54 protein-coding genes and 2 pseudogenes (1 of these 56 running past the window's edge) are annotated in these 55,582 nt (G+C 63.0%); 32 read left to right on the top strand and 24 right to left on the bottom strand.

The annotated features are described in order from the left end of the window. Positions 1-291 precede the first annotated feature (291 nt). Both CK219_RS24195 and CK219_RS32350 read right to left on the bottom strand, forming a co-directional pair. On the bottom strand, positions 292-513 hold the full coding sequence (locus tag CK219_RS24195; protein WP_095769131.1) for a hypothetical protein: 222 nt from the start codon (positions 511-513) through the stop codon (positions 292-294). A 227-nt stretch (positions 514-740) separates the two neighbouring features. After that, on the bottom strand, positions 741-971 hold the full coding sequence (locus CK219_RS32350; RefSeq protein ID WP_095769130.1) for a DUF6074 family protein: 231 nt from the start codon (positions 969-971) through the stop codon (positions 741-743). A gap of 237 nt (positions 972-1,208) precedes the next feature. Between CK219_RS32350 and CK219_RS24185 the strand changes: the two genes are divergently transcribed. Both CK219_RS24185 and CK219_RS24180 read left to right on the top strand, forming a co-directional pair. After that, positions 1,209-1,409, top strand: a complete 201-nt coding sequence (locus tag CK219_RS24185) for a hypothetical protein (protein WP_245340602.1) — start codon at positions 1,209-1,211, stop codon at positions 1,407-1,409. After that, the gene (locus tag CK219_RS24180; protein ID WP_095769128.1) at positions 1,375-1,566 is read left to right on the top strand and encodes a hypothetical protein; all 192 of its coding nucleotides are present in this window, start codon (positions 1,375-1,377) and stop codon (positions 1,564-1,566) included. Before CK219_RS24185 ends, CK219_RS24180 begins: the two co-directional genes overlap by 35 nt. A gap of 138 nt (positions 1,567-1,704) precedes the next feature. Here the strand turns inward: CK219_RS24180 and CK219_RS24175 are convergent, their stop codons facing one another. Then, the gene (locus CK219_RS24175) at positions 1,705-1,980 is read right to left on the bottom strand and encodes a hypothetical protein (RefSeq protein ID WP_095769175.1); all 276 of its coding nucleotides are present in this window, start codon (positions 1,978-1,980) and stop codon (positions 1,705-1,707) included. 168 nt (positions 1,981-2,148) lie between these two features. After that, complete coding sequence (locus CK219_RS24170; RefSeq protein ID WP_095769174.1) at positions 2,149-2,358, bottom strand: cold-shock protein; 210 nt, start codon at positions 2,356-2,358, stop codon at positions 2,149-2,151. A 654-nt stretch (positions 2,359-3,012) separates the two neighbouring features. On the opposite strand from CK219_RS24170, the gene CK219_RS24165 reads away from it, so the two are divergent. The 8 genes from CK219_RS24165 (at position 3,013) to CK219_RS24130 (ending at position 15,488) form a co-directional block, all read left to right on the top strand. Then, positions 3,013-4,236: a DUF3991 domain-containing protein gene (locus CK219_RS24165; protein ID WP_348628347.1), complete on the top strand. Its 1,224-nt coding sequence runs from the start codon at positions 3,013-3,015 to the stop codon at positions 4,234-4,236. A gap of 44 nt (positions 4,237-4,280) precedes the next feature. After that, positions 4,281-4,880 carry a DUF1419 domain-containing protein gene (locus tag CK219_RS24160; RefSeq protein WP_095769127.1) on the top strand — a complete coding sequence of 200 codons (600 nt, stop codon included), beginning with the start codon at positions 4,281-4,283 and terminating at the stop codon, positions 4,878-4,880. An 11-nt stretch (positions 4,881-4,891) separates the two neighbouring features. Next, positions 4,892-5,290, top strand: a complete 399-nt coding sequence (locus CK219_RS24155) for a DUF3085 domain-containing protein (protein WP_095769126.1) — start codon at positions 4,892-4,894, stop codon at positions 5,288-5,290. 83 nt (positions 5,291-5,373) lie between these two features. Beyond that, a complete protein-coding gene (locus tag CK219_RS24150; RefSeq protein ID WP_095769125.1) occupies positions 5,374-10,482 on the top strand; it encodes an N-6 DNA methylase in 5,109 nt (1,702 codons plus the stop codon). A 311-nt stretch (positions 10,483-10,793) separates the two neighbouring features. Then, positions 10,794-12,464, top strand: a complete 1,671-nt coding sequence (locus CK219_RS24145; protein WP_095769124.1) for a ParB N-terminal domain-containing protein — start codon at positions 10,794-10,796, stop codon at positions 12,462-12,464. A gap of 489 nt (positions 12,465-12,953) precedes the next feature. Next, on the top strand, positions 12,954-13,541 hold the full coding sequence (locus CK219_RS24140) for a hypothetical protein (RefSeq protein WP_095769173.1): 588 nt from the start codon (positions 12,954-12,956) through the stop codon (positions 13,539-13,541). Between the two features lie 556 nt (positions 13,542-14,097). Next, positions 14,098-14,283 (top strand): hypothetical protein, encoded by a 186-nt coding sequence (locus CK219_RS24135; protein ID WP_095769172.1) that lies wholly within the window; start codon positions 14,098-14,100, stop codon positions 14,281-14,283. Positions 14,284-14,558: 275 nt separating this feature from the next. Then, the gene (locus CK219_RS24130) at positions 14,559-15,488 is read left to right on the top strand and encodes a zincin-like metallopeptidase domain-containing protein (protein WP_095769123.1); all 930 of its coding nucleotides are present in this window, start codon (positions 14,559-14,561) and stop codon (positions 15,486-15,488) included. A gap of 161 nt (positions 15,489-15,649) precedes the next feature. Here the strand turns inward: CK219_RS24130 and dinB are convergent. Next, positions 15,650-16,736 (bottom strand): annotated as a pseudogene (gene dinB, locus CK219_RS24125) (DNA polymerase IV). 54 nt (positions 16,737-16,790) lie between these two features. Continuing rightward, positions 16,791-17,297, bottom strand: coding sequence for an SOS response-associated peptidase (locus tag CK219_RS24120; protein ID WP_095769122.1), 507 nt, complete (start codon positions 17,295-17,297; stop codon positions 16,791-16,793). A gap of 59 nt (positions 17,298-17,356) precedes the next feature. On the opposite strand from CK219_RS24120, the gene CK219_RS24115 reads away from it, so the two are divergent. After that, positions 17,357-17,947, top strand: a complete 591-nt coding sequence (locus tag CK219_RS24115; RefSeq protein ID WP_095769121.1) for an SOS response-associated peptidase — start codon at positions 17,357-17,359, stop codon at positions 17,945-17,947. Positions 17,948-18,126: 179 nt separating this feature from the next. Here the strand turns inward: CK219_RS24115 and xth are convergent, their stop codons facing one another. The 4 genes from xth to CK219_RS24095 all read right to left on the bottom strand — a co-directional run bounded on the left by xth (position 18,127) and on the right by CK219_RS24095 (position 21,478). Beyond that, on the bottom strand, positions 18,127-18,897 hold the full coding sequence (gene xth / locus CK219_RS24110; RefSeq protein ID WP_095769120.1) for an exodeoxyribonuclease III: 771 nt from the start codon (positions 18,895-18,897) through the stop codon (positions 18,127-18,129). Continuing rightward, a complete protein-coding gene (gene ligD, locus CK219_RS24105) occupies positions 18,894-20,804 on the bottom strand; it encodes a DNA ligase D (RefSeq protein ID WP_176477132.1) in 1,911 nt (636 codons plus the stop codon). The genes xth and ligD overlap by 4 nt, the downstream gene beginning before the upstream one ends. A 55-nt stretch (positions 20,805-20,859) precedes the next feature. Continuing rightward, positions 20,860-21,045, bottom strand: coding sequence for a DUF3606 domain-containing protein (locus CK219_RS24100; protein ID WP_095769119.1), 186 nt, complete (start codon positions 21,043-21,045; stop codon positions 20,860-20,862). Positions 21,046-21,142: 97 nt separating this feature from the next. Further along, on the bottom strand, positions 21,143-21,478 hold the full coding sequence (locus tag CK219_RS24095) for a hypothetical protein (RefSeq protein WP_176477131.1): 336 nt from the start codon (positions 21,476-21,478) through the stop codon (positions 21,143-21,145). Between the two features lie 332 nt (positions 21,479-21,810). Here CK219_RS24095 and CK219_RS24085 point away from each other — a divergent pair, with 332 nt between their 5' ends. Further along, positions 21,811-22,422 carry a hypothetical protein gene (locus CK219_RS24085; RefSeq protein WP_141245402.1) on the top strand — a complete coding sequence of 204 codons (612 nt, stop codon included), beginning with the start codon at positions 21,811-21,813 and terminating at the stop codon, positions 22,420-22,422. Positions 22,423-23,034: 612 nt separating this feature from the next. Here the strand turns inward: CK219_RS24085 and CK219_RS24075 are convergent. Beyond that, positions 23,035-24,159 (bottom strand): phospholipase D-like domain-containing protein, encoded by a 1,125-nt coding sequence (locus CK219_RS24075; protein ID WP_245340600.1) that lies wholly within the window; start codon positions 24,157-24,159, stop codon positions 23,035-23,037. 775 nt (positions 24,160-24,934) lie between these two features. Here CK219_RS24075 and CK219_RS24070 point away from each other — a divergent pair. Next, positions 24,935-25,126: a CsbD family protein gene (locus CK219_RS24070; protein WP_095769170.1), complete on the top strand. Its 192-nt coding sequence runs from the start codon at positions 24,935-24,937 to the stop codon at positions 25,124-25,126. Between the two features lie 865 nt (positions 25,127-25,991). Here CK219_RS24070 and CK219_RS24060 read toward each other — a convergent pair. From CK219_RS24060 to CK219_RS24035, 6 genes are all read right to left on the bottom strand, one after another. Next, positions 25,992-29,261, bottom strand: coding sequence for an error-prone DNA polymerase (locus CK219_RS24060; RefSeq protein WP_095769115.1), 3,270 nt, complete (start codon positions 29,259-29,261; stop codon positions 25,992-25,994). Then, positions 29,258-30,778 carry a DNA polymerase Y family protein gene (locus tag CK219_RS24055; RefSeq protein ID WP_095769114.1) on the bottom strand — a complete coding sequence of 507 codons (1,521 nt, stop codon included), beginning with the start codon at positions 30,776-30,778 and terminating at the stop codon, positions 29,258-29,260. Before CK219_RS24055 ends, CK219_RS24060 begins: the two co-directional genes overlap by 4 nt. Continuing rightward, positions 30,693-31,445, bottom strand: a complete 753-nt coding sequence (locus tag CK219_RS24050; protein ID WP_095769113.1) for an ImuA family protein — start codon at positions 31,443-31,445, stop codon at positions 30,693-30,695. Before CK219_RS24050 ends, CK219_RS24055 begins: the two co-directional genes overlap by 86 nt. A gap of 216 nt (positions 31,446-31,661) precedes the next feature. Beyond that, on the bottom strand, positions 31,662-31,793 hold the full coding sequence (locus tag CK219_RS32655; protein ID WP_280950919.1) for a hypothetical protein: 132 nt from the start codon (positions 31,791-31,793) through the stop codon (positions 31,662-31,664). 161 nt (positions 31,794-31,954) lie between these two features. Next, on the bottom strand, positions 31,955-32,521 hold the full coding sequence (locus CK219_RS24040; protein ID WP_176477129.1) for a hypothetical protein: 567 nt from the start codon (positions 32,519-32,521) through the stop codon (positions 31,955-31,957). A gap of 403 nt (positions 32,522-32,924) precedes the next feature. Then, a complete protein-coding gene (locus CK219_RS24035) occupies positions 32,925-33,200 on the bottom strand; it encodes a helix-turn-helix domain-containing protein (protein WP_245340599.1) in 276 nt (91 codons plus the stop codon). A 230-nt stretch (positions 33,201-33,430) separates the two neighbouring features. Between CK219_RS24035 and CK219_RS24030 the strand changes: the two genes are divergently transcribed. The 3 genes from CK219_RS24030 (at position 33,431) to CK219_RS24020 (ending at position 34,781) form a co-directional block, all read left to right on the top strand. Beyond that, on the top strand, positions 33,431-33,991 hold the full coding sequence (locus CK219_RS24030; protein ID WP_245340598.1) for a hypothetical protein: 561 nt from the start codon (positions 33,431-33,433) through the stop codon (positions 33,989-33,991). A gap of 225 nt (positions 33,992-34,216) precedes the next feature. Then, positions 34,217-34,408: a CsbD family protein gene (locus CK219_RS24025; protein WP_095769108.1), complete on the top strand. Its 192-nt coding sequence runs from the start codon at positions 34,217-34,219 to the stop codon at positions 34,406-34,408. Positions 34,409-34,499: 91 nt separating this feature from the next. Then, positions 34,500-34,781 carry a hypothetical protein gene (locus CK219_RS24020; protein ID WP_245340597.1) on the top strand — a complete coding sequence of 94 codons (282 nt, stop codon included), beginning with the start codon at positions 34,500-34,502 and terminating at the stop codon, positions 34,779-34,781. 59 nt (positions 34,782-34,840) lie between these two features. Here the strand turns inward: CK219_RS24020 and CK219_RS32345 are convergent, their stop codons facing one another. Beyond that, positions 34,841-35,347 carry a helix-turn-helix transcriptional regulator gene (locus tag CK219_RS32345; protein ID WP_245340596.1) on the bottom strand — a complete coding sequence of 169 codons (507 nt, stop codon included), beginning with the start codon at positions 35,345-35,347 and terminating at the stop codon, positions 34,841-34,843. Between the two features lie 28 nt (positions 35,348-35,375). Here CK219_RS32345 and CK219_RS32340 point away from each other — a divergent pair, with 28 nt between their 5' ends. The 6 genes from CK219_RS32340 to CK219_RS23980 all read left to right on the top strand — a co-directional run bounded on the left by CK219_RS32340 (position 35,376) and on the right by CK219_RS23980 (position 40,183). Beyond that, entirely contained in the window at positions 35,376-35,759 is a 384-nt protein-coding gene (locus CK219_RS32340; RefSeq protein ID WP_245340595.1) for a DUF6499 domain-containing protein, read from the top strand. 151 nt (positions 35,760-35,910) lie between these two features. Beyond that, positions 35,911-36,312, top strand: a complete 402-nt coding sequence (locus CK219_RS24000) for a DUF2285 domain-containing protein (protein ID WP_245340594.1) — start codon at positions 35,911-35,913, stop codon at positions 36,310-36,312. Between the two features lie 355 nt (positions 36,313-36,667). After that, positions 36,668-36,883, top strand: coding sequence for a hypothetical protein (locus CK219_RS23995; protein ID WP_141245401.1), 216 nt, complete (start codon positions 36,668-36,670; stop codon positions 36,881-36,883). A 460-nt stretch (positions 36,884-37,343) separates the two neighbouring features. Further along, positions 37,344-37,760, top strand: a complete 417-nt coding sequence (locus CK219_RS23990; protein ID WP_245340593.1) for a response regulator — start codon at positions 37,344-37,346, stop codon at positions 37,758-37,760. A gap of 214 nt (positions 37,761-37,974) precedes the next feature. Then, positions 37,975-39,831, top strand: a complete 1,857-nt coding sequence (locus tag CK219_RS23985; protein WP_245340608.1) for a diguanylate cyclase — start codon at positions 37,975-37,977, stop codon at positions 39,829-39,831. Between the two features lie 64 nt (positions 39,832-39,895). Beyond that, the gene (locus tag CK219_RS23980; RefSeq protein WP_095769105.1) at positions 39,896-40,183 is read left to right on the top strand and encodes a PilZ domain-containing protein; all 288 of its coding nucleotides are present in this window, start codon (positions 39,896-39,898) and stop codon (positions 40,181-40,183) included. A 299-nt stretch (positions 40,184-40,482) separates the two neighbouring features. Here CK219_RS23980 and CK219_RS32335 read toward each other — a convergent pair whose 3' ends face one another. The 4 genes from CK219_RS32335 to CK219_RS23960 all read right to left on the bottom strand — a co-directional run bounded on the left by CK219_RS32335 (position 40,483) and on the right by CK219_RS23960 (position 43,712). Then, positions 40,483-40,662: a hypothetical protein gene (locus tag CK219_RS32335; RefSeq protein WP_245340592.1), complete on the bottom strand. Its 180-nt coding sequence runs from the start codon at positions 40,660-40,662 to the stop codon at positions 40,483-40,485. Continuing rightward, positions 40,662-41,141 carry an ABC transporter permease gene (locus CK219_RS23970; protein ID WP_095769103.1) on the bottom strand — a complete coding sequence of 160 codons (480 nt, stop codon included), beginning with the start codon at positions 41,139-41,141 and terminating at the stop codon, positions 40,662-40,664. Before CK219_RS23970 ends, CK219_RS32335 begins: the two co-directional genes overlap by 1 nt. Then, a complete protein-coding gene (locus CK219_RS23965) occupies positions 41,138-42,616 on the bottom strand; it encodes a sugar ABC transporter ATP-binding protein (protein WP_095769102.1) in 1,479 nt (492 codons plus the stop codon). The genes CK219_RS23970 and CK219_RS23965 overlap by 4 nt, the downstream gene beginning before the upstream one ends. Before the next feature lie 67 nt (positions 42,617-42,683). Then, a complete protein-coding gene (locus CK219_RS23960; protein WP_095769101.1) occupies positions 42,684-43,712 on the bottom strand; it encodes a substrate-binding domain-containing protein in 1,029 nt (342 codons plus the stop codon). 239 nt (positions 43,713-43,951) lie between these two features. Between CK219_RS23960 and CK219_RS23955 the strand changes: the two genes are divergently transcribed. From CK219_RS23955 to CK219_RS23925, 7 genes are all read left to right on the top strand, one after another. After that, entirely contained in the window at positions 43,952-44,845 is an 894-nt protein-coding gene (locus CK219_RS23955; RefSeq protein WP_095769100.1) for a LysR substrate-binding domain-containing protein, read from the top strand. A gap of 115 nt (positions 44,846-44,960) precedes the next feature. Beyond that, positions 44,961-45,941, top strand: coding sequence for a sugar phosphate isomerase/epimerase family protein (locus tag CK219_RS23950; protein WP_095769099.1), 981 nt, complete (start codon positions 44,961-44,963; stop codon positions 45,939-45,941). 31 nt (positions 45,942-45,972) lie between these two features. Continuing rightward, positions 45,973-46,842, top strand: coding sequence for a MurR/RpiR family transcriptional regulator (locus CK219_RS23945; RefSeq protein WP_095769098.1), 870 nt, complete (start codon positions 45,973-45,975; stop codon positions 46,840-46,842). Beyond that, positions 46,839-47,708 carry a PfkB family carbohydrate kinase gene (locus tag CK219_RS23940; protein ID WP_095769097.1) on the top strand — a complete coding sequence of 290 codons (870 nt, stop codon included), beginning with the start codon at positions 46,839-46,841 and terminating at the stop codon, positions 47,706-47,708. The genes CK219_RS23945 and CK219_RS23940 overlap by 4 nt, the downstream gene beginning before the upstream one ends. Before the next feature lie 270 nt (positions 47,709-47,978). Further along, on the top strand, positions 47,979-49,337 hold the full coding sequence (locus tag CK219_RS23935) for a Gfo/Idh/MocA family oxidoreductase (RefSeq protein ID WP_095769096.1): 1,359 nt from the start codon (positions 47,979-47,981) through the stop codon (positions 49,335-49,337). Between the two features lie 18 nt (positions 49,338-49,355). Beyond that, positions 49,356-49,670 (top strand): putative quinol monooxygenase, encoded by a 315-nt coding sequence (locus CK219_RS23930; protein WP_095769095.1) that lies wholly within the window; start codon positions 49,356-49,358, stop codon positions 49,668-49,670. 19 nt (positions 49,671-49,689) lie between these two features. Further along, positions 49,690-50,568, top strand: a complete 879-nt coding sequence (locus CK219_RS23925) for an NAD(P)-dependent oxidoreductase (RefSeq protein ID WP_095769094.1) — start codon at positions 49,690-49,692, stop codon at positions 50,566-50,568. Positions 50,569-50,885: 317 nt separating this feature from the next. On the opposite strand, the gene CK219_RS23920 is transcribed toward CK219_RS23925, so the two are convergent. Together CK219_RS23920 and CK219_RS23915 are read right to left on the bottom strand one after the other, a co-directional pair. After that, entirely contained in the window at positions 50,886-52,913 is a 2,028-nt protein-coding gene (locus CK219_RS23920) for an AI-2E family transporter (RefSeq protein WP_095769165.1), read from the bottom strand. Positions 52,914-53,134: 221 nt separating this feature from the next. Further along, a pseudogene (locus CK219_RS23915) lies at positions 53,135-53,988 on the bottom strand (alpha/beta hydrolase). A 353-nt stretch (positions 53,989-54,341) separates the two neighbouring features. Between CK219_RS23915 and CK219_RS31405 the strand changes: the two are divergent. From CK219_RS31405 to CK219_RS23900, 3 genes are all read left to right on the top strand, one after another. Next, positions 54,342-54,710 carry a hypothetical protein gene (locus CK219_RS31405; protein ID WP_141245400.1) on the top strand — a complete coding sequence of 123 codons (369 nt, stop codon included), beginning with the start codon at positions 54,342-54,344 and terminating at the stop codon, positions 54,708-54,710. Between the two features lie 2 nt (positions 54,711-54,712). Continuing rightward, entirely contained in the window at positions 54,713-55,039 is a 327-nt protein-coding gene (locus CK219_RS23905) for a DUF736 domain-containing protein (protein WP_176477128.1), read from the top strand. Between the two features lie 288 nt (positions 55,040-55,327). Further along, positions 55,328-55,582 carry the 5' portion of a helix-turn-helix domain-containing protein gene (locus CK219_RS23900; protein ID WP_095769092.1) on the top strand. It continues 27 nt past the right edge of the window, so 255 of the gene's 282 nt are visible here — the first part of the coding sequence; it begins with the start codon at positions 55,328-55,330; its stop codon lies beyond the right edge, outside the window.

Raw genomic sequence — 55,582 nt, 5'->3', positions numbered from 1 at the left:
CGTTGCAGACCTGATCGACGCGCGGGGGAGGGCGTTCGTCGGAAGAGCGCTACCGCCTTTCCCCCCACTCCGAACCCCGCGATTTTTTACAGTGTCGGGCATGATGGGCCTGTCTCGGTGCTGCAACGACCGATAGGCACTCAGGGGCGGCGAGAAGCAGGTCCACCGCCCACTCTGATCTATCCGGCGAAGGCGTGGACGGTGGCGAAGCCCACGCCGACAGCAACGCCCGTACCGAAGGCGTACCATGGCGCGGGGCCTCCGCTTCTAAACCATGGATACCTGAAGCTGTCAGTTCAGCGTCGGTTCGCCCATCGTCTCGGTAAGAAAGGACGCGGCGATCAAATCGTCCGCGTCGATGCGTAGGGAGCCTTCGCCGCGCCCGATGATAGCCGCGACCTTCTGGAAGATCTTAATCTCATGTTCGGTGATCCTGGCGTCCCGCATCCTGGTTCTCAGATCGGCGACACGCATCCCGAGCAAACGGGATGTTCCGATTTCTCTATTCGACATTTTGGTAAGTCCTCCTCCCCCCGCCCGTGTCTGTTTCGCCGCCGCCCGAATCCGCAGCCTGCCGACAGTCTGGTGTTGCAGTTGAGGAGCATCAGCATGCCCACTCGTGAGAAACTGCTAATATTATGAATGAATGGTGAATTGCGCGCGCTGCAGTTCGGCCCTTGGTGTGATCGCGGAAGGCAGGCTTGTTCTCCGGTCGCGGGCCGGGCCGTTTGAGGCCTCGGCTAGGCGGGTACGCTGCTGAGCAAAGCCGCCTGAACGGCGTCGAAGAAGCGACGGACCTCAGCGCGCGCATCGTTGGCGTCCTGCCCGCGTTCGGTCGCGACTGAAAGCAGATGCGTAGCGGTTTCGCGCCAGAGCGTAGCCGCCTCGTCACTCGGAAGGCGAGCAATTGCGTTCGCCACGATTCGAATGGCGGGAAGCTCTCGACTAATTGGGAAGGCATGCACCGACATGGACCGGATGACCCGCAAATGTTTCAGCCGAACCTATCGATCGAAAGAAAATAGAAGCTTAAGGGGGCGGCCCAGGCCATTCGCCAAGACCCCCGTCGCCAATGTTGCCGCTGCCCTTCGCCACGGTTTTGAGTCTGAAGCGCTCCTCGCTGTCGCATGAAGATAAGCGGAACCTAATATGCGCCGGCTGCTTATGCCAAAATGAGTACACGCGGCGCAAATTTCCTGGAAATATGGATGGCAGAGCATTTGCCGGATGCGGTGACCAACGACCCGGCCGCGATAAACGATCTAGCCGACCAAGCGATGGAAGCTGCGGACCGAGAGGGCATCGCGGTAAGCGAGATCTATGAGGAAGTCGGCAGCGTCTTTGAAGTGATTGCGGCGGCGATGCAGCACCGCGATGGCTTTGCTCGAGGCAGATCTCGCCGCGTTTGATCTCTTGGCCGGCCGGTTGTCCCGAGAAGCAAACATCACCGAGGAGCAAGCCCACGGTCTGGTTGGACGTTTCGGCACCGATTGGGAAGTCCTGCTCAACGAAGCCCATTTTATGAAAGAACTTGAAGGCCGCCTTGGGGAGGTGAAAGAACAGTAGGCGCTGCCCCGGCGGGATTGACCGCTGGGGCATTTAGGAACGGACGATTTTCCCCGAAAATTCCTCCACGCGATATCGCGCGATCATCGTATCTCGCTCGCGTAATCGCCCGGGGTCCGAGCCCGAACACCGATTGGCTCAGATGCGATCAAAGGTGAAGGATGTTAGAAGGCTGGTGACGAAATTGCTTGCCTTCTCTTTAACGAGAACCTCGGTCCATTCGTCGTTCCCTCGGAGCCTTAGGTCCGTGGAGATGCTGTCTATCGCAGCTTCTTCGAGGCGCTTGATATGGGACAGGAATAACGCCTCGTCGCCTGTTTTATAGATGTCCCGCACGACTAATCGGAGAATTTCCTGGATTGCGATTTGCCACGCGGTATTAATTGTCTGAAGCTCGTTCATTTTGTTTGTCATCGAGATTTCCTCGATCATCTTGGCTTTCGGCCCGCCGCCAACATCCGTTTGTTCGAAGGGCACATACCGCCTTAAATTAAAAAAGGTCAGGCAGATTTGCCTGACCCCCATTAGGTGTCATGCTTTCACAGTGCCAGTACATCCGTGGTCAAAGGAAAGCTGATCCGATTAGACGGCCTGCAGCTTACCGGCCGACATCTTGCCTGACTTGCTGTCCCGCTCAAGTTCGTAGCCAATCTTCTGGCCCTCAACGATTTCACGCATACCGGCGCGCTCGACGGCAGAGATATGAACGAACGCGTCGGCGCCGCCATTGTCAGGCTGGATGAAGCCGAAGCCCTTGGTGGAATTGAACCATTTAACTGTGCCAGTGGTCATGATGAACCCTTTCATAGCAATATTGAACCACGGCAACGCGAACGCGCTGCCGATTGAAGATGACGATTTTGAAAGAAAGTTCGTTCAGGGCGCGTTGCCAAGCGCGCGATAACCAAAGCTCAGCCAGCAATATCGACGACCAGTTCCTATGCTGCCTTGCCACCTATGTCAACTTTTGGTTTTTCGGGTCCTCGAGTGCAACTTATTGATGTGCAGGCGATACGAGCTTCGGATTTAGCGTCTTTTGTCGTACTTTCACTGCCAAGCCGTCATCTGCCATGTGGCTTGGCCGGGGAACGTTCGTCAGGCTGATCTCCGGCAAGCTGTGATAACGAACCAAACTGCCGCAGCCTGACTGAGATCAGGTGAATCGCCAATCGTTTCATGCGTACAGATCGAAGCGAACCGCGCTCAGCTGCGGCCGAACAGGAGCCTGCCTGTCCCTTGAGCAGACTCTTTCATGGACGGCGCGACGTATCTCGGCGTGGAAGTCCGAAGAATGCTACGAGTTTCGGACAGGCGTTCGCGCGCAACGCCACGCTGCCCGTTATTGCGAGGTCGCCCGAATCGCTCCGTTTGTGGAAATGGAGATCGACGCGGTGGATGCAGTGGCCGCGGAGGCGGAAGCGTCACCGAGACTGACGGCGGCGCACCGTGCCGCTTGCGCGCCAAGTCCGGCAAGGGAAGCTCCGCCGCGGCGCAACCCGCCGCTATCATCTCGTTGCATGCCGCGCCCTTGCCCGCCTTGCTCTTCGCGGCCTCCTGTTCCTGCCCAAATGTTTGGGCGAGGACCGAACAGAAGGGAGGCGCTGCAAAGGTGCGCGGGCGGAAATGGAAAAAGCAGAACTTGAAGGGCTGAAAGACAAGGTGCCCTGCGCTGCGGTGCTGGAGCGCGCGGGGTTCGCCCCCGACGTCAAGGAGAGCACGCGCAGGGCGATGAAATATCGCCGTGAGGCGTCGATCATCATCGTCATCCATGACGGCAGGGGTTGGTTCGACCCGCTCGGCGACGGCAAAGGCGATGTCTTTCGGCTGGTCGAATATCTTGAGAAGGTGCCCTTCGTCGAAGCCATGAACGAGGTCGCCAGCCTCGTCGGGCTCGTGCCGTCCGAGCCGGTCTGGCAGCGGGTGTGCCGCGAGCGGGCGCCCGACCTGTCGATACCGGAGCGCTGGCGCGCACGGCGCAGGCCCTGGCGCGGATCGGCGACCTGGCGCTATCTCACCGAGGCCCGCCATCTTCCCGACCGCATCGTCCGCGCCGCAATCAGCGCCGGCGCCCTGCGCGAAGGCCCGCACGGCTCGATGTGGGCTGCCCATACCGATACCAATGGCACCGTTACCGGCTGGGAAGAACGCGGACCGGACTGGCGCGGCTTTGCCACCGGCGGCGCCAAGGTGCTGTTCCGCCTGGGCAGTCCTGATGCGCTGCGCCTTTGCGTGACAGAAGCCGCGATCGACGCCATGAGCCTTGCCGCGCTTGAGGGCTTTCGCGCCGACACGTTCTATCTCAGCACCGGTGGCGGCTGGTCGCCGGCAGCCGATCTGGCGCTCCGCGCGCTTGCCGCCAAGCCGGGTGTCGAGCTCGTCGCGGCTACCGACAACAACAAACAGGGCGACATCTATGCCGACCGCCTGCTCGGCCTGGGGGAGGAAGCTGGCTGCGACGGCGATCGCCTTCGACCTGTGGCGGACGACTGGAACGCCGATCTGAGAATGAAAGCGGAAGCAGGAGAGGCGGAAGGAGGGAGCTGCCGCATGTCCGCCGGTCGCCTCAAGGGTGAAGCTTCGCCCGGCTCGCGCCGGCCCTTGACCCGCCGGGGCGGAGAGGCGGCCGCGGGGGAGGGGTCCAGAAGGGCCGAAGAAGATGGTGATCCATAGGGGATGAACCGCGCTCCGGCCCGCACAAGGCCAGGAGCCTCCCCATGACCCAATCCGCCATCCGCAAGATCTACTTCGGCGTCGCCGATCGCCGGCAGATGTTCCGCCTCTTCGATCGCCACGCCCAGCGGCCCAATCGCTGGGAGAATGACGACAGCGGCCTGTTCGCCGGCGAGTGGTTCGAGATCGCGCGAGCCGAGCACGATTACATGCTCGACCTGCTGCCGCCGCTCTGGATCCGCGGCGAGATGTTCGCCCTGCGCGAGTTCCTCACCGAGAGCCTGACCAGCGTCTTCTACACACTGCGCATCAACGGCAAGACGCGCTACTTCCATGCCTATTGCGACCTCCCGCGGCCCCGCGCGCTGGTCGAGATGCGCGACGCCATCGTCGAACGCGAATCCTGGCCAGTGAAGGCGATGACGCGTGCGGAGCGCCTCGAGCATGTCTGGAGCGCGACCCAGGACGAGTACCGCGGCTACGCCGGGGAGCGCTTCGCAGCCAAGCATCTCGGCAAACGCACCATCCTCGTCTACGTCCTGGGGACGCCCGAGCAGAAGTTGCTCGATGGCCTGACCGATGACGAGATCGCGGCCAAGCTGCCGGTGCATCTCAGGCACCTTCCCGTCCGCGCAGTGGCGTGAGGGGAGCGGCGATGTTTACCTTTCCGATCGTAGCGGTGCGCAAGATCATAGAGCGCGGAATCAAGGATTCGGCGGCCAATGGCGGCTTCCGCAATCCCTACTATGGCACCCGCCCCGGCGAGGGCGAGAGGCCGGGCCTGTGGCTGGTCGGCGATGAGGGCGTCTACATCATGTCCAACGGCAGGCTCGCCGAAGGGGCACGCGCGCTCGTCATCTATGCCGAGCAATGCCACCCCAGGGGCGACATTGACTGGTGGGACTACAAGCGCCGCCACTTCGGTGCCGATGACGGCATCGAGCTCATCGAGGCCGAGCGTCTGCTTCCGCTGTTCGACCGCAACCTGCGGGCTACTCACCTCAACGTCGAACTCACCGAGAAAGAAATCGCGCTCTCGCTGATCACCCGCTGACTTCCCAACCCGCGACGTCGATCGCCTGGCCGACCCGCTCGGCCGGGGGCTCGCGCGCGGCTTCACGACGAGGATTTCTCCAGATGTCCAACGACGATCCATTCACGCTCGACCCGTTCAACACCATCACGCTCTCGTCGGGCCTCGGCCTCGGCGTAACCGCCTTCGGCAACGACTTCGGCGCTGGCGAGCCCAAAGCTAAAGAGGCTACGACACTTGCCGTGCCGGAGTCACAGCCGGCCTCCCCGCCGGTCCACTCGCCACGCCGCGCGGCCGAGGCCGGGTTGGATGGCAACGACTTCGTCCTCGAGACCGATCGCGGTCTTGGCCGGGGCTGGAAGCAGCGAGCCCGCGACAATCTCGATGCCATCCGGCTCGCCGCCGAAATCGAGAGCGCCGATCGGCCGGCGACGCGTGAGGAACAGGCGCGGCTGATCCGCTTCACCGGCTTCGGCGCTTCCGAGCTTGCCAATGCCGTGTTCCGCCGCCCGGGCGAAGATAGCTTTCGCACCGGCTGGGACGAAATGGGCGCCGAGCTCGAGGAGATGGTGTCGAGCACCGAGTACGCCTCGCTCGCGCGCTGCACGCAGTATGCGCACTTCACGCCAGAGTTCATCGTCCGCGCGATGTGGGCAGGCCTGGTGCGTCTCGGCTGGCGTGGGGGCAGGGTGCTTGAGCCCGGTATCGGCACGGGATTGTTTGTGGCCGTGATACCGGCAAAGCTGCGCGACCAGGTGCACGTCACCGGCGTCGAGCTCGATCCGGTAACCGCGCGAATTGCCAGGCTGCTTCAACCTCGGGCGCGCATTCTCAACGCCGACTTCGCCCGCACGGACTTGCCGGCTGACTTCGATCTTGCCATCGGCAACCCACCCTTCTCGGACCGTGTCGTCCGCTCGGATCGCGTCTATCGGTCGATGGGGCTGCGCCTGCATGATTACTTCATCGCCCGCTCGATCGACCTGTTGAAGCCCGGCGGTCTCGCGGCGTTCGTCACCAGCTCGGGCACCATGGACAAGAAGGATTGTTCGGCACGCGAGCACATCGGCAAGACCGCCGATCTCGTCGCCGCCATCCGCCTTCCCGAGGGCAGCTTCCGGGCCGAAGCCGGCACCGATGTGGTGTTGGACGTCCTCTTCTTCCGCAAGCGAGGGCGCTGGGAGGCCGAAGGCGATCTGTCGTGGCTCGATACCGACGAGGTCCGTCCTGCCGATGGCGACGATGACGCGATCCGCATCAACCGCTGGCTCGCCCGGCGACCGGATTTCGTGCTCGGCACGCACGCGACCACGTCGGGACCATTCGGCGAGACGTATGCCTGCCTCCCGTATCCGGGCGCCGATCTTGCACAGGCGCTATCGGCTGCCATCTCCCTTCTTCCGGCAGCCATCTATGACGGCGAGCCCGACAGGATCGATCTCAAAGGCGGGCACACCGAGCACCTCGGTAAAGACCGCCCCGAAGGCCTCTCGATCCGCGAGGGCAGCTACTTCATCGCGCCCGACACCGCGCTAAATCAGATGGTCGACGGCGAGCCCGTAACCATCACCGTGCGCAAGGGCCGAGCCGCCCACGGCGTGCCCGCCAAGCACGCCCACATCATCCGAAAGCTGATCCCGATCCGCGACGCGGTGCGCAAGGTACTCAAGGCACAGGAGCTCGACCGGCCGTGGAGGCCGGCGCAGGTGAAGCTGCGCATCGCCTGGTCCAACTTCGTCCGTGCCTTCGGCCCGATCAACACAACGGTCGTGTCGACCAGCGAGGACCCGGAGACCGGCGAGGTGCGCGAGACGCATCGCCGCCCGAACCTCGCCCCGTTCCTTGACGATCCCGATTGCTGGCTCGTGGCCTCGATTGAGGACTACGAGCTCGAGACGGACACGGCGCGGCCCGGTCCGATCTGCACCGAGCGGGTGATCGCACCGCCCGCGGCCCCGATCATCAATTCGCCAGCGGACGCTCTTGCGGTCGTGCTGAACGAGCGCGGTCATGTCGATATCGATCACATCGCCGAGCTGTTGCATGTCGATCCCGACATGGTCATCGCCGATCTGGGCGACGCCATCTACCGCGATCCGGAGAGCGGCGCCTGGCGGACCGCCGACGACTATCTCTCCGGCCAGGTCCGCGGCAAGCTCAAGGCCGCCGAAGCCGCCGCGGCTCTCGATCCCGCCTTCGAGCGCAACGTTAGCGCCCTGGTCGCTGTACAGCCCGCCGATCTCGGCCTATCCGACATTGCCGCGCGTCTCGGCGCACCCTGGATTCCAGCCGCCGATGTGGTCGCCTTCGTCAGGGAGAGGATGGGCGCCGAGATCCGCATCCATCATATGCCGGAACTGGCGTCGTGGACCGTCGACGCACGCCAGCTCGGCTACATGGCGTCCGGCACCTCCGAATGGGGCACCGAGCGCCGGCATGCCGGTGAGCTCGTCTGCGACGCGCTCAACAGCCGCATGCCGCAGATTTTCGACACCGTGAAGGACGGCGACAGCGAACGGCGCGTGCTCAATGTCGTCGACACCGAGGCGGCCAAGGAGAAGCTCACCAAGATCAAAACGGCCTTCCAGACCTGGATCTGGTCCGATCCCGACCGCACCGACCGGCTGGCGCGGGTTTACAACGACCGCTTCAACAACATCGCCCCGCGAAGATTCAACGGAGACCATCTGCAACTTGCGGGCGCCTCAGGCGCCGTTTCTCTTTATGGACACCAGAAGCGCGGCATCTGGCGCATCATATCGGCCGGTTCGACCTATCTCGCGCACGCCGTCGGCGCCGGCAAGACCATGACCATGGCTGCCGCCGTCATGGAGCAGAAGCGGCTCGGACTTATCGCCAAGGCCATGATGGTCGTCCCAGGACATTGCCTGGCGCAGGCCGCGCGCGAGTTCCTGGCGCTCTATCCGACGGCCCGCATCCTCGTCGCCGACGAGACCAATTTCACCAAGGACAAGCGGCGCCGCTTCCTCAGCCGCGCAGCCATGGCGAACTGGGACGCCATCATCATCACGCATTCGGCCTTCCGCTTCATCGGCGTTGCGTCCTCGTTCGAACAGCAGATGATTCAGGACGAGCTCGCGCTGTATGAGGTCCTGCTCACCAAGGTCGAAAACGGCGATCGCGTGTCGCGCAAGCGCCTCGAGCGGCTGAAGGAAGGCCTCAAGGAACGTCTGGAATCGCTCGCCACCCGCAAGGACGACCTGCTCACCATCTCCGAGATCGGCGTCGACCAGATCATCGTCGACGAGGCGCAGGAGTTCAGGAAGCTCAGCTTCGCGACGAACATGTCAAGCTTGAAGGGGATCGATCCAAACGGCTCGCAGCGCGCCTGGGACCTTTACGTAAAATCCCGCTTCATCGAGACCAGGAACCCCGGCCGGGCACTCGTCCTCGCCTCCGGCACACCGATCACCAATACGCTGGGCGAGATGTTCTCGGTGCAGCGCTACCTCGGCTACGCGGCTTTGTCCGAGCGCGGCCTCCACGAGTTCGATGCCTGGGCTTCGACCTTCGGCGACGTCACTACGGAGCTCGAGCTGCAGCCCAACGGCAAATACAAGCCGGTCACCCGCTTCGCCAGCTTCGTCAATGTCCCTGAACTGCTCGCCATGTTCCGCAGCTTCGCGGATGTGGTCACGCCCGAGGATCTGCGCGACTATGTCAAGGTGCCAGCGCTCTCGACCGGCACGCGGAGGATCAGGACCTCCAAACCATCTATCGCGTTCAAGCGCTACCAGGCTCTCCTCGACGCCCGTATCAAGGCGATCGAACAGCGCGAAGCGCCACCCAAGCCCGGCGACGATATCCTGCTCTCGGTCATCACCGATGGTCGCCATGCCGCGATCGACCTACGCCTCGTCGATCCGGACAGTGACAATGAGCCGGGTAACAAGCTCAACGACCTGGTCGCCAATGCCTACCGCATCTGGCGGGACACCGCCGACGCAGCCTATGTCCGGCCGGACGGCAAGCCGTTCGAACTGACTGGCGCCGCGCAGATGATCTTTTCCGATCTCGGCACGCTCAATGTTGAGCGGACCCGGGGTTTCTCGGCCTATCGTTGGATCCGCGACGAGCTGGTGCGCATGGGCGTGCCGGCGGCCGAAATCGCCTTCATGCAGGATTTCAAGAAGTCGGAGGCCAAGCCGCGGCTGTTCGGCGACGTCCGCGCGGGCAAAGTCCGCTTTCTCATCGGCTCGTCCGACACGATGGGCACCGGCGTCAATGCCCAGCTCCGGCTCAAGGCGCTGCATCATCTCGACGTGCCATGGCTACCCTCGCAGATCGAGCAGCGCGAGGGACGCATCTTGCGGCAGGGCAATCAGCACGACATCGTCGACATCTTCGCCTACGCCACCGAGGGCTCGATGGACGCCCAGATGTGGCAGAACAACGAGCGCAAGGCTCGCTTCATCGCCGCTGCACTCTCGGGCGATACCTCGGTGCGCCGGCTCGAAGACCTCGGCGAAGGGCAGGCCAACCAGTTCGCCATGGCCAAGGCGATTGCCTCGGGCGACCCGCGCCTGATGCAGAAGGCCGGCCTCGAGGCCGACATCGCCCGGCTCGAGCGGCTCCGGTCCGCGCATCAGGACGATCAGTTCGCCATTCGCCGGCAGATTCGCGACGCCGAGCGCGATATCGACTGTTCGACGCGGCGCATCGGCGAGATCGGCCAGGATCTGGAGCGGCTCGTTCCAACGACGGGTGAGGCGTTCCGCATGAGCGTGCGCAACGCGACATACGTCGAGCGCAAGCTCGCAGGCCGCGCCCTGATGACCGAGGTCCTGACCTTGGTGCAGCTCCAGCATGCCGGCGCCCACGCCATCGCCGCGATCGGCGGGTTCGCACTTGAATATTGCGGCGAGTGCTTTGGCCAGGACGGCTATCGCTACGTCACCACGTTGCTGCGTACGGGCGCGGCGACGGAAGTCGAGTTGCCCGTCACCACCACGCCGCTTGGCGCGATCGCAAAGCTCGAACATATCCTTGGCAATCTCGAGGAGGAGCAGGAGCGCGCACGCCACCGCCTTGCGGAAGTCGAGCGGCGGCTCGCGTCCTATCGCTCTCGCGAGGGAAGCACCTTCGCCTTCTCGCACGAGTTGGCCGATAAGCGCCGCCAGCTCTCCGAAATCGAAAGTTCGCTGTCGCAGGAGATCGACGGCATACGCGCCGCTGAGGTGCAAGCGGCGTAACCTACCCCACGTTCTGAGCGGCCTTCGCCGGCTCGCTGCAGGGCGTTCCAGAAGGGAGCAGGGAAGCGAAAAAAGCAAGAAGGACCGCTCGCAGATCGGGTGGTCCGCCGACGCTGACGCTCAATCGCGCCGGTCGCAATCCCGGCCCGTCATCCTGCGCAGGGCTGACGCAGCCCCGCTTGGCCAGCCGGGCAGGGATGCTCCAGCGCAATTGCCCCGGCCCGCCCGCTCGGCGGGCCGGGGGATGTCTTCGGAAGAAGACGAGAAGGACCGGCGACGGGCCTGTCCATAACCTACCAAGGAGCATTCCCATGGAACTGAAGTTTGTCGATCCGCGCTCGCTCAAGGACAATCCCGACAAGGCGCGGCGCTCCAAGTCCAGCCCTCAGGCCGACGCCCTGCTGCTGGCAACGATCAAGGCCATTGGCGTCGTCGAGCCGCTGATCGTCTTCGCTGAAGCCGATGGCGGCAATGGCTTCGTCATCGATCAGGGTCATCGGCGCGCGAAGCAGGCGATCGTCGCCGGGCTCGAAGAGATCCCGGTACTGATCGTACCTCGCGCCGAAGACGGCGGCGCGATGCGCTCGTTGGCTACGTCGATCACGCACGAGCAGCTCAACCCGGTCGATCTGTGGCGCGCCATCGAGCGTCTCGTTGCGCTGAACTGGACCGAAGAGTCCATTGCGATCGCCCTCGCGCAGTCGGTGCGCCAGATCAAGAAGCTGCGCCTGCTCGCCAATGTGCTTCCGCCGATGCTCGACGCCATGGCCAAGGGCGATATGCCGAACGAGCAGCAGCTCCGCACTATCGCGGCCGCTTCGCTTGAGGAGCAGAAGGAGGTCTGGAAGGCCAAAAAGCCCAACAAGGGCGATCCGCAGGTGTCGTGGTGGAGCATCGCCAACGGTCTCACCAAGCGACGCATGTACGCGCGCGACGCAAGCTTTGGCGACGAGCTGCGCGAGGCCTACGGCATCGCCTGGGTGGAGGATCTGTTCGCGCCGGCCGACCAGGACAGCCGGTACACCACCGACGTGGATGCCTTCCTCGGCGCCCAGCAGGAATGGATGACGCAGAACCTGCCCAAGAAGGGCGTCATCACCGAACCGAACGCCTATGGCGAGGTGAAGCTCCCGCCAAAGGCGGAACGCGTCTATGGCACGCCGAAGAAGTCGGATCACGCCGCGATGTATCTCGACCGCGAGGGCAAGGTGAAGACGGTCCACTTCCGTCTGCCCGAGGCCAAGAAGAAGGCCAACGCGACGGAAGCCGCCGAGGCGGTCGTCATGCCGAAGTCGCGTCCCGATGTGACCCGTAAGGGTATCGAGATGATCGGCGACCTGCGCACCGATGCTCTCCATGAGGCGCTGTCGCGGGCGCCGATCGAGGACGACACGCTGTTGGCGTTGCTCGTTCTCGCCTTCGCTGGCCAGAACGTGCGCGTCGATTCCGGTGCCGGCGGCGATCATGGGTTCGGTCGCCGCATGCCTCGGCACGCCGCCACCCTCTTCGATGCCGAGGGCAAGTTCGCCTTCGACGCCGAGACTTTGCGCATCGCAGCCCGGGGCGTCCTCATCGATGCGCTCTCCTGCCGCGAGGGCATGAGCAAGTCGGGCGTGGTGGCGCTCGTCGCAGGCGGCGCGATCGGGGCAGACAGCTTCCTCGCCAATATGGGCACCGAGGACTTCCTCTCCTGTCTGTCGCGTCCAGCGCTCGAGGGCTCGTGCGCCGACACGCCGGTTCTGCCGCGGGCGCGCGTAAAGGACACGCGGGCCGCGCTCGTCGAGCACTTCAAGGAAGGGCACTTCGTCCACCCGGCTGCGCTGTTCGCTCCCGATGCGGCAAGCCTGACCGAGTGGCTGTCCAAGAGCACCGTCTCCGAGGTCGATGACGAAGTTGGGCCTGAGGTCGACGGCCTGAGTGGAGAGGACCAACCTTCCGAGAAAGGCGGGATCGAGGAAGGCTACCGCGAGGCCGCCGAATAGACCTCGCCTCCTTTTGATCGCTCTGCCGCCGCCAGGTTCGTCTGGCGGCAGCAGGTGTACGGCCGCGACAGCGAGCGCTGCCGATAACGGTACCTCCGGCGTAGGCCCAAGGCCATCATGGGGTGACCGTGGTGTCGGTCGATGAATCGGCAGGTGGCCATGATCACCTGTCGTTCGCTTCCAATGTCGAAGTCGAGGCCCGTGCCGGTCCTCACTCGGGCTTCATGCGGTCTTGAACCGGCGGCCGTCCGCTTCAAGGCCGCGTTCCGCGCCGCGGGGCGGCCGGATCGGTCCGGTCTCGACATGGCGGGCCCGCGTCCCGCGCGAGGGCTGAAGAAAGCCCTGCTTGGCCGCAAACCTTCCATGCTCGTCTCGGTCCGCCCGGACCCTGAAGCGCCCGTCATTCCGCCGGTTCCTTTGGTCCGCGCCCGAGGGAGGGCCGGCACGGAGCCGGTCCTGGCCTCGAGAACCAGAAGAAAGGACATGCCAATGACCAAGAAAGCCGCCAATTCCCGCGCAACCGCCCGCGTCGCTCCGTTGCGCAAGGGCACTACCTTCCAAATGGTCCGCCTCGTGTGCCCCGACGCCGCACAGTGCTCGCTCGTCTCGGAGAGTTTTGGCCTCCCGGTGCTCGACAGCGACGGCATTCGCGACTTGCACGAAAAGCTCATCGTGGACACGGCCGCGGCGCTCGACGAGGGCCTGGGCGAACGCGCCATGCAGATACACCTGCAACGCGTCGTCGGTGCCTTTGTCGGGTCCGCCTACGGGGCCGGCCAGTTCTACAGCCGGGCGGTCTCCGAAGCACGGGACGCGACGGCCAAGTCGGCCTGCGACGATCGGAACGAAGACGTCGGTGGACCGGTCGGCTTCGACAGCGCGGCCCAGCGCAAGCGTGAGTTCGCCGCCGATATGGCACTACAGGCCCACGCGCTGCGCATGGCCGCGGAGGGGGCGATCGCCGCCTACGAGCAGGTTGTAGGCGAGGTCTGGAAGCCCTTCGAGCGTCCAGTCGAAAACCCCGGCCAATCCGTCGACCGCAAGGCGGCCGAACTGCAGATGGCAGCTCTCGGATGAACGTCGAGGGCGGGGCCCCGGTCCCGCCCTCCTTCCTTCGCATCAACTGCGAAGCGCCTAGCCGATTTTCATGGGCCGAACATGCCGCTTTCGATCATCGCCAAGTGAACGTCGCATGTGCCGCTCCTGGCGCACGAGGAGAGACGACCTGCTGCCATCCGGTGCGCTCGGGCATCACGGCTGCATCGTCTCCCAATTTTCCGCCCATGGCGACCGACCGACAACGACAATCTCTCGCTCTAGCGATTTCATGTGCGCGACTTTGCACCGGGGTTCGGGTGTCGCTTCCGGCGCGCGACGCTGAGGGGAAGGCCGCCGATGCCTGCTCCTTTCGCCAGCCTCGGCCCGATCGGTACGCTGGGCTCCTTCACGGCCCAATCCCCGCTCTCTCGTGATGACTTTCCTGGTGCGGCTGCGGATCTTCCCCGATCAACCCGCAAGGGGTCCGCTAGCACGCTGCGGCCGCTCGGCTGACGCCTTCGGGTGATCGCGCCCGCCTCCGCACACTGACGGAGCCATCGAGCGGGAATTGGCCCGCTCCAAGATGGAGCCTCAGATGTCCCACGATCTCATACTCGCCCAAAAGGCCGCCTGGTCCCTCGCCCGCACTCTCATGGTCCCCGTTATCCTCTTCCAGGTCGACAACGAATTTGGCGTCATGCCCGCCTCTGAGCTCGACAACGCCGATGTCGAAATCCTCTTCGAATACGATCCCTATAGCGGGGGCCGGTCGGTTCATTGAACCGGCCTTATCTCCACGGCATTCAGGCGGCGCCCAGCGCCGCCTTTCTGTTTTCTGACGTCCACTCGCGCCCCGTTCTGGCCCGAGGTCCTGGCGGAGCCAGGCAGTCAGCGCAACGGCTTCGCCGTCCTCCGCTGTCGCTGCGGCCCATGACCACCCCATCGTGCACGCACGACGGATCCCCGGTCGGGTGCGCGGCCCGCCTTCCTGCTCCGCCCAAGCGGACCCCGTCACGGGGCCGCGATCGGCGCGGCCTCCAACTGGAGGTTCATGAAATGACCAGGAAAGAAAATGCGGATCGCATCGATATCTATGCGCGCATCACCGACCGTATCGTAGCCGAGCTGGAGAAGGGCATCCGTCCTTGGATGCAGCCGTGGCAATCGAGCAATGCCTCCGGCCGCGTCACCCGGCCGCTCAGGCATAATGGTCTGCCCTATAACGGCATGAATGTGCTGCTGCTTTGGTCGGAGACTGTCGCCCGCGGCTTTTCCAGCCCGATGTGGATGACATTCAAGCAGGCGCTGGAACTTGGCGGCGGCGTTCGCAAGGGCGAGACCGGCTCTGTGGTGGTCTTCGCCAGCCGCTTCATCAGGACGGAGACGGACACCCAGCGCGAGGAAATCGACCGCGAGATCCCGTTCCTCAAGGCGTATTCCGTTTTCAACATTGCGCAAATTGATGGCCTGCCGGACCAGTTTTATCGACGGCAGGCGGAGCGGGTGCGCGATCCGATCGCCCGGATCGAGCATGCCGACCGGTTCGTTGCCAATACCGGGGCGGTAATCCGGCACGGCGGGGATCGCGCCTACTTTGCCCCGGTGACGGACCACATCCAGATGCCGCCATTCCGGACGTTCCGGGACGCCGCGTCATACGTTGCCACGCTCAGCCACGAGGTTACCCATTGGACTTCGGCGCCGCATCGCGTTAACCGCGACCTTAGCCGCTACGCGAAGGATCGCAGCGAGCGAGCGCGCGAGGAACTGATTGCCGAGCTCGGAAGCTGCTTCCTCTGCGCCGATCTTGGTATCGCGCCCGAACTCGAGCCCCGGCCGGACCATGCGAGTTATCTCGGCTCCTGGTTGAAAGTCCTCGCCGACGACAAGCGCGCAATCTTCTCGGCCGCGGCCCATGCGCAGCGCGCCGTGGCTTTCCTGCATGGCCTTCAGCCGGAGGCGGCAGAAGAAGGCGAGACCGCCTGATGTCACGCAGGAAACTTCGGAGGACGTGGCCATGTGCCTTCCCCTTTGCTTCGCACGGCCAAGCCCTCCGACAAGTATGACGTCGAAACCTTCCAGATAACTCGCGAAATCGATCCCCTCGCGGGTTGATCCGCAGAGCCGGGACAGATTTGCGCGACATCCTAAAGTTCGAACCGAAGTTGCCGTTGTTCCGGCGGCCAACACATCGCTTAGCGACGAAAGCGTGATGCCCAGCAGCCGGATTCCCTTCTGTACCGGAAACACCGACCTCAGGAGATCGGCTGCGAGAGGTTCGAAGTCAGAGAACTCGATTGGCACCGACACGGTGCGACTGCGCGTGATCTGTTGGAAATCGGCAAATTTGACCTTCAGTGTGATCGTCCGGGCCCGGATGCCCTTGCCTTCACAGTATCCCCAGACCTTGGCTGTCAGCTGCTTGAGTTCGGCGATTGCTGCAGCGAGCTCCAAGATGTCGGCTGCGAAGGTATCCTCGGCGCCGATCGATTTGCGCGGCCGATCCGGCTCGACCGCGCGTTCGTCGATGGCGCGCGCGATCTGATAGTACCAGAGCCCTGACTTGCCGAAATGCTGCTGCAGGAAGGCAAGCGAGCGGTCCTTGAGATCGGCGCCGGTCTTAATGCCCAGCGCCTCCATCTTGGCGGCCGTCGCGGGCCCCATGCCATGAAATTTCTTGACTGGCAACGTCTCCACGAATGCCGGGCCATGGCGGGGCGTGATGACGAACTGGCCGTTTGGCTTGTTCTGGTCGGACGCCATCTTGGCGAGGAATTTGTTGTATGAGATGCCGGCGGAAGCGGTGAGACCGGTCACCAGCAGGATCTTCGCCCTGATCATCTCGGCGATCGTCGTGGCAGACGAAATGTTGAGCCTGTTCTGCGTCACGTCGAGATAGGCCTCGTCGAGCGAGAGCGGTTCGATGAGATCGGTGTGTTCGGCGAACACCTCGCGGATCTGGGCCGAGACGGACCGGTAGACGTCGAAGCGGGGCGGCACGAAGACCAGCTCGGGGCATTTGCGCTTTGCCGTGACGGAAGGCATCGCGGAGCGAACGCCGAAGGCGCGAGCCTCATAGCTTGCGGCAGCCACCACGCCGCGCGCGGCGGCCCCGCCAACGGCAAGCGGCTTGCCGCGCAGATCCGGGTTGTCGCGCTGTTCGACAGACGCGTAGAACGCATCCATGTCGACATGGATGATCTTACGCAGGTCGGCGCTGCGGTCAGGGGCCATATGCCTGAAGTGCGTTTCGCCAGGACATGCGCTTCGTGCTACCGGATCTACAACTCACATTGCAAATTCAGCCTGCGCGCGGCCCTGATGGAGGCGGGAAATCCGAAAACTGTCCCGGGGAAGGGGACGGAGCACTTCGTGTTCGGGACGCGTCATGTCCAGCCACGCCGAGCGCTGGTCTCGGCGCAGCACCGCCATCTGGCGATCATGGTAGGGCGCGATGTCGTCATTGGCCTGGATCGTGAGGATTGCGTAGGCTTCCGGCCAATCGCGCGTCGCCGGCCGCCAGATGCCGGCGAAATAGAACCAGTCGCCATTGGCCAGGCGGAAGCTGTAGTTCTTCCCCTGGCTGCGGTGCCGGAATTCGGACGCCGGCACGAGGCAGCGATGGCTCGGGAACGATCGGTCCTCTGTGCGCACCACAGTGAAGGGGCGCCCCCCTGGTTCCTTGGGTTGAAGTCCCCACGGCAGCTTGAGCATCTCAACATCGCCGCCACAGCGTCTTATGATGAGGCGGGGTTCATCGAGCGGGCTGTCGGAATCGAAAACTGTTGCGCTCATAGCCAAAAGAACATAACAGGAACGCAGTCGCCGCGCAATGCCGCAGAGACAGGTGAGACATGTGCAATGATTATCGGCTGATGGTGGATGTCGCCTCGATCGTGGAGGACTTCGCCGATCTCAAGATCAAGATACGCTTCAGTGAAGGAGCGCCGAATATCCAGGCGCGCGAGGACATCAAGATAACCGATATCGGGCCGATCATCCGCCCGGTCGACGGCGTGGGCGGCGAGGGCGACCTTGTTCAGCGCCGGTGGAGCTGGCCTGGACCGAACAAGAGGCCGGTCTACAACTTCCGCTCGGACGGTCGCGAGTTCGCCTCGAACCGCTGCCTGATACCAGCCGATGGATTTTACGAATTCACCGAACCGACAGACAAGGGCAAGAAGCGCAAGGACAAATGGCTCTTCACCAAGCGCGACGAGCCGATCTTCTGCATCGCCGGGATCTGGCGCGACACCGATGATGTCGGGGAGGCGTTCACCATGCTCACGATGGAACCCGGTCCCGATATCGCGCCGTATCACGATCGGCAGATCGTGATCCTGGAGCGCAAGGATTGGGCGAGCTGGCTTGATCCGGCGGTATCCGCCAAATCGCTGATCAAGCCCCTTCAGCCGGGGACGCTGCTCGTGGAGCAGGTCGGGTGATGCGAGGCGGTGCGCTGCTGAATGCGGCCGCGACGTGGCGCAGGCATTTTAGGCGCACGAACCCTGTCGACGCCGCAGCTATACATCGTGAAGGTTTCATCATCGGCGAGCAACCAATGCTCCAGCCGCGCCCTGGGCTTCCTGTCGTCAGGCGTTGAACGCCCGCGAGGCGCTGCTTTTTACGAGAGCTCGATCCAGACCGGCGCGTGATCGCTGCTCTTTTCCCAGCCGCGCACCTCGACGTCGACCTGGGCGTCAATCAGCCGCTTCAGGAGCGACGGGCTCAGCAGAAGGTCGTCGATCCGCAGGCCTGCGTTGCGGCCGAAGGCGTTGCGGAAATAATCCCAGAACGTGTAGATCTTCTCACCGGGATGACGCACGCGCAGCGCGTCGGTCCAGCCTTGTTCGAGCAGCGTCGCGTAGGCGGCGCGCGCCTCGGGCGCGAACAGAGCATCGTCCAGCCAGCGCTCGGGCTTGTAGACATCGAGTTCGGTCGGCATGACGTTGAAATCGCCTGCCAGCACCACCGGCTGTCTGGACGCGACGAGTTCGGCTGCGTGGTCGATGAGGCGGTCGAACCAACGCAGCTTGTAGTCGAATTTCGGCCCGGGCCTTGGATTGCCATTCGGAAGATAAAGGCATCCGATCAGGATGCCGTTGACTGCTGCTTCGATGTAGCGGCTATGGCTGTCGTCAGGGTCGCCGGGAAGGCCGCGCCGCGTTTCGTGGATCTTGCCGACCCGGCTCAGGATCGCGACGCCGTTCCAGCTTTTCTGGCCGTGCCAGATCACGTCATAGCCGAGGTCGCGGATCGGCCCTTCCGGGAACTTTTCCTGCGGCGCCTTGAGTTCCTGCAGACAGGCAATGTCCGGCCCTGCCTCTTTAAGCCAGCGCAGGAGCACCGGCAGGCGGCCGTTGAAGCCGTTGACGTTGTACGTGGCGATCCTCATGGCTTCATGAGGTCCGGCAGGAACTGATCGGCCCGGCCCCAGCCCGCAAGGGCCTTCGATGCGGCGCGCTTCTTCAACTCGGGCGCATCGCCGACATGGAAATGCGATGGCGCATCGATCGTCTTCATCTCCGCCCAGGTGACAGGTGCTGCGACCGGGGCGCCCGGCCGCGACCTGGCGCTATAAGGCATGATTGCGGTGGCGCCGCGCTGGTTGCGCAGATAGTCGACGAAGATCCGCCCCTTGCGTTTGGCCTTCGACAACACGGCCGTGAAGTGGCTGGGGTCGCTCTGCGCGACCGCCTGAGCAAGCCCGGAGGCGAAGGCCTTCACCTCGGGCCATTCAGCGCGCGGCGTGAGCGGCGCGATCACATGCACGCCCTTGCCGCCCGTCAGCATCGGGAAGCTGGTCAAGCCGATGGATTGCAGCATATCCCGGAACTGGAATGCGGCAGCGCGGACCGCCTCGAAATCCAGTCCCTCGTCGGGGTCGAGGTCGAACACGAGGCGGTCGGCCTTCTCGACGTCTTCGATGCGCGCTCCCCATCCATGGAACTCGATCGTTCCCATCTGGACACAGGTCAGAAGCCCCTCGGCGTCGTCGACGTAAAGATAGGGCTCCTCATGGCCATCCTTTTCAGTGATCCCGACGTGATGGACCTTGTCGCCGAAGCTGCCGGCGTCATGCTTTTGAAAAAAGCATTTCTTCGCGCGGCCCTGCGGGCAGCGGACCAGGCTGATCGGTCTGCTCGCGGCCCAGGGAAGCATGATCGAGGCAACGTCGGAATAATGATCGGCAAGCTGTCCCTTGGTGATGTTGGATTCGGGGTAGATCACGCGGCCGCGATTGCTGATCGCGACAGCGCTTGTCGCCGGCGGCGGCAGGGTCGCCGTGCGGTGTTCCGTCTCGAGCACGACCGCTTCCGGCTTCTTGTCCTCGCGCAGGCCGAGATAGCTTGGATGGCGCAGTGTCCCTTCATTGGTCATCTCGGTGAAGGCGATCTCGGCGACAAGCCTGGGACGCAGCCAGTGCGCGCCGCGGACCTCCGCGCGCGGCGCCTCGACCGTGGCGGCCTTCTGCTCGAGCGGCGCCATGATCTTCATCAGCCGGGCCATCCCGGCGGCATCGAAACCGGTCCCAACCTTGCCGGCATAGCGCAGCTTTCCGCCGTCATGGACGCCGAGGATCAGCGATCGAAACGCGCGATCCTTGTCTGACGGCGTCCAGCCGACGAGCACGAATTCCTGACGCTTGATGCACTTGATCTTCAGCCAGCTTCCGTCGCGGGCGCCGACATAGCGCGAATCCGCCAGCTTCGAGATAACCCCCTCGAGGCCGGCTTCGCAGAAGCGGTTCAGCAACTCTTCCCCGCGGCCCTGGATGTGATCGGAGTAGCGAAGGATGGGGCTCTTCGCCGGCAGGATCGTCTCCAGCTTCTCTTTGCGCTCCAGGAGCGGCAGCCTCGTCAGGTCTTCCCCGTCGAGCTGGAGCAGGTCGAAGGCATAAAAATCGATGCTCGCGGGAGCGCCCTTCAACGCGTTTTGCAGCGCCTGGAAACTGGATCGGCCCTCCGTGTCGATGACAACCGCCTCTCCGTCGATCAGGGCGGAGCGAACCTTGAGCTTGCGCGCCTCCGCTAAAATGGACGGAAAACGGCCGGACCAGTCCAGGCCGGAGCGCGTATAGGCGCGCGCCTCGCTGCCGCCCACGGCGACGAGAATGCGGTAACCATCGTATTTCATTTCGTGGATCCAGCGATCGCCGGCGGGAACAGTGTCCACCAGCTTTGCAAGCTGGACCGGCTGGAACGCGGGCGGTGCGAGTTTGGCGGCGCCGCCCGAGGCAGGCTTGGTAGGGCGAGGCGAAACCCCGTTGATGATTGGCCGACGCGACGCTGTCTTGCTCACCTGACCTCACTCAAACAAAACCCAACTGCCCGATGCGCCATTCGTAATCCGCAACCTATTTCTTCAGTTTCTCCGCGGCGGCATTGAGCTTGTCGCGGTCGTTGCCGACCCGCTTAATCGGGGCATCGGCCTGCTCTCTGCTGATACCGTGCTTGCGGGCGAAATAGTTGACCTCATAGCCTTCACCGCCGGAGACCTGCCTACGGTCTGCGGCGCCTCGCTTCGATCTGTTGTCCGCCACTATCGTCTCCCCTGTTCCATCGCTGCGCGGTCACGACGTTCGAGCTCTAACGCGTTGGGTCGTTTTGCGATCCTGAGCTGGGCAAGAAATTGGCGTTTCACCTGAAATCCCGCGTCTTGACCTTGATGTTGTCGATGTGGAGGTCGGGTATGTAGATGTCGCGGCTGCGCAGCCCCTTGGGCGGCAGCTCGCGCGGATCGGGTCCCGAGCCGCCATTGCGCACCTGGTCACCGCGGGCGTGCGGCACCGGAAAGCTGCCCTCGCGTTCGCCGACGCCGGCGAGCTCGGCGGAAAGGTCGAAGATGCGTCGCGCGACGAGGTGAACCACTTCGCCCTCACGCTGGAGGCGGGCCTTTACCGCGAACATGCCCGCCGACAGCGCCGAGCGCCGGAATGGGCTTGGAGAAGCCTTCAATTTGGTTGGAGCGATCATGCTGATTGCCGCGCGACATTGCAGCTATCTCCCGGTCGGTGCCCAAAGGCCGGTCCGGAAGCGGCCCATTCCGGTCGAAGCAGGGCAGCGGAAGCATTGAGTCAGCTTTGCGTAAACGCATACATCGTTGGGGATGCCGATCTCAGGCGGAATTTCCACTTATCGTCAATGCTCAGATCTCCGGGCCGGGCTCTTTTGCAACCAAAACATCACGGACACGTTGTGTTTAGTCCTTAATCAGGAGGAGGATGTCGTGAACGGAATAATCTACCTTGTTGGCCTCGTCGTGATCGTTTTGTTCATCTTATCATTTTTTGGACTTCGGTAAGATCATGGCCAAAATAGCCTCAAGGGAAAACGCTGCAGTGACCCCAAAAGTGGCTACATCGTCCTATCTTGAGTGGGGAGGCATATTTGGCGGGGGGGTCATCGCTTGCGCCATTTCGGTGGTTCTTCTGCAATTCGGGTCGAGCGCTGGTTTGGCGCTGGGTTCGCCGACTCTTCCCAACGGTGGCGCCTCCTGGAATGTGCTGGTGGCTGGGCTGTGGGTAGTTATCGTTGCTATAGCAAGCTCCGCAGCCGGCGGTTATGTGGCTGGACGAATGCGCACGCGCTGGGAAGATAGCAGCCAAAGTGAAAGCGAATTCCGCGATGGCATACACGGTATCGCAGTCTGGGCCCTAGCCACACTTGGAGCAGCATTTTTCTTGGCAATGATTGGTGGGCACGGCGCGGCCGCCGTGGTCAATCGCCCCGACGCGCAACTCAACGAAAGCACCGTGCGGCTTTCAGCCCACATAACTGCCATTTTTAGCTTCGCGACTGCTGCAGGCTCCGCGCTTGGCGCTGCGGCAGCATGGTTTGCAGCGATTACCGGAGGTGAACACCGCGATGAGGGAATCGCTTTTCACCACGTCGTACCGGTCTTATTGCGCAAGCGTTAGTGCGCAACAATCCACTCGCCCGCCCGGCTAACCAACCGTAGCTCCTCCAAGTCCAAATCGGACAGGCTGAAAACGGTCCCGGAGCCGCCGGACCGCAACGCCGTCATATCGACCACACAGCATCCCGTCGCACTGCCTAAAGCGGACGCCGTCGGCCGCAAGCTTATCAGTCGCCTGCTCGACAAAGATCTGACCTTTCAGTGTCCGCACTGCCAAGCCACGCTGGGTCGCCACGGCTGGAGGTCGACTGTAAACGAGTGAGGCCGCAGTGGGCCAGCTATTCGGGCCAGACGGATGGCCAGATCCTGAATGTCCGCGCGATCAAAGTCTGCGGCGATCGTGCGGCCCTGTTTACCGTCGATTATAGTCGCGACGAAATGCTCCCCTATGATCCCATCGTCGTTCGCATGGTATCATCGTTGAGGACCAATGTTGTTAACCAGGGTAGCAGCGTTGCAACACTATGACAGCTTCGCGCCGCAACCCGGTCATTCAACTTGCAAGGGCTGCTTCCCGAAAGCTAACATCGCTTCAACTACGCAGCCTTTCATACTTTAAAACAGACAATTCCAGCTTTCGACGACGTCAATGCGATTGGGCTCCAATGGTGCACTAAAGCTGGGGATGCAGTCGGCTGGCCAACCAATCCGTCACCTTTTCAGTCCAGGGGCGGGTTTGCCATTCCTCGAGACCGATCTGCTTACACCTTACCAGGTCCCGGTTGAACAGGTCGATTTGCGCGTGGGCAAAGTCCTTGCCATAGATGTTCAGATTAGCTTCGTCGTTAAGGCGAAGGGATCGCTCATCAAGATTGGCGGAGCCGAAGCTCGCCCAGACATCGTCGACGATCAGCAGCTTAGGATGGTACATGGTGGGCTGGAACTCATAAATCCGGACGCCTGCTTTGAGTAATTTACCCCAGAAATAGCGCGAGCCCTTTCGAACGATAGGAACGTCCGTCAGCGAATTGGGGACAATGATATCGACGATGACTCCCCTTTTTCGGGCGTCCAGTATCTGCTGCAGGGCGACGTCATCCGGAACGAAGTAAGCCATTCCGATACGCAAGTGGTTCTTGGCGGCAGCCATCGCAGCCAACATCATCAGCTCCATATTTTCGGAGCCATTCGGTTGCGAAGACAGGATAAGCTGAGCGCTCAGATTCCCCGCAGGTGTAAGCGGCGGGTAGAACTTCTCGCCCTGTAAAGTCTCGCCCGCGGTCTCCAGCCAGTTTTCGGCGAACGCCGCCTGGAAGGCTGCTACGGCAGGTCCCTCGATGCGGTAGTGCGTGTCACGCCACTCTGTCGGAATGCGGGCGTCTCCGAGCCAATTGTCCGCAATGCCGACCCCGCCGGTGAACGCGATCCGACCGTCGACGGTGAGCAGCTTGCGATGCGTTCGGTTATTCACCCGTTCCAGGGTGTACCAGTAGATGGGCCGGTAGCGCTGGAACCGCACGCCAGCGTTCGTCATGATATGGATCAGGTCTTCATCGAAGGGCAGACTGCCAAGCCAGTCGACGAGCACGCGAACCTCGACACCCTCCTGGGCTTTCGCCGCTAATGCGGTGGCGAATTCATAGCCGACCGACCCGGACCAATAGATGTAGGTTTCCATGTTGATGGTCGAGCGCGCAGTGTGGATGGCTTGCAGCATTGCTGGGAAGATTTCGTCGCCGTTGACCAGCGTCTGCACCGCGTTGGCCTCGAACATTTGTCCCAGGGAATAGCTCGCCATGCTCCTTGCGAATTGAGGATCCGCTGCGTCAAAACGGTGGGGAACGATTACGCGGATGGTCCGGGGATCGGGGATTAAGTTTATCACGACGACAGTGATCAAACTCGCGGCACTCGCAATTGCAACATACTTAATTACATCGAACCAACGACCGATCTTTCTTCTGAGTACGGTCGGCTTTTCCCGAGTCAACAATCTGCAAACCCCCTTACTCCCTGTGCAGCCCGCCCTGTGGAAGTGGCGATATGCAGCACAAGAACTTCGACTGCGACCGGAGGTTCCCAGCTGCGCCACAGGGCGTTACTATCGTTTGCGCACCGCATAATCCATGACTCGTAAATGGTGCGGCGGCTGCGGGCGGACTGAAATTGAGGCGCCATGAAGTTGCGAAGCCGGTGCGACGAGAACCTCATTTGCTCTGTCGCGCTCAGGTAACTAATGCCAGCGTCGCAGCCAAGGCTCGGAAACCCTTCAAGGGCGGCGGATAGACACTTGGCACATGAACAACGATTTTAACTCCTTGATCTGACCAGTCGCGTTCTGCCGAACCGTTGAGTAGCCGCTGAACGGTCGCTTCAGCAATGAGGGTCCTAAAGCCTGACCGGCGAACGGCCGTTCGGGCGGATCGGCCCTGCAATGACATCGCGGCACGACTTGTCATTGAAGCAGGCCTTCGGCACATGCCCGAAGCGATCTTTCAAGAAGCGGGGAACCAAATTGCCTATGAGCAGCTTCTTTTTTGAACGGCATGCCGTCATTCAAAAGGGAACTCGACATGGGCAGCACATCAGACAAGATCAAAGGCAAAGCCAACGAAGTCGCCGGCAAGGCACGCCAGGCCGTCGGTGGGGCCGCTGATGACCACGAGGAAAAGGCGAAGGGGAAAGTCCAGGAAGGCAAGGGCAAGGCTCAGGTAGCCAAGGGTCAAGCAAAGGACGCGGTGAAGAACCTCATCGACAAGGCCTAGCTGTCACGAAGGTGTGCCTGCAAGCCCGCGGCAACGCGGGCTTTTTTGTTAGCTGGATAGGATAGTGTCCGAGAATCGGAGCAGCGTCGATTGTTTTGGAGTGCTGAAAGAGCTAGCGCGTGCAGATCTGCAATGGCCCCCATGTCCAGCTTGGCGCGCATAAGGATTAGGCACCCTTCTAACCCTCATCCATACGATACCAGCAACCCCCGGCCTTTCAGACATCGCTGACCAAGTTGAGGCCGAGCTTCTTCTTGACCACCGCCGCAACAAGCCTCGTACCGAGCATGCCTACCAGTCTGTGGCTCCATCATCTTCTCGATCGTGGAGCCCTCTGCCAGGCATTTTGGTCCGCCGGAGTGCTCGGATCGTGCCGAGTGTCGCCATGATTCTTCGACGGCAACAAGGCGGTCGGCCTTCTCGACGTCTTGAATGCGCGCTCCCCCGTTTGGCTGCGCCACGCGAGGCCGGCTTCGCAAGGGGAGTTGAAGATCCTTTGATTGTGGGCCGACCCGACTGACTTACTCACTTGAGTCGACCCTGTTCAGACCGAACTGTGCGATGGGTCATTGCGAACACGCAGTCTATTTCTTCAGTTCGTCGGCGACGGCATTGAGCTTGTCGCGGGATTGCCGACCCGCTTGATCAGGGCATCGGCCTGCTCTCTGCTGACAATCGTGCTTGCGGGCGAAATAATGACCGCATAGCCTTCACCGCCGGAGATCTGCCGACGGTCTGAGGCGCCTCGCTTCGATTTGTTGTCTGCAATTGTCGTCTCCCCTGTTCCATAGCTGCGCCGTCACGAGGTTCGACTGTAATGCTTTGGTACGACTTGCGATCCTGAGCGGGCAAGAAATTCGGCGTTTCACCTGAAATCCCGCGTCTTAACCTTGATGTTGTCGATGTGGAGGTCGGGTATGTAGATGTCGCGGCTGCGCAGCCCCTTGGGCGGCAGCTCGCGCGGATCGGGTCCCGAGCCGCCATTGCGCACCTGGTCGCCGCGGGCGTGCGGCACGGGAAAGCTGCCCTCGCGTTCGCCGACGCTGGCGAGCTCGGCTGATAGATCGCTGATCTTGCGAGCCACGAGGTGGACCACTTCGCCCTCGCGCTGGATGCGGCCCCTTACCGCGATCATGCTCGCCGACAGAACGGTGCGCCGATGCTGCTCGAACACTTTCGGCCAGACGACCAGGTTCGCGATCCCGGTCTCGTCCTCAAGGGTGATGAACATCACGCCCTTGGCCGAGCCCGGGCGCTGCCGGACGAGTACTATGCCTGCCGCTTCCAGCCAGCGGCCGTCGCGCGTCTCCATCGCCTCGGCGCAGGAGACGATGCGGCGACGGCGAAGATCTTCGCGCAGGAAAGAGATCGGATGGCTGCGCAGCGTCAGGCCGATATGGCGGTAGTCTTCCACGACCTCGCCGCCGGCCGTCATCGGCCGAAGCACCACCGCCGGTTCATTGATCTCCGGAACGATCTCCGTCTCGCAGGCCGATGCGGCCGCGAACAGGGGCAGGGGCTCGTCGCGCAGCGCCTTGATCGCCCACAGCGCCTCGCGCCGCGCAAGACCAAGCGCCGGCCGGAACGCCTCGGCCTCGGCGAGCTGGACGAGCGCGGCCTGCGGCACGCCAGCGCGGCGCCACAGATCGTCGACGGAGGCGAATGGCTGGTCGGCGCGCGTGGCGACGATCGTGCTTGCATGGGCATTTGCGAGACCGCGCACCATGCGCAACCCAAGCCGGACGGCGAAATGTCCATCGCAAACAGGCTCGAGCGTGCAGTCCCAGCGCGAGGCGTTGACGCAGGCCGGCCGGACCTCGATCCCGTGCGCGGCCGCGTCGCGCACGATCTGCGCCGGCGCGTAGAAGCCCATCGGCTGGCTGTTCAACAGCGCCGTGCAGAACACGTCCGGGTGCCAGCATTTGAGCCAAGCCGAGGCATAGGCGATCAGCGCGAAAGAAGCGGCGTGGCTCTCTGGAAAACCGTAGGAGCCGAAGCCTTCGAGCTGCTTGAAAGTCTGCTCGGCGAAGGCGCGCTCGTAGCCATTGTCCACCATCCCGTTGATCAGCTTCGTCTTGAAGGACGACACGCCGCCGGTGAACTTGAAGGTGGCCATCGACTTGCGAAGCATATCTGCTTCGCCCGGCGTGAAGCCCGCGCATTCGATGGCAACTCGCATCGCCTGCTCCTGGAACAGCGGCACGCCGAGCGTCTTGCCGAGCACCTTCTCGAGCTCGGGCTTCGGGTAATGCACCGCCTCGATGCCTTCCCGGCGGCGCAGATAGGGGTGGACCATGTCGCCCTGGATCGGCCCGGGGCGCACGATCGCGACCTGCACCACGAGATCGTAGAAGGTCCTTGGCTTCAGCCGCGGCAGCATCGACATCTGCGCCCGGCTCTCGACCTGGAAGGTGCCGAGCGTATCGGCTTTCCTGATCATGGCGTAGGTGCGCGGATCCTCCGCCGGGATGGTGGCAAGGTCGAGCCGGATGTCCTTGCACTCGGCGAGGAGATCGAGGCCTTTCTTCATGCAGGTCAGCATGCCGAGCGCCAGCACGTCGACCTTCATGAATTTGAGCGCGTCGATATCGTCCTTGTCCCATTCGATCACCTGACGATCCTTCATGCTCGCCGGCTCGATCGGCACCAGATCGTCGAGCCGGTCATGGGTGAGCACGAAGCCGCCCGGATGCTGGCTGAGGTGACGCGGCGCGCCCATCAACTGACGCGCGAGCTCGAGCGTCAGTCGCAGCCGGCGATCGGCGAGGTTGAGATTGAGTTCTTCTACATGCCGCTCCTCCACGCCCTCTTCGGACCAGCCCCAGACCTGGCCGGAGAGCGCACGGATGAGATCCTCCGGCAGGCCGAGCGCCTTGCCGACATCGCGCAGCGCGCCCTTGGTGCGGTAGCGCACCACCGTCGAACACAACGCCGCGTGGTCGCGTCCATAGGTGTCGAACACCCATTGCATGACGATCTCGCGCCGCTCATGCTCGAAATCGACGTCGATGTCGGGCGGCTCGCGGCGCTCCTCGGAGACGAAACGCTCGAACAGAAGATCGTTGCGGCCGGGATCGATCGAGGTGATGCCAAGCACGTAACAGACCGCCGAATTGGCGGCGGAGCCGCGGCCCTGGCAAAGGATGTCTTTCGAGCGCGCGAAGCGCACGATCGCGTTCACGGTCAGGAAATAGGGTGCATAATCGAGCTTCTCGATCAGCCGCAATTCGTGGCGCAGCGAGCGGACGACACTGTCCGGCACGCCTTCCGGGTAGCGCGTCGCGGCGCCCTGCCAGGTCAGCTTTTCCAGCGCCTGCTGCGGTGTCAGCGATGGGTCGTCGCGCTCCTCCGGATATTGGTAGGCAAGCTCGTCGAGGGAGAACCGGCAGAGGTCGGCAATCTCGATCGTGTGCGCCAGTGCTTCCGGATAGCGTGCAAAAAGCCGGTGCATTTCCTGAGGCGGCTTGAGGTAACGGTCGGCATGCCGCTCGCGGCGCTCGCCGAGCGCGTCGATGGCGACGTTTTGCCGGATCGCGGTGACTACGTCCTGCAGGATGCGGCGCCCTGGCTCATGGAACAGCACGTCGTTGGTGACGACGCTCGGCACCTTCATCTTGAAGGCAAGCGCGGCCAGGTCGTGGATGCGAAGCTGGTCGTTGGGCCGGCGCCTGAGCGTCAGCGCCATATAGGCCCGATCGCCGAATGCCTCGCGCAGGTGTCTGAGGCGCAGGGCCAGGGTCTCATCGGCCAGATCGGGCAGGAGCACGGCGATGAGGCCTTCGCCATAGGCCACGACATCGCTCCATTCGAGATGGCATTTTCCCTTTCCGGCGCGTCCCTTGCCGAGCGAGAGCAGCCGGCAGAGCCGGGAATAGGCGTCGCGGTCCGTTGGATAGACCAGCAGCGAGAGTCCGTCGGTGAGGTCGAGCCGGCAGCCGACGATGAGGCGCACGCCGGTGGTCTTGGCCGCCTCGTGGGCGCGGACAATGCCGGCGAGGCTGTTGCGATCGGCGACGGCCAGCGCCTCGATGCCCATAAGCGCCGCCTGCGAGAACAGCTCTTCGGCCGAGGAGGCGCCGCGCAGGAAGCTGAAATGCGAGGTGACCTGCAGCTCGGCATAACGGACCTCGTTCATCCGAACACTCCGTGCAGGAACCACCGGTGCGAGCCGGTCGCCGCATCCTCGCCGTCGCCAGCGCGATAGAGCCAGTAGCGTTCCCCGGCGTCGTCCTCGACCCGGAAATAATCGCGCACCGCCACCAGCTCGGCGTCGCGCTTCCACCATTCGCCGAAGACCCGTTCCGGACCGTCCGCGCGCCTCACGCGCCGGCGCACCCCGCGCCAGGTGAAGGACACCGGCGGATGATCGGGCAACAGCGCCACCGTCTCGACCGGGTCCGGCTGCGGCAGCAGGCGCGCTGGCCGCGGCCAATGGCCGGGCCAGCCCGCGCCGGTGTCGGCCGCCATCGCCGGGATCTTGCTTGCCGAGCGCTCCGGGACGTCGCTGGCGACAGGCGCAAGGCGGTAGACGGCGCGCTCGCCGACGCGGTTTATCAGTGTATCGATGAGGTCGGACACATCGGGCACGGTCTCCTCGACGAGGGAGCTCACGGCCTGGCTGCGCTCCAGGGGTTCGGCCGCTGTCGTCGCCAGGACCATCATCTCGATGCCGAAGCCAGGCGCGATGGTTTCGATCTTGTCGCAAAGCAGCCGGGTGAGCCGCTTGGCGTCCCGGACCGGCACCGCCATACCGACACGGATCGCCTCGGCCTGGCTGTCGACGCGGTGGCAGATGAGATCGAGCCGGCGCGCGCCGAGGCCGCGCTGCTCCAACAGCGTGCAGAGCTGGACGACGAGCTTGCCGATATACCGCGCAATTGTCTCGGCCGCGCCAATCGGCTCGGCGAAGGCACGGCGGACTTCGACGATGTCGGGCGGCCGCACCGGATCGATCGGTTCGGCTGTGTTGCCAAGAGCCTGATCGATGCGGCGGCCGATCTCCGGGCCGACGCGCAGGGCAAGCGGCGCGCGCGGCTGTTTCAGGAGATCGCCGATCCATTGGAAGCCGAGCCTGCGCAGTTCGGCCGCCGTCGAAGGCGCGATCCGCAGCGCCTCGAGCGCAAGCGTTTCCACCACGGATTGGCCGTGGCCGGGTGGCGCGATGAACATGTCCTGGCCGCCATACCGGGCCAGCGCATGCGCCGCGCCCCAGCTGTCCGCGACTGCCGCGCGGGCGACGATGCCGGACATCGCCAGACGCCCGACCATGCCCTCCAGCATCGCGGTCTCGCCGCCATGGAGATGGTCGGCGCCTGTCGTGTCGACGACGATCCCATCGGGAGGATCGGGCGCTGCGACCGGCGCAAATCGAAGCATCCAGACGGCGAGCCGCTCGAGCGCCTCGGCATCTGCTTGCGGATCGGCGTCCTGGATCGCAAGGCCCGGCACCAGCACCTGCGCCTTCGTCACGGGTATGCCGGGGCGCAGGCCGGCGGCGAGTGCCGCGGCATCGGCGGCGAGCACCACGCGCCTGTTCTTGTCGCGGCCGATCAGGACGAGCGGGGCCTCAGCCGGCGGCGCTGCGTTGCCGGGCTTGCGCCGTACCCTGTCGGTCGGCCAGGTCGGCAGGAACAGCGAGACGACCCGTGCCATCGCACGCCTCCAATTCGAAATCGGCACTTTCACCCGCGCGGGCGCGGATCACTTCGACGAGCCAGCGATGCCGGCCGACGCCCGGCACAGGCAGCGGCGCCGAGGGCAGGACCGAGATGCGCCAGCGGGTCATGGCGGCCGTCGGCTGACCGAAATCGGCCGCCTCCGTCTGCCGGCGCCATCTCCGCAGCGCGATCCCGATCGTGTGGGCTTCTTCGGCGGCGAGCTGCAGCCGCCGCGAGGCCGTCATGGTCAGTCGCGCGACCTCACCGACAACCGCGCCCAGTCCGCCATGCCGGATGCCTTCTTCCATGCAGGCAAGGATTGTCTTGTCGTCGCCGGCCTCGACATAGATAACGCGATCCGGTTTCAGGCCGGCCTGCGCCAGCGCTGGGGCGAACAGGTCGGGCCGGGTGATGCACCACAAGACCTTGCCTCGCGTGCGCGCGGCCACACCGCCCGCAAACAGCGCCGCGGCCGCGCCATCGATGGCTCCATTGCCGCCGCCCGCGATTTCATGCAGCGCGCCGAGTGCCAGCCCACCACCCGGAAGTCGTGCATCTAGCTCGGCGATCCCGAAAGGAAGCACCGATCTGGCGCGCCGGCGCCGGCCCTCGATCTTTTCGATCCGCGCGCGCAACTCGTCTATGGCGGGCTCCGGCCGCAAGATGGTCGTTGACCTCCATGAAAGTGTGTACAAGCGTGTTCTCTATTTGTTCCATCATCGAGCGACGGGAGTCAAGTGGACCTAATCGTAGCGTAGGGTGCTCCCTTCATCGATGTGGAGCGAAAGGTCGCTATGCGCCGCCTATCTAGTCGTTTAGATCACCGCTGCGGGTTCCCAAGAGCAGACATAGCACTAGGTTGCACTCAGGTCGGGACCTCATTGAGGGAATAACTCGCTGACCTGGATCAGCGGACGCCGCTCTTCCGTGCCGCGCCGGAATTTGGCGGCAATGACCTCGTCGAGCGAAATACGCCGCCACAATGCATGGAAGACGTCCATGCCGTCCATTAGAATGACGCGCTTGGCATTAAAAGCGTGGAGACCCTCGACCGTGAACCCTGAGTAGGAGACGAATAGGCCACGCGTGCCTTCGAACCCGTCACCCGCTTTTTCCTGGAACGAACGTAGCGATGCGGCGTCGGTTCGCGCATTCGTCCATTTAGCTTCGATTAGGTAAACTGTGCCTCGGTGTTCGAAGCTGCCGTCGATCTGCTCGCCAATAAGTCTGAAAGAGGCCCGGGCATCCAGTCCCCAGCGTCGAACCACTTCTTGAGGAATCGTTCGAAGGCGTAGCCACGTGCCTGGGCGGCGTCCTCCATACTGTGCAGCCGGGCAAATTCGTCCTCAAGTTCTTGCAGCAGCCGCTCAATTGGACTGTTGTGTTGAGGTTGTATCGGTGCAGCCGATGTCGCGGTGGGATCCGGTGGAAGCGGCCTGCCGCCCAGACGCCGAAGCACCGCGTTCAGACGCTCGCGGCCACCGTTCACGGGATCCTTCTCGCCTCGTGAGATTAATCCGTCCTGACGATACTCCCATAGGGCAGTCAGCGCCTTCACTATGGCGGCCGGCTGGCCTGCTTGCAGGAAGGCCGACAGGTGCTTGCCCTTGGACTTACCGATGAAGCGGTATGCGTCGTCGTAGATTTCGATGCCGACTTCGTGCCGGAAGAACTCTTCGAAGGTCCGGTTGCTGAAATCGAGTACCCAGCCGCTGCTCATTCCGAACAGATCGTTCAATAGCCTCATCTCGACTGGTCTAAGCACTGCCATTCCGCAGCTTTCACTTTTGGCTGATTTTCAACGCGATTGCCGCGTGCCCGCAGACTCGCGGCAAACTTTACCACCACTGACGATCGGTTCACGCCGTCGACTAATGCCGCAGCAAGCCTTCCCATTCGGTCTATATTGCCAACAACATTGGCTCGAACTTCCGAAAGGTCGCGTCATATTCTGATGCCCGCACGACGGACCTGTCTTCAGTGAAAGTGATGACTTCGGCATCTGCTAGCGTGTTGCCATGAAGCGAGATCGTTCCGATGATGGTCTGTCCACCATTCGGCCGCTCAGGAAGGCCCCAACCGCCGCAACGGCGAGTGAACCAAGACCCACTCGCCCGGCAATCGCGTCGGGCGAGATTCCTTTAGGTCTGATCAGACCTTCGCGCAAATCGCAGGCCGGCACCGCCGCCGTTTTCCGGAAGGAATTCTATACCCGCTGCCTCGAACGCACGGCGGATCGCAGCAAGATTGTTTCTGTGGGGAATGCGAATACTTCTCTCGAAGTCCACTATCGTGGTCCTCGAAACAGCAGCTGCCTCGGCGAGGTCGCCCTGACTCCATTCGAGCATTGCTCTTGCAGCACGACACTGCTGAACAGAAATCGCTTCGCTCTCAAAATCGTTCTTTTTGGTTGACATAGGTCAAAAAAGCCGCTTTTAGTATGCAAGCCTACGGAAGTCATTGGTGAGGCCTGGCGGATAGCTTCGCTTGGCTCCACTGCACGACGTCGTTGATAGCTCAGAATCGTCCCTGATTCTGACAATAGCTACGACTTGTCCTTTCGTCACGAGCGAGAAAGGGGGCGGAGCGAGTGAGTGGAAATCGGCCAGCTTCGCAAACCTCATCAATCGTGGACAGCCAGCCGGCAGTGGACCCTGTCGTAGTACTATCTCTCGATTGGATTCATGCGCACGTTGCGATGTTGGCCTCGGGCGTGCGGCAGCAGCAGGTGGAGGAAGATCTTTTTGAGAGCGGTGCGGCCTTGTCTACGGGCGATGTCATCGTGCGCGGGGAGGGCGATATCCGCAATCCGGGCGATGTCGATGCCCGGACGGCGGAGAACGATAATGCTGACAAGGCCGACGCTCTGTTGGCTGAGATCGCGGCTACGCCCGCACAATCGTTGGCGGGTGTGATCGCCAAGCTTGCGGTCGTGGTTCGGGAAGCGAAGGACAACACCGACATCTTTGAATTTCCGCTGCCGCACATCCGCTCTGCATTGGCCGACCTGCGGCGCCTCGCTCATGACGCGATATGCGACCAGCCGGCCGGCTGGCCCGCCGGCGACCAGTCGATCGGCTCGCTGTTCGAGCAGCCTGCCTCGTCCTTCGCCGCCTGGCGCGCCTTCAGCGCATGGAGCCAAGGCGATGACGACGCCTATCGCACCTGGACAGAGATGTTCAAGACACTACAGGATGCGAGCCAGTAGGGATCGCAAACGTCGTGTTTGCGCGGGGCTCCTCGAGCGTTCTGTGAGCGGCGGATCGATCTTCACGTAACAAGATGTCCGAGCAATGGGCGCACCCGCCTCCGTTCCCGCTGTCACAGCCCTCTGTGCTCCCTTTGGCATCGGTCTTCCGGAAACGTGGAACCAATTGTCGACGAACAGATTCTCTTGCGGAGTGAATGCCTGAATCCAACAAGGGAGCGCGTCATGGGAAGCACATCGGACAAGGTTAAGGGCAACGCCAACGAAGTCGCCGGAAAGGCGCGCCAGGCCGTCGGCAAGGCCGTGGACAATCACGAGGAACAGGCCAAGGGCAAGGTTCAGGAAACCAAGGGCAAGGCGCAGGTCGCCAAGGGCCAGGTCAAGGACGCGGTGAAGAAGGTCGTCGACAAGGCCTGATTGTCAAGTATTCAACCATGAACAAGCCCGCGGCGACGCGGGCTTTTCCTTTGGGGAAGCGAAATGCGGATCGAGATATTGGCGGCATCGGTTGTTCGCGGTGCTGGCCACAAGCGCCCGGGCTCAAACGCCGGACGATCCGGCCGTCACCGCTTGCAAATCGACAGGTCTGCTGGCGCTGCAGGAGAAGTCCAAGGACATCAGCGATCTCGTCGTCGACATGGAGAGCGTCGCGGTCAGAGCCGAAACCAAAGTGGAAGATGTGCACGTCAAGGCGGCGATCCTGGGCGAGGCCTATACGCCCGCAGTCGCAAGACCGGAGCGCCTGATCGCTTTGTCTGCCTGCTCGGCGAGAAGGGCCAGGTGCAGTTGACCTTCTTCACCGCCCAGTGAGGCGATCATGAAGCGGGACATGCTCGGCCAAGCGGCCCTTTATTTGTCGTCCTTGTAAGCTTTCGCAGCATCGTCGATCTTGCGCCAGTCGTTACCGTGACGGCGCACCAGCTCACGCGCTTGGGCCGGTGAAATGTCATGCACTTCAACGACGTGTTTGACCTCGGCGTCCTCACCCTTCAGCGGTCGACTGCGGGCCCTTTTCGACGCACGCGCCGCCGATCCGTTGCGCGCGGTTGGTGCGCCGGCCCGCTGGTCTTGTGTCTCACTTGAGGGGAGATCCGCCGACGTTGTCAGCAAAGGGCCGCCAACCGTTAACGTCACGCCGGCCGACTCGAAGGCTTTGCGGACCGCGACAATCCTTTCAGCGCGGAGAATGCGCCTCCCGCTCTCGTAGTCGCGGATCGTGGCTTCGCTGAGATTGGACTTCGCAGCCAAGCGGACCTGAGACCAATCGAGCAGCGCGCGAGCAGCCCGGCAATAGGCTGGGGTGAACTCCCGCCGGTTCGCATCCTCGGCTTCTCCGGTTTCGTGTGGCTCCGTCATGGGAAGATGAACATTCAGCGAGGCTAAAATGTTCCGAAACGTGGCAAAGGCTGAACGGCCTTCCAGGCAAGCCGCCCAGCAGCATATGCATCGCAATACTTCTCGCTTGATTGCTCGCCGCCGGGTTCTCTCCTCGTCCGTTCGTCAATCACGGAATCCAAGGATTTCGCTCAACGTCGCGCCCCTCTATCAAATCATCGAGAAGGGAAGGATGCGGATGAAGCCGGATACATCGCAGTGGCGTGACCCACAGGCATATGCATTCATCAAAGGCGCCGCCGCCGATGAGATTGCCTGGGAGTTCCTGCGACGCAATCCACTGTATCAGCGGGACTTCGCAACCTCCCGCTCGGCTAAGGCGATGCGCGCGTTACGCAAGCGCTGGGGTTTGCAGTTTCGCCGCCCGGCCTGACCAGTCCGCGTTCGAGCAGCCCGTCTATTGGACGCCTCAGATCAACCCTGCGGTCGTCAACCTTGTCGAGGTTCGGCCCGAACTGCGAACGGGGAGCAGCGTCTCCGGCGTCCCGCTGGCCGCGGGCCGACGTGACGAAATCGGCCTTCACATGCGCTCTTCGCCGGGCGGCACGCAACTGGCGCTTCTCGGCGACACCAAGCCAGGCGAACCGCTCGCCGCCATCATACCGCTGGACGACATGGCGCACGACCGCCTGCAGGCCATCGAACGGTTCATCCGCTCGATCCACAGGCAGCATCTTCCCGACGCCCGCTTGACCGCGGCCCAGCGCCGGCGCCTTGGCCACATGCTGCGATGCCTCGATGGCCGCGAAGAGCAGGCATCCCATTTTGAAGTCGCGACCGCCTTGTTCGGTCGGCGACTGGTCAGCGTCGCCGACTGGCACGACTCGGCGTTTCGATATCAGACGCATCGTCTCGTGCGCGACGGCTTGAAGATGGTCGAGCGCGGCTATCGCCAATTGCTTCGTGCGCGACGGCGTCATTCCTGAGACGGTTCCGATACCGCCTGGTTCACTTATTGCGCTGTCTGCAGGCCAAGGCCTACGATTCTGAAGTGAACGGGAGCTTTGCCTCTCATGCTGCCGGTTAGGGTGTCTTAGTGGCGACCTCAAAAGCGGACTTCCGTTGGCGGCCCGAGTGCGCCCCACTCAAAGGCGGTGGCGGTATTACACAACCAGGTTTGCGGTGAAGGAGGCACGGGGGGCGGCGCACATGCCGGTTATCCGATCACCCGCTCACATTTTCTACGAAATATTCCAACCCCTCGGATGTGTCGACGATTGCGTTGACAGTTTCCTGATGCTGTCCGAATGATCCATGCCAAAAGCATTGGGGACAGGGCAAATGCCGATAAGACGCCTCCCCGACGCTGGGGTCTTCGAGCCTGAAGAAGTGTCGGTTCTCCAGGGCATCTTCGACCAGATCTGCGCTCGTGGTGGCATAGACCGCAAAAGCGAGGTTGCCGAAGACATGGCTATTAACCTGATCGCATACTACCAGCAGGGGCTACGTGGTGAAGAATTGGTTCGCGCGGTGGTCCCGAAGGAGAGGCGCCCCTGAGTTTCCGCCCATGATGGCCATCAGGTAAGTTCGATTTTGCCTTTTCAAGTGAGGGAGGTGCCGAAAAGGAAGACCACCTCGGAACCAATCTGCGCCCCGTGGCGTTCGGGCGTGAGATTATAGGCTTCCCATCATGGCCGAACTTCCGACAGCAAAAGAGAGGCTTGCTGCCCGCACCTTGCGGGACCTAATTCGTTCCGAGGCAAATCGGCACTTTCTACATCGGCTCCTCGATCTAAACGTGGAACCGACTATACCGGAGTCAATTACCTCTCTGCTTGAAGCGCTCGATGAGCCTGGCGAAACCCGCTGAGCAGTCCGTGTCGCTGCGCGAGGTTGTGGCTGCGCGCGGCAGGCAAGCCGACGTTCACGAAACGGACCTAACCCTCCGCGTAGCGCGCCTACAACGCGCCATATCAAATGTTATCGACGAGCGTGGAACTGATTTAGGCTTGCTCCGTTGGGGCGCGGGGAACTCTCTTCGCAAAGTCAGGCTCGCGTTATAGCGTCAGGTGCTGTTCTGCTCGTCGAGGATGAGAGTATCATCCTGCTGGACGTCGAGCACTCCCTGACCGAGGCTGGGTTCGAGGTGATTTCCGCGTACAAGGCGGTCGACGCCATTGCCATCTTTGACGGCGACCCGGCACGCATTGCGGCGCTCCTTACGGATATAAGACTTGGCGACGCGCCCTCCGGTTGGGAAATCGCCCGCCACCTGCGCAGTGTCAATCATGCTTTGCCGGTGATCTATATGAGCGGCGATGGTTCGGACGACTGGGCCTCCCTTGGGGTGCCAAACAGCCTGATGATAACCAAGCCCTTCGTGATGGCCCAGATCATCACCGGGCTCGCGACCCTGCTCAACAGACACCCGTAGGCGGTGCTTCGGCCGAGTGATGCGGAGCATCGCGCAGTGCCGCACGCCAGCGAGAGTTAGCCGTGAATCGCATGGGCGGCGGGTGCCGGGCGTGCTGAAAGAAACAGCATAACGTTAACCTTTACTTCAGTTAACCAAAGCGACGTAACTCTTCGGAAGCCTCGACCTCTGACCATGTCTTCCATCGTTTATGCCGAAAGGTATCTTGGTGGCCATGTGGCAGCCTCTGTTTGCAAACCTTGCCCTCGCTGCCGTCATGCTGGTTGCGTGGTCTTCGGTCGGCGATTTTGTCGCCCGGCTGGGCCGCCATCAGCAACAGCTTCTATTCGGCGTAGTCATGACGGCCGGGACAATCGGCTCGATGATGATGGCGTTTGAAGCATCACCCGGCGTTTACAATGACCTTCGTGGCCCTCTGATAGCCGTCACCGGCTTCTTTGGTGGCGTGCCTGCTGCCGTCATGGCCGGAGCGGCGTTGATCTACCGCCTCTATCTCGGCGGTGCCGTGGGATCGGGCGTGTTGAGCATCATGCTCGCAACGGCCACCGGACTGGTGGGCTATACTCTCCGCCAGCAGCGCCGTGTCCAATATCGTCACCTCGTCCTGCTGGCGGCCGCCGTCGCGCTTAGCGGTTCGCTGGTCTCCTTGACTTTGCCGGCAGCAAGACAGGCAGTCCTGCTGCCGCACTTCTGGGCCCCGACATTGTTGGGGTTCATTGCAACCCTTTCGCTGAGTGTGTTGCTGCTGCATGAGGAAAGGCGGCGAGAGCTTTACCATACCAATAAGCTGTTTCGGTCTATGGTCGACGCGCTGCCGGACTGTCTGAACATCAAGGATGTTGAAGGTCGGTTCCTTGCCGCAAATCCAGCAACGGCCCGCCTGTTGCGGGCGTCGAGCGTTGAGGAGATCCTCGGCAAAACTGATTTCGATTTCTTTCCGGCCGACTTGGCAAAGCAGTTTCGAGAGGACGAACTGGGGGTGCTCAACAAAGGGAATCACCTCAGCATCGAGCAGCCGGCGCTTCGTTCGGACGGATCCGCTAGTTGGCTGTCAACATTGAAGGTGCCGGTCACAAACGAGCAGGACGAGATAGTGGGGCTGATCACGCATAACCGCGACGTGACGCTCCAAAAAATGCTCCAGATCAAGCTGGAGGAAACTCAGAATCACTTGGATCAAGCGCTCGAGAATATGAATGACGGGCTGGTGATGTACGATCCGAACGGGTTCATTCTGTTCTGCAATCCCCGGTTTCGACAGCTATTTCCACGCACCGCGCACCTGCGGGTTCCTGGGGTTAATTTTGCCGATATCATCCGGGCGTCCGTCAAACTCGAGGAAGAGCCTGTCGACGTCGGCAAGACGCTCGACGATCATCTTTCCGAGAAGCTCGCCACTCTTCGCGAGGATGGTGAAAAGCTGATCGAGCTTGGGGACGGCAGAATATTTTCTTCGCGCACGAAGCGCCTGCCTAGTGGCTGCACTCTGGGGATGATGTCAGACATAACAGAGAGGCGCAGTTTTGAGAAAAACTTGGAATATCAGGCATTGCACGACCCGCTGACGGGCCTGCCGAACCGCGCTTTCTTCAATCGGGAACTGGAAAGGCTGGTGGCAAAAGCCCGATCCGAAGATGGGGAGCTTGTCGTCCTGCTTCTCGATCTCGACCGTTTCAAGGAAGTCAACGACAACTTCGGTCATACCGCAGGGGACATCCTCCTGGTCGAAGTCGCACGGCGTCTGGAGAAAGCAATCAGGCGAGGCGACTTGGCGGCACGGCTGGGGGGCGACGAGTTCGGAGTGCTGATGTACGGCGACACCGATGGCACCGGCGATGTCAGCTTGGTGACCCGGACCATGAAGAACCTCGTGCAACCGTTGAAGATCGAAGACGTCACGCTGCTGCCGGGCGGCACCATCGGCTACACAATTTTTCCGAAGGACGAGGCGGACCCGGAAGGGTTGCTCAAGAACGCCGACCGCGCACTCTATCAGGCTAAGGCAAAAGGTCGGGGCAGTTGGAAGGCCTATGAACCTGACGCGAAATCAGCCGCCGTGAGGCACAGGTAAGCTACGTGGATCGATTGTAGTTGACATACGTTGTCGTGGGCGGGGTGACCTGACGGAGGTCACAATGGTTGAAGAAGCCGAGAATCGCCGGGAGCGGCGTCAGCGGGTCCTGAAAGGCGCGGCGATCATCAACGGGATCACCAACTCCGAGATCAGTTGTACAATTCGGAACCAGAATAGCGGCGGCGCTGAGCTCAAGGTGTCCGTCGAAGCGCGTGTGCCGGAACGGTTTGTCCTCTACGTGCCAACCGACGGCGTCGCCTATCAAGCTGTCCTGCGGTGGCGCAGGAACGATCGGATCGGCGTCCAATTCATAGGGACGTTGCCGAAACCACGTCTCCACTATGGCTGATCGCTCGTCGGTAATTGGCACGGCCGGAAGGCAAGTGCGAACCAGTCTCGAGGCGGCATGACACTCTCCAAGCCTCCGGCCAGTCAGAAACCCGTTGCTCCCAGCGTAACGGGCTTTTTGCAGTCGCGCCCGAGCAATTACGCGACGTAATCTCCGGCGTGCTTTCGAGCCTTGCCGGCTTCGTGCTAATCGCGCGCATCGGTGCTGCCGAACCGATCGGCGGCAGCGGCTTCGAGCTGCAGGCGATCGGCTCGGCGGTGATCGGGGGGGCAAGCCTGTTCGGCGGCGTCGGCAATCCGCTAGGATCGCTTGTCGGGGCCTTGACGCTCGGCGCCCTGCTCCAGCACGATCGATGTGTCGGGAAAGGCGCGCGCCAGCGCCAGCGCCATGTCCATCTGCGGCCAGTAGAGCTGCAGGTCGAAGCTCAGGCCAAGCGGCGCTAGGCGGGCAAAGCCGCGCCGCCATTGCGGGCTCTCCATCAGGTCGGGGCTAGGCGCGCTGCGCAGGCGGGCGTCGTCGTGCCACGCCGATCCGTCGCGACTAGCGTCACGATGAAGTCGGGCAGCTTCAGCCTGGCGATCAGCACGCCATTGAGGAAGCCGCAGACCAGCCCGACCAGCAGTCCCGCGCCGACGCCGGCCAGCAGCCCGTGCGAAAGCATGTCGGCCGCCACCATACTGGCCAGACCGACGATCGAGCCGACCGACAGGTCGATGCCCTTGGTCATGATGACCAGCGTCATGCCGACAGCGATCACCGTGTTGATCGAGGATTGCAGCATGATGTCGATAAGGTTCGACGGTTGGTAGAAGGTGCTGTTGAGCACCGAGAACACCAGGAAAAGCGCCACGCAGCCGATCGCCACGCTGGCCTTGCGTAGCGTGTCGCCGCGCCGCGACGCCGCGAGGCTCTTTTTGTCGGCCGCTTCCGTGCGGGGCAGGGAACTGAGTTCGGTCACGGATTGTCCTCTCTGGCAGCGAGCGCCATCAGCCGCTCCTCGGTCAGGCCGGCATCGTTGTCGACCATGGTGCGCAGCCGGCCGGCGCTGACGATGCCGATGCGGTGGCAGACGAGCAGAAGTTCCGGCAGTTCGGACGATACGACCAGCAGTGCCGCGCCATCGGCGGCGAGTCGGCGCAGCAGAGCATAGATTTCCGCCTTGGCCCCGACATCGATGCCGCGGGTCGGCTCGTCGAAGAGGAAGACGCGCGCGCCGGTCGCCAGCCAGCGGGCGATCACCACCTTCTGCTGGTTGCCGCCGGAAAGATTGCGCATCTCGGTGCTTATCGACGGCGGCCGGATATGCAGCTCGTCAACATAGCGCTTCGCCGCTCGCCGCCGCTCGGCACCCTTGATCACGCCAAGTGAGGCAAAGCGGCCGTGATTGCCAAGGCCGAAATTGCGCTCGACATCCGTCATCGGGACGATGGCGTGGCCTCGGCGGTCCTCGGGGATCAGCGCGATGCCGGCCCGCATGGCGTCCGCCGGCCCTCGGGGCGTCACGGGTGTACCAGCGACGTTGATCTCGCCACCCGACAGCGGATCGATGCCGAATGAGGCGCGCAGGATGGCCGAGCGCCCCGAGCCGACAAGGCCAGACAGACCGACGATCTCGCCGGCGCCGACCGACAGGCTGACATCCTTGATCCGGGCGGTGGAAATGCTGCGCAACTCCAGCAGCGGTGCGCTCTGGACCGGCTCCGGCTTTTCGGCGTGCATTTCGCGCGACAGTTCACGGCCGGCGATCAGCTCGTTGAACCTGGCCTCGGAATAGTCGCCGATCGGACCGCAGGCGACGACCGCGCCCTCGCGCAGGATCGTTACCCGATCGGCTATGGCGCGGATTTCGTTCATCCGATGCGAGATGTAGACGATGGCCTTGCCTGCTGCCTTGAGGCTCCGGATGACGGCGAACAGGCTTTGCTGCTCGGCCGGCGTCAGGCTTGATGTCGGTTCGTCGAAAGCAATGATGCGGCCGCCGCGGGCAAGCGTGCGGCTGATCTCGACCAGTTGCCGGTCGGCCATGCCGAGCGCCGATACCGGCGTGTCGGTTTTGAGATGCGGCGCGAGGTCGTCGAGGATCGCGCGCGCCTCACGCCGGAAGCCGGCGCGCGGCACGAGCCTCAGCCCGCGCGTGCGGCCGAGGAAGATGTTCTGGGCGACGTCGAGCTGCGGCACGAGGCTGAGCTCCTGGCTGACGAGGCCGATGCCCATCGCCAGCGCGTCGCGCGGGCCGTCGATGCGCACCGTGCCGATCGGATCGAGCGTGATCTTCCCTTCGTCCGGCTGCACGATGCCGAACATCACCTTCATCAGCGTCGACTTGCCGGCACCGTTTTCGCCGAGAACGGCATGGACCTCGCCACCGCGCAGATCGAGGTCGACGCTCTTCAGCGCCTGAACGCCGGCGAAGCGCTTGGCGATGCCGGTCATCCGAAGGGCGGGAGGACGGCTTTCGCCGTCCTCTGCTTGGGAGGTTGCGCTTAACACTGAGATTGCCTCAGTTGGTCTTGGGGTCAGGGAAATCCTTGACGTTGTCCTTGGTGATAACCGCCTGGGGCGAAAGGACCCACTGCGGAATGGCCTGGCAGCCGAGAAGCCGCAACGCCATCTGGACGCCAAGCTGGCCCTCCTCGAACGGGAATTCCGCCACCGTAGCGCGCATCTCCCCGGCGCCGACCGACTTCTTGGCTTCCCGGATGCCGTCGGTGCCGACGACCGCGACCTTTTCGAGGCTGCTGCCGCTGGTGACGGCTTCGACCACGCCGAGCGCCATGCCGTCATTGTTGGCGTAGATACCGACAAGGTGCGGGGTCTGGCGCAGGATGTTCGAGGTCGCGTTTAACGCGGTCAGCCGGTCCCAGTTGCCCGGCTGGCTCGCCACGAGTTCCAGATTGGGATACTTCTTCAGTTCTTCCTTGAAGCCCTGAATGCGCAGGCGTGCATTCGGCGACCCGGCGGCACCCTCGATCTGCGCCACCTTGCCGCCGTTCGGATAGGTCTGGTGCAGGAAGGCGGCCGCCTTGGCGCCGATCGAGACCTGATCGGTGCCGATATAGGTGCTGGCGCCCTCGGTGCGCGCGTCGTCGATGATGACGGTCGGGATGTTGGCGGCTCGCGCCGCTTCGATCACCGGGGCGAGGTTTGAATCGGATTGCGGCGAAAGCAGCAGCGCGTCCGGCTTTTGCGACAGCACCGTCTGGGCAAGGTTGAGCTGCTCGATCATCGAGCTTTCGTCCTTGCCAGCCTGCACGTCGACGCTGATCTTGTACTTCGACGCCTCGGCCTTGGCTCCGGCCGCGACGTCCTGCCAGAATTCGTTGATCAGCGTCTTGGTCACATAGGCGAAGTGCAGTTCCTTCTTGGGCGCCGGTACCGCGCCGAATTCCGCCTCGACAGAAGTCGATTCGATCTTGTCGACCTTGGCCGTCGGATAGGCCGGGCAGCTGTCGTCGGCAAAAGCGGGCGCCGCGCCGAAAAGGGCGAGCGCCGTCGAGGGGGCGAGTATGCCGCTTGTCCGTAGTTTCATCGAAATTCCTCCCGTTGGGTACCGGATCAAATCCGGAGCATCCTCTTCCTAGATCCGAGCGCCGAGACCTCTACCTGACCTGCCTCCATGCACCTCGACTGTTCACGACTTCACCGTGTTGCAGCAAGTTGGAAATTAGAGCATTCGATCTGTTAGATTCAAATTAGAAGCCCTATCCGATTTTTTAGCCAGGCTTAAAGAAAACTGGTATGGCTTGGACGCTTGTCCGTGGAGGAGAGATGCAGATCCCAGTCAAGGCCATTTGGGTCTTTCATGCTGCGGCCCAGGCGGGCAGCATCTCGCGCGCCGCCGAGGAATTCGGCGTGACGCCGTCGGCGGTCACCCAGCAGATCCAGGCGCTGGAAACCCAGCTTGGCGTGAGCCTAATGACCAAGATGGGCCGCCGCGTCGTGCTGACGGAAGCAGGCGAACGCTATTTCGCCACTATCACCGACGAGATCGAGCGCATATCCGAGGCCACCAGCACGATCCGTGGCTACCGATCGCTGACCATGCTGACGGTGCGGGCGACGCCGACGCTTTCCAACAAATGGCTGCTGCCGCGCCTTGCCTCCTTCCTCGACCAGAATCCGGAACTGGAAATCCGCCTCGACGGCACGAATGAGCCGACGGACTTCAACCGGGAACTGGTCGATCTGGAAATACGCCACGGCGACGGCCGCTGGCCGGGCCTGTTCGTCGAAGGCATGGCCGAGGAGAGCTTCATTCCAGCCTGCGCCCCGGCGCTGGCGGCCGCTGGCAGCCTTCGCGCCGAGGGCTTGACGCGGCACCGGCTGATCCATTCGGTGAAGTCGCAGGCGCAATGGCCGGCCTGGTTCAAGCTGGCGGGCACGCAGCCGGCGCAAAGATGGCGCCGCATCCTGTTCGATCGCTCACACATGGCGATCGATGCGGCGCTGGACGGGATGGGCATCGCGCTGGAAAGCAGCATGATGATGGAGCGCGAGCTGCACGACGGCCGGCTCGTCTGCCCCGTCCCCGATCCTCCTTCGCTGCGCATCGTCACGCAATGGATCGTGTGCCCGCGTGATCATCTGCGGCACAAGAAGGTGCGGCTGTTCCTCGACTGGCTGCGCGCCCAACGCGACGCGTTGCCAAGCCAGCCGGCATAAAGACAAAGTCACCAAGCAGGGTTGGGCCTTCAATTATTGTCGGCGCTCATTGCGCACTTGATAACTTTACGACTTTCTGTATTTTTGTGAAAAACTCGAAGGTCCGAAGGTTCGCATGCTGTCCCGTTTCGCCACCCGATTGAACTCGTTCGCCTCCGCGCCGCAGCTGCAATGGCCGGACCTCTCCGGCAAGCCCAGCATGATGCAGATGGCCGAGCGCGCCGCCACCGTCCGCGGTCTTACCGATGTGGATCTGAATTTTCCCGACCACGTGTCCGGCGAGCCCGGGGACATTGCCCGGCGCATCGGCGACCTAGGGCTGTCGATCAACGGCCTTGCCATGCGCTACTACACCAATCCGGCCTTCAAACGCGGCGCCTTCACCAATCCGGACGTGGCGGTAAGGCGGGAGGCCATCGACCTGACCAAGCGCGGCATCGACGCGGCGCGCGCCATGGGCGCCGACCTGATGACGATCTGGCTCGGCCAGGACGGCTTCGACTACAATTTTCAGCTCGACTATGCGCAGGCCTGGGACTGGGAGGTGGCCGGCATTCGGGAGGTGGCGGAGCACGATCCGGACTGCCGCGTCAGCATCGAGTATAAACCCGACGAGCCGCGTGCGCAGTCACTGCTGCGGGGCGCCGCGACGACGCTCCTTGCCATCGCCGAAGCGGGGTCGCCCAATCTTGGCGTCACCATCGATTTTGCGCATGCGCTCTATGCCGGCGAGCAACCGGCGCTTGCCGCGTATCTGATCAACCGCCGCAGCCGGCTGCTCGGCGTGCATCTCAACGACGGATATGCCAAGCGCGACGACGGGCTGATGGTCGGCGCGGTGCATCTGCGCTCGACGCTGGAACTGCTTCACCAGATCCGCCGCGACGGCTTTGACGGCGCGCTCTACTTCGACACGTTTCCGGACCTGAGCGGGCTCGATCCGGTCGCCGAATGTGAAGTCAACATCGCGACGGTGCGGCGATTGCTGGAGATCGCCGATGGACTGGCCGGCGACAATGGCCTTGCCGACGCGCTGGCCCGCCAGGATGGCGTGGCCAGCCAGAGGATCGTCAACCGGGCCTTGATCGGCGCGTAGCGGGAAGGGCGATGATGCTGAGGAAAAACGCATGAGCCTGCCGCTTGGCGATCCGAGAACCATCGGCCCGCGCATTCGCATGATGATGCCGCATCTCACGCCGCTCGAGGGGCGGGTGGTCGACATGATGCTCGGCCGGCGCGATTTCGGCGAAAACACATCGCTGAAGACCGTTGCCGAGGACGCCGGCGTGTCGGAAGCCATGATCGTCAAGATCGCCAAGAAACTCGGCTTCGACGGCTTCAAGGATTTCCGCGCCGGCCTCGCCGGCTACAACCGCCTGCCAACCGCCGAACTGCATGAAGAACTGTCTCCCGACGACACCGATGCCGAGATCGCGCGCAAGGTGTTCCGCACCTCCGTGCATGCGCTGGAGGAGACGCTCGCCATTCTCGATCCGCAGGCGCTGGAGCGAGCGGCCGACCTGATCTTCGGCGCACGCCAGCGCGACCTCTACGGCGTCGGCGGCTCGGCGCAGATCGCGCGCGACGTCGCCCACAAGCTCTTGCGCATCGGCGTGCGAACCAGCGTCTTCGACGACACGCATATGATGTTGATGTCGGCTTCGCTGCTTGGCGAAGGGGATGTCGCAATCGCCATCTCCCATTCAGGAACCAGCTCGGCTGTGATTGAGCCCATTGAACTCGCGCGCCGGCGGGGCGCGCGCACGATCGCGCTCACCAATTATGCGACGTCGCCGCTCGCCTCGGCCGCCGACGTGGTGTTGTGCTCGACTGCCCAGGGCTCGCCCCTGCTCGGCGAGAATGCCGCCGCGCGCATTGCGCAGTTGATCATATTCGACACGGTCTTCGCGGCCGTCGCCCGGCGCGACCTCAAGGCGGCCGAACGCAACCTCGCCGCGACCATGGGCGCGGTCGCCGGCAAGCGGCGCGGCGCATGAACACCGCGCCGCGGCCTGTCGTCGTTGCGGTCGGCAGTCTTCACTATGACATCATGGTCGACGCGCCCGACCGTCCGCGCAAGGGCGAGACGGTGACCGGCTTCGGCTGGCGGCCGAAATTCGGCGGCAAGGGCGGCAATCAGGCAGTCGCGGCTGCAAAGGCCGGCGCCGAGGTGCGCATGGTCGGTGCCGTAGGCGACGATGAGTTCGGCCGGTTTCTTCTCGCCAACCTTACTGCAGCCGGTGTCGACTCTTCGCGTATCGCCCACACTGCCGGTCGCGGCTCGGGCATGAGCGTCGCCATCAGCGACAGCGGTGGGGATTATGGCGCCGTGATCGTCTCGGGCGCCAACACTACCCTCGATCCCGAGAGCCTCGACGACCTCACCCTTTGGCGAGACGCAGGCATTCTCATCCTGCAGAACGAAATGCCGGATGCCGTCAACCTTGCCGCCGCCAAGGCCGCGAAACTGGCGGGCGTGCCGGTGTGCCTCAACGCCGCCCCGTACCGGCCGCTAACGGACGAATTCATCGCACTGGTCAACGTCATGATGGTCAACGCCATCGAGGCCGAACAGTTTTGCCGCTCACCGGTCGGGGATATCGCCTCGGCCGTCGGCGCGGCCAGGCTGCTCTCGAGCAGTTTTGCCACGGTGGTGGTGACGGTGGGCGGAGACGGCGTGGTCGGCTTGCAGCGCGGCCATGAGCCGGTCGTGGTGCCTGCCATTCCCGTACGGTTGATCAGCACGCATGGCGCGGGCGATGTCTTCGCCGGAACCTTTGCCGCGGCGTTTGCCGCGGGTCGCCCTTTCGCCGTGTGTCTCGATCTCGCGAACCAGGCGGCAGCCAGGCACGTCTCGACCTGAGAGAATGCCGGCTTCCTGCGTGCTTCAATCTTTAGCGCAGCTAAACGATCAAGCTCACCTTCTAAATTGAGCTAACAGCTCTCCCGCAATACGAATGTAGCGTTCGGCAAACAGGGCCGAACCATCGGCAGCAAGGCTTGCGGGAGGCAATTGCGCCATTGCGAGGAGGTGTCCAGCGCCTTCGCAGCGTGTCCACGGTGAACCGGGACACGAAGGCTTCCTCGCCAGAGCCTGCGCTGTGCCGAAACCGGTGATGCGAAGGAAACGGACATGAATCTTTATACGCTGCTTGCCGCGCGCGCGGAGCGCGGACGCCCGGTGCGGGTGGGCCTGATCGGCGCCGGCAAATTCGGCTCGATGGTGCTGTCGCAGGCGCAACGGATCGCCGGATACCATATGGTCGCAGTGGCCGACCTGAACGTCTCCAAGGCGCGGGAATCGCTGCAGCGCGTCGGCTGGCCGGCCGAGCGGTATCAGGCGAATGATGCCGGTGAAGCGGTGAAGAACGGCACGACCTTCGTCACCGACGATGTCGCCGCCCTGCTTGCCTGCGAAGAGATCGAATGCGTGATCGAGGCGACCGGCCATCCGATTGCCGGAACCCGTCATGCGCTCGCGGCGATCGAGGCCGGCAAGCATGTCGTCATGGTCAATGTCGAGGCGGACGTCATGGTCGGACCGATCCTGGCCGAAAAGGCTCGCCAGAAAGGCGTCATCTATTCGATGGCCTATGGCGACCAGCCAGCGCTGATCTGCGAGCTGGTCGATTGGGCGCGGGCGACCGGCTTCGAGGTGACGGCGGCCGGCAAGGGCATGAATTTCGAGCCGCGCTACCGCTATTCCACCCCAGACACGGTCTGGGGCTTCTTCGGCTGGAGCGAGGAGGAAGTGGCGAAGGGCGACTTCAATCCGAAGATGTACAATTCCTTCACCGACGGCACCAAGGCGGCGATCGAGATGGCAGCGGTCGCCAACGGCACAGGTCTCGACTGTCCCGATGACGGGCTGGGTTTCCCGCCCTGCGGCCTGCACGATCTTGCCAAGGTGTTCCGCCCGGCCGCTGATGGTGGGCGCATGGCGCGCTCGGGCCTCGTTGATATCGCCGCCAGCCAGGAGCCGGACGGCCGCGAGGTGTTCAACAACATCCGCTACGGCGTCTTCGTCACCTTCAAGGCGCCTAACGAGTATTCGCGCGCCTGCTTCAAGCAGTACGGCCTTTTGACCGACCCGTCGGGCTGGTACGCCTCAATGTGGCGGCCCTTCCATATCATCGGGCTGGAAACCTCGATCAGCGCACTGTCGGCCGTGCTGCGCAACGAGCCGACCGGGTCGTCTAAGGAGTTCCGCGGCGATGCGGTGGCGACCGCCAAGAAGGATATGCAGCCCGGCGAGATGCTGGACGGCGAGGGCGGCTACGCGGTCTGGGCCAACGCCATTCCAGCCGCGATCAGCCTGGAGCACGCGGCGCTTCCGATCGGTCTGGCGCACAATGTGCGGCTGAAGCGCGCCGTCCGGAAGGATCAGATCGTCTCCTTCAACGATGTCGAGCTGATCAACGACCTCGACGTGGTGAAGCTGCGCCGCGAGATGGAAGAACGCTTCCGCCCAACGCCGAGCGTGGCAGCCTGATCGTCCAGGAGAGGTTTCATGACAGAGCGCAACGCGCCACGTTTCGTGGTGATGCCCGAATTCCGCGTCAAGCCGCAGGTCAGGACGGCATTTCTCGATGCCGCACTGGACGACGCCCGCCATTCGCTCGCCGACGAGGCGGGCTGCCGTCGCTTCGATGTGGTTTGCCCCGAGGGCGTTGAGGATACGGTGTTGTTCTACGAGGTCTATGACGACCGCGCCGCGTTCGACAAGCATCTGCAAACCCCGCATCTGAAGCGCTTCCAGGCGGCCGTGAAGGCGCTCGAGGTCAAAGAGATCGTCGTTCGCTTCGCCGCCCTCGAAAACGCCTAATCAGGCACCGGTTGCGGCAATGAGCGTCACCAGGATCGGCTTCATCGGGACCGGCATCATGGGCGGCCACATGGCCCGCCGGCTGGCGCAGGCCGGCTTTGCCGTGACGGTCTGGAATCGCAGCCCCGGCAAGGCCGAAGCGCTCAAGCGCTTCGGCCTCAATGTTGTCGCCGAAGCCGCCGAGGCGGCACGGTATGCCGATGTCGTGGTCGCGATGCTAAGCTCGGGGCCGGTCTGCGACGAGGTGCTGTTCGGCGCGAATGCCCTGACAGATTCGATGCAGCCGGGGTCGACGCTCGTGGTGATGAGCTCGATCCCGGTCGAGACGGCGCGCAGGCAAGGGGAGCTGGCGACGCAAAAGGGCATCCGCTACGTCGATGCTCCTGTTTCCGGCGGTGAGAAGGGCGCGGATGAAGGGACGCTTGCCATCATGGCGGGCTGTGAAGCCGACACCGTGGAGGCGTTGAAGCCGGTCTTTGCCGCGCTCGGGCGTGTCACGCATGTCGGCTCGGTTGGCGCCGGCAGCCTTGCAAAACTTGCCAACCAGCTGATCGTCGCCAGCAACATCTGCGCCGTCGCCGAAGCGCTGCTGCTGGCGGAGCGAGGCGGCGCCGACCCGGCGCGCCTGCACGAGGCGCTGCTCGGCGGCTTTGCCGACTCGGCCGTCTTCCGCCACCATGGGCAGCGCATGATCGAGGCCGATTTCGTGCCCGGCGGTCCGGCGAAATATCAGATCAAGGATACCGGCACGGCGCTAGCGCTCGCGGCCTCCCTCGGGCTGACACTCCCGGTTGCTACCGAGGTCGACCGGATTTTTCGCAGCCTCGTCGACAAGGGCGGCGGCGATCTCGACCACAGCGCGGCAATTATCGAACTGCGACGGATGAACCCGCGATAGGCCCCAAACCCGCCAATTGGCTATGTCCGTCAGTCAATATCTCTCAAGTAGGCAAGGGCCGGCGGAAAGCGGCCGGCGCTGATGCATTCGTTCGCTTCGCTTGAAGAGGTTTCGGGTCGTGCCGGGGATCGGACGATCCGCCTTATGTGTCGGAATCGGCAAGGTCGAGTGAATCAGCCAAGAAGCGTCACACCTCAACCTAGAACAAAAAAGACGCCGTTTTTTGGCGAGGCTTTTGATCAGAGATCCGCACCGATGCGTTGCCCCCGCGACTTTTCTCTCCTCACTGTCATGCCGACTGGGCAGACGCCTCACTCTTACTCCGCGGCAGCCTGCAGTTGCTTCCGGCGCACCGGCTGGCGGCGGCGGTGGGTGGGTTTGAGCGGGACCGCCGGCTTGTCGGATAGGGCGCCGGTCACGGCGCCGACCATGTCGAAGGCCACGAAGTCGGCGTTGAGCGTGCTGGCGAGCTCGGCCGCGGCCTTGCCATCGCCATTGCCGGCCTCCGACCAGAATACGATGCCGACGCGCAGCTGCGGTTCAACGCGCTTCAGCCGGCGCACCATAAAGCGCGCGTGCTGGGTGGACTGGCGGTTGAGGAAGCCGATGAGGACGGCGTCGGCGGCCTTCAGGTCGAGGCGGCGGATAGCCGAAGGTTCGAGGTCTACGAAGCTCGCGTTCGACACCGAGGCGCCTTGTACTTCCAGCACCTGCGCCAGCATTGCGGCGGCCGCATCGTCGAGCTCGCCGCGCCCGCCGGTGCAGAGAACCGCTATGCCGGAGCCGTCCGGCAGGTCGATATCTTCCTCGTCGTCTTCCTCGGAAGGCTTGCTATCGGCAGCCTTCTTGTCAAACACCTTCTTCTCCGGCGCCTTCTTGTCTGTTGACTTCACGTGCGCCTCAGCCACCTGCTCTGCCTCTTCCTCCTCAGCCTCCTCCTGGGCGCTGTCGTCGAGATTGGCGACCAGCGTCTTGGCGCTGTCGGCAACCTGCCTGCGCTGCTCGTCATCCATGACGCCGCGCCCCCGGTCCTGCTCGCCAAGCAGAAGCGCGGGGATGGCGACCTGATCATAGAACTGGAACAGATATTTTTCCTCAAGCATCTCCTCGGCATGGTCGGTCGCCTCATCGGGATCGCCGGCCAGCAGCCGCTGGTAGAGTCGAGCATGCGGCTCCAGCACCGGTTCGTTACCGAACAGCACGTCGAGGAACTCGAATTGCGGCACATGCCGCCCGAGCACCACCAGGCAGACTGTGAGCGGCGTCGACAGCACCAGACCAATCGGCCCCCACAGCCAGGTCCAGAAGATCGCGGCCACGACGATTGCCAAAGGCGACAGGCCGGTGTGCGAGCCATAGAGCCACGGCTCGATGACGTTGCCGGTGATGAGCTCCACGACGATGAAAAGCGCGGCAGTCCACAAAAGTAGCGACCAGCCGGGCGCGACCGCCAGCGCCAGGAACAGCGGCAGCAGCGCGCCGACGATCGGCCCAATATACGGCACGAAGCGCAGCGCGAGCGCCAGGAGGCCCCAGAGCAGCGCGTTGGGAATGCCAAGCACCCATAGCCCGACGGTGATGGGCACGGCGTAGACGGTGTTCACCACCAACTGCATCAGCAGATACTGGCCGACGCGCTTGCCGGCATCCTGCAGGGCCTGCGTGGTGCGATGGAGATCGCCATAGCCGACGAGGCGGATGAAGCGGTCGCGCAAATCCTCCCTCTCCATCAGCATGAAGATGACGACGATGATCACCAGGCCGGCGGAAGCCAGTGGACTGATCAGCGGCCCAATCAGGTTCTGCAGCACTTCGAGTGGCCTTTCATGCGCGACGACCTCGACCGGAATCGGATTGCGCTTCGGCGCTTGGGCGGCCGAAGGCAGCTGCGGTTCCTGGCGGTCGATCTCTTGGCCGACGCGTTCGATGACGCCACTGAGGCGCGAGACGATGCCCCCGCCGAGGCCGTTTTCCTTCAAAGCGCGTACCTTGGTCAGGATGTTGATCTGGTAGACTGGGATGTTCTGCGCGAGATCGCTGACCTGGGTGGCGACGATGAAGGAGAACAGCGACAGCGCGGCAAAGGCCCCCACCACACAGGTGATGACGGCCGCGATGCGCGGGACGCCCGCGCGCTTCAGCCAGGACACGACCGGCGCGATGGCGAAGGTCAAGAGCAGCGCGACCGCGATCGGCAGAAACACCTCGCGCCCGAAATAAAGCGCGGCGACAGTGGTGACGACGCTCGCCACTGTCGGCAGCACCGTGCGCGGATGGCCTCTGGAAGCGGCGAGCAGGCTCGCCAGCCTCGGCTCCGACACTCCATTACGACGATTGGCCGCCATCATCGAGCCTCCACACTGCCTGGCAATGATCCGAGGTATTCGCCGCGTGCAACGCGCCGTGGCGCGGTCGGTTGCAGATGCGCTAATAAATAGCTTGGGACATGTTTTTATGCGGAGGAAGCAATTTTTCGGATCAGGGGCCCGGCGCGTCGGCCTGCAGACGCTGAGGTGATTCCGCATCTCCCCAAAGCGGACATCTGACGTCATTAGGTGGAAGGTCTTTAGAGGAACGCCTTGAGCGCTGCTGCGAGACCAGTCGGATTTTCTTCCGCCACGTGATGGCCACTCTTGAGCCCATACCCGCTTACATCCTCGGCCCAGTCATTCCAAATCGCGACAGGAGTTCCATAGATCCGCTCCAGATCGTCATCGGTCGACCAGAGGCAGAGCATTGGGCAGCGCACCTTTCGACCCGCGTCTCGATCCTCGCGGTCATGAAGATGGTCGATCCGGATGCCTGCCCGGTAATCTTCAACCATGCCATGGACAACAGCGGGGTCATGGATAAGTGAAACCAGCTCCTCATACGCATCGGCGTCCATGGTGCCTGGCAATAGGGAAGCGTACCAAGCCATAGGATCAGCCAAGATAGCTCGTTCGGGTTTATCTGGCTGGGCACAAAAAACCAATGATACCAATCACGGGCAAATTCCCAGTCGGCGCGTTCGAGATGTTCTATAACTGGCAATCCGTCCACGGTGATCAGCTTGGAGACCCTCTCAGGGTGGTCCATCGCCAATCGGAACGCGACTAAGCTTCCGCGATCATGGCCCGCCACGGAGAAGGTGTGGTGTCCCAGTTTCCCCATGATCTCCAACAGTGCCGAAGCCTTGACGCGTTTTGAAGAGAAAGTGCTGTCGGGATCGTCCGGAGGTATGAATGATCGACCGAAGCCCGGAAGGTCGGGACAAACAATTGTGAATTCTTCCGCAAGTAAGTCAGCAACCTTTGCCCAGGTCGTATGGCAACGCGGAGGACCGTGGATGAGGAGAAGCGCAGGACCGTTTCCGCCGTGGCGAACTCTGATCCTTCCGCCTTGCGTCTCGATCATCTCGAGTACAAAATTTTCGAACATGGCATTCCCGGCCCACGAACGGTGAGATCGAGCAACTCCCCAGCCAGGTGAAAGTTCACGACGAACAGAAACGTCGAGAACGATCGCAATCGAGGTTTCGGCGTCCCCTACAGGCAACGACCGCTCCCGCGGTGCGGGTACTCGCCAACCGCTCGGTAGTCAGACCGTTAACGTGACCTCAATGGCGCGCGCCGTCGGTCTCCCTTGGACTTGGCTATATCGCTGGGCTTGCGCTTTGTGAGCGCAACGCATTGACATGACACTGCAAGTGGATCGGCACGTCTCGGCGAGCGCTTCAGCCGAGGATCAACTCAAGTAAGGGGTGGTGACCGGACGCTATGCCCGACTAAACGATGCAGGCCCTTGATACAGCGCGTCGCGCCGTTGTTGTGGATACGTCGACGTTAACTCTTCGCTTCATCTCTATCGACAGCCGGTGCCTTCGTTGCCGCTCCTGCGTCATTTCACAGAGCGCACCACGACCTCTCGAACGGGCTGATCTGGCCGAAGGACGGCTGACGCCTCGACCCGCCTATGCCGCAATGGCGCGTCGCGAGTTTCTTCCCCTGGGCGAAGCCCATTCCTCGCGCAACCAAGAAACGCGCGCCTGCGCCATCCTGCGCTTTGCTGCGGTCGCAAGCGATGCGGCAGCGGTCGCCTTCGGCCTCACGATCGCCATCGAGGCCGCATGGTGCGGGCTCGGAAACGAGAACGGAGACTGAAAATGGCTACCATCGGCACCTTCAAGAAGACCAATGCGAACGAGTTCACCGGCGAGATCGTCACCCTCAGCGTCCAGGCCAAAGGCGTGCGCATCGTCCCCGATACCCGGGCCAGCGGCGAGAACGCACCAAGCCACCGCGTCGTGGTCGGCAAGGCCGAGATCGGCGCCGCCTGGTCCAAGCGCTCCAACGAGGGGCGGGACTATCTCGGGCTCAAGCTCGACGATCCGAGCTTCACCGCTCCGATCTACGCCAACCTCTTCGCCGATGAGGAAGGCGAGGGCCACAGCCTCATCTGGTCCCGCCCCAACCGCCGCAACAGCGAGTGAATCGGCAGACGCCTCGCCCGGGACCGGGCGAGGCGTCCTTTGATGGCGCGAAAGGCTTCCGCGCCGCCGGTCTATCCGACCGGGTTCCTGTTACAGGATGCGTTGCCCGATACGAGATGGCCCGAAATGCTCGAGCGCGGCTACGCCCATCGATGCACGCGCCTGCGCCACTCCCGACGGCCGGTGCGAAATAGCGCCGCTCAATTGCGCACCTGATCATGGTGCCCTTGCTCCTCCATCCTGGCCATCGATCGCCGTTCAACCGCAACGGCCGGAAGGAGACACCTCATGAACGCCGACGCCGCGCCATTGCCGCCGCGCTACCTGCGCACTTCTGAAGCCGCGCATTTCCTCAGTTTATCGGCGCGTACGCTTGAGAAACATCGCACCTACGGCACCGGGCCTGCCTATCGCAAGCTCGGCGGCCGCGTCGTCTACGCCGTCGACGACCTCCAGCTCTGGGTTCAGCGCGGCGTGATGACATCGACATCCGATCCGCATGGCTCGGTGCTGCCCGCCAAGCGTCAGGCCGCCCGCCTGATC

The sequence above is a fragment of the Mesorhizobium sp. WSM4313 genome (assembly GCF_002294725.1).
Taxonomy (GTDB): Bacteria; Pseudomonadota; Alphaproteobacteria; order Rhizobiales; family Rhizobiaceae; genus Mesorhizobium.
The sequence above is the reverse complement of the archived record's forward strand: the minus strand, read 5'-3'. Positions and strand labels throughout refer to the sequence as shown.

What these genes read in the sequence shown, in the direction of transcription:
- CK219_RS24035 (WP_245340599.1), bottom strand. Translation starts at nt 33,200, where the DNA reads ATGTCAACCAAAAAGAACGATTTTGAGAGCGAAGCGATTTCTGTTCAG.
- CK219_RS24025 (WP_095769108.1), top strand. Translation starts at nt 34,217, where the DNA reads ATGGGAAGCACATCGGACAAGGTTAAGGGCAACGCCAACGAAGTCGCC.
- CK219_RS32350 (WP_095769130.1), bottom strand. Translation starts at nt 971, where the DNA reads ATGTCGGTGCATGCCTTCCCAATTAGTCGAGAGCTTCCCGCCATTCGA.
- xth (WP_095769120.1), bottom strand. Translation starts at nt 18,897, where the DNA reads ATGAGGATCGCCACGTACAACGTCAACGGCTTCAACGGCCGCCTGCCG.
- CK219_RS24195 (WP_095769131.1), bottom strand. Translation starts at nt 513, where the DNA reads ATGTCGAATAGAGAAATCGGAACATCCCGTTTGCTCGGGATGCGTGTC.
- CK219_RS23945 (WP_095769098.1), top strand. Translation starts at nt 45,973, where the DNA reads ATGAGCCTGCCGCTTGGCGATCCGAGAACCATCGGCCCGCGCATTCGC.
- CK219_RS24135 (WP_095769172.1), top strand. Translation starts at nt 14,098, where the DNA reads ATGTCCCACGATCTCATACTCGCCCAAAAGGCCGCCTGGTCCCTCGCC.
- CK219_RS24185 (WP_245340602.1), top strand. Translation starts at nt 1,209, where the DNA reads ATGGCAGAGCATTTGCCGGATGCGGTGACCAACGACCCGGCCGCGATA.
- CK219_RS32345 (WP_245340596.1), bottom strand. Translation starts at nt 35,347, where the DNA reads ATGACGGAGCCACACGAAACCGGAGAAGCCGAGGATGCGAACCGGCGG.
- CK219_RS32340 (WP_245340595.1), top strand. Translation starts at nt 35,376, where the DNA reads ATGTTCCGAAACGTGGCAAAGGCTGAACGGCCTTCCAGGCAAGCCGCC.
- CK219_RS31405 (WP_141245400.1), top strand. Translation starts at nt 54,342, where the DNA reads ATGCAGGCCCTTGATACAGCGCGTCGCGCCGTTGTTGTGGATACGTCG.
- CK219_RS24070 (WP_095769170.1), top strand. Translation starts at nt 24,935, where the DNA reads ATGGGCAGCACATCAGACAAGATCAAAGGCAAAGCCAACGAAGTCGCC.
- CK219_RS24060 (WP_095769115.1), bottom strand. Translation starts at nt 29,261, where the DNA reads ATGAACGAGGTCCGTTATGCCGAGCTGCAGGTCACCTCGCATTTCAGC.
- CK219_RS24145 (WP_095769124.1), top strand. Translation starts at nt 10,794, where the DNA reads ATGGAACTGAAGTTTGTCGATCCGCGCTCGCTCAAGGACAATCCCGAC.
- CK219_RS23925 (WP_095769094.1), top strand. Translation starts at nt 49,690, where the DNA reads ATGAGCGTCACCAGGATCGGCTTCATCGGGACCGGCATCATGGGCGGC.
- CK219_RS23935 (WP_095769096.1), top strand. Translation starts at nt 47,979, where the DNA reads ATGAATCTTTATACGCTGCTTGCCGCGCGCGCGGAGCGCGGACGCCCG.
- CK219_RS24115 (WP_095769121.1), top strand. Translation starts at nt 17,357, where the DNA reads ATGTGCAATGATTATCGGCTGATGGTGGATGTCGCCTCGATCGTGGAG.
- CK219_RS24120 (WP_095769122.1), bottom strand. Translation starts at nt 17,297, where the DNA reads ATGAGCGCAACAGTTTTCGATTCCGACAGCCCGCTCGATGAACCCCGC.
- CK219_RS24055 (WP_095769114.1), bottom strand. Translation starts at nt 30,778, where the DNA reads ATGGCACGGGTCGTCTCGCTGTTCCTGCCGACCTGGCCGACCGACAGG.
- CK219_RS32335 (WP_245340592.1), bottom strand. Translation starts at nt 40,662, where the DNA reads ATGGAGAGCCCGCAATGGCGGCGCGGCTTTGCCCGCCTAGCGCCGCTT.
- CK219_RS24160 (WP_095769127.1), top strand. Translation starts at nt 4,281, where the DNA reads ATGACCCAATCCGCCATCCGCAAGATCTACTTCGGCGTCGCCGATCGC.
- CK219_RS24155 (WP_095769126.1), top strand. Translation starts at nt 4,892, where the DNA reads ATGTTTACCTTTCCGATCGTAGCGGTGCGCAAGATCATAGAGCGCGGA.
- CK219_RS23920 (WP_095769165.1), bottom strand. Translation starts at nt 52,913, where the DNA reads ATGGCGGCCAATCGTCGTAATGGAGTGTCGGAGCCGAGGCTGGCGAGC.
- CK219_RS24150 (WP_095769125.1), top strand. Translation starts at nt 5,374, where the DNA reads ATGTCCAACGACGATCCATTCACGCTCGACCCGTTCAACACCATCACG.
- CK219_RS24175 (WP_095769175.1), bottom strand. Translation starts at nt 1,980, where the DNA reads ATGACAAACAAAATGAACGAGCTTCAGACAATTAATACCGCGTGGCAA.
- CK219_RS23980 (WP_095769105.1), top strand. Translation starts at nt 39,896, where the DNA reads ATGGTTGAAGAAGCCGAGAATCGCCGGGAGCGGCGTCAGCGGGTCCTG.
- CK219_RS23950 (WP_095769099.1), top strand. Translation starts at nt 44,961, where the DNA reads ATGCTGTCCCGTTTCGCCACCCGATTGAACTCGTTCGCCTCCGCGCCG.
- CK219_RS24085 (WP_141245402.1), top strand. Translation starts at nt 21,811, where the DNA reads ATGGCCAAAATAGCCTCAAGGGAAAACGCTGCAGTGACCCCAAAAGTG.
- CK219_RS23985 (WP_245340608.1), top strand. Translation starts at nt 37,975, where the DNA reads ATGTGGCAGCCTCTGTTTGCAAACCTTGCCCTCGCTGCCGTCATGCTG.
- CK219_RS23960 (WP_095769101.1), bottom strand. Translation starts at nt 43,712, where the DNA reads ATGAAACTACGGACAAGCGGCATACTCGCCCCCTCGACGGCGCTCGCC.
- CK219_RS23965 (WP_095769102.1), bottom strand. Translation starts at nt 42,616, where the DNA reads ATGACCGGCATCGCCAAGCGCTTCGCCGGCGTTCAGGCGCTGAAGAGC.
- CK219_RS32655 (WP_280950919.1), bottom strand. Translation starts at nt 31,793, where the DNA reads ATGGACGGCATGGACGTCTTCCATGCATTGTGGCGGCGTATTTCGCTC.
- CK219_RS23940 (WP_095769097.1), top strand. Translation starts at nt 46,839, where the DNA reads ATGAACACCGCGCCGCGGCCTGTCGTCGTTGCGGTCGGCAGTCTTCAC.
- CK219_RS24170 (WP_095769174.1), bottom strand. Translation starts at nt 2,358, where the DNA reads ATGACCACTGGCACAGTTAAATGGTTCAATTCCACCAAGGGCTTCGGC.
- CK219_RS23995 (WP_141245401.1), top strand. Translation starts at nt 36,668, where the DNA reads ATGCCGATAAGACGCCTCCCCGACGCTGGGGTCTTCGAGCCTGAAGAA.
- CK219_RS24075 (WP_245340600.1), bottom strand. Translation starts at nt 24,159, where the DNA reads ATGGCGAGCTATTCCCTGGGACAAATGTTCGAGGCCAACGCGGTGCAG.
- CK219_RS24130 (WP_095769123.1), top strand. Translation starts at nt 14,559, where the DNA reads ATGACCAGGAAAGAAAATGCGGATCGCATCGATATCTATGCGCGCATC.
- CK219_RS24140 (WP_095769173.1), top strand. Translation starts at nt 12,954, where the DNA reads ATGACCAAGAAAGCCGCCAATTCCCGCGCAACCGCCCGCGTCGCTCCG.
- CK219_RS23905 (WP_176477128.1), top strand. Translation starts at nt 54,713, where the DNA reads ATGGCTACCATCGGCACCTTCAAGAAGACCAATGCGAACGAGTTCACC.
- CK219_RS23955 (WP_095769100.1), top strand. Translation starts at nt 43,952, where the DNA reads ATGCAGATCCCAGTCAAGGCCATTTGGGTCTTTCATGCTGCGGCCCAG.
- CK219_RS24095 (WP_176477131.1), bottom strand. Translation starts at nt 21,478, where the DNA reads ATGATCGCTCCAACCAAATTGAAGGCTTCTCCAAGCCCATTCCGGCGC.
- CK219_RS24000 (WP_245340594.1), top strand. Translation starts at nt 35,911, where the DNA reads ATGCGCTCTTCGCCGGGCGGCACGCAACTGGCGCTTCTCGGCGACACC.
- CK219_RS23930 (WP_095769095.1), top strand. Translation starts at nt 49,356, where the DNA reads ATGACAGAGCGCAACGCGCCACGTTTCGTGGTGATGCCCGAATTCCGC.
- CK219_RS24180 (WP_095769128.1), top strand. Translation starts at nt 1,375, where the DNA reads ATGGCTTTGCTCGAGGCAGATCTCGCCGCGTTTGATCTCTTGGCCGGC.